52 protein-coding genes and 1 pseudogene (2 of these 53 cut by a window edge) are annotated in these 55,254 nt (G+C 73.7%); 34 read left to right on the top strand and 19 right to left on the bottom strand.

Going from position 1 to position 55,254, the window contains the following annotated elements; genetic code table 11:
• From ACH4OA_RS11950 to ACH4OA_RS11930, 5 genes are all read left to right on the top strand, one after another.
• Window positions 1–916, top strand: the 3' portion of a protein-coding gene (locus ACH4OA_RS11950; protein WP_365874518.1) for a M20/M25/M40 family metallo-hydrolase. The gene continues 401 nt to the left of window position 1, outside the view; only the last 916 of its 1,317 coding nucleotides appear in the window; its start codon lies off the left edge, out of view; it ends in the stop codon at window positions 914–916.
• A 15-nt stretch (window positions 917–931) separates the two neighbouring features.
• On the top strand, window positions 932–2,887 hold the full coding sequence (locus ACH4OA_RS11945) for an LpqB family beta-propeller domain-containing protein (RefSeq protein ID WP_397948310.1): 1,956 nt from the start codon (window positions 932–934) through the stop codon (window positions 2,885–2,887).
• Window positions 2,884–3,807: an LD-carboxypeptidase gene (locus ACH4OA_RS11940; protein ID WP_397968821.1), complete on the top strand. Its 924-nt coding sequence runs from the start codon at window positions 2,884–2,886 to the stop codon at window positions 3,805–3,807. The genes ACH4OA_RS11945 and ACH4OA_RS11940 overlap by 4 nt, the downstream gene beginning before the upstream one ends.
• A 17-nt stretch (window positions 3,808–3,824) precedes the next feature.
• A complete protein-coding gene (locus tag ACH4OA_RS11935; protein WP_365874524.1) occupies window positions 3,825–4,370 on the top strand; it encodes a GNAT family protein in 546 nt (181 codons plus the stop codon).
• 61 nt (window positions 4,371–4,431) lie between these two features.
• On the top strand, window positions 4,432–4,878 hold the full coding sequence (locus ACH4OA_RS11930) for a phage holin family protein (protein WP_397968819.1): 447 nt from the start codon (window positions 4,432–4,434) through the stop codon (window positions 4,876–4,878).
• Between the two features lie 162 nt (window positions 4,879–5,040).
• On the opposite strand, the gene ACH4OA_RS11925 is transcribed toward ACH4OA_RS11930, so the two are convergent.
• A complete protein-coding gene (locus ACH4OA_RS11925; RefSeq protein ID WP_397948314.1) occupies window positions 5,041–5,997 on the bottom strand; it encodes an LLM class F420-dependent oxidoreductase in 957 nt (318 codons plus the stop codon).
• A gap of 203 nt (window positions 5,998–6,200) precedes the next feature.
• Between ACH4OA_RS11925 and ACH4OA_RS11920 the strand changes: the two genes are divergently transcribed.
• The 13 genes and pseudogenes from ACH4OA_RS11920 to ACH4OA_RS11860 all read left to right on the top strand — a co-directional run bounded on the left by ACH4OA_RS11920 (window position 6,201) and on the right by ACH4OA_RS11860 (window position 14,373).
• Complete coding sequence (locus ACH4OA_RS11920; protein ID WP_397948317.1) at window positions 6,201–6,521, top strand: hypothetical protein; 321 nt, start codon at window positions 6,201–6,203, stop codon at window positions 6,519–6,521.
• Window positions 6,508–8,355 carry a transketolase gene (locus ACH4OA_RS11915; protein ID WP_397938687.1) on the top strand — a complete coding sequence of 616 codons (1,848 nt, stop codon included), beginning with the start codon at window positions 6,508–6,510 and terminating at the stop codon, window positions 8,353–8,355. The genes ACH4OA_RS11920 and ACH4OA_RS11915 overlap by 14 nt, the downstream gene beginning before the upstream one ends.
• Window positions 8,356–8,456: 101 nt before the next feature.
• A pseudogene (locus ACH4OA_RS11910) lies at window positions 8,457–8,888 on the top strand (ATP-dependent DNA ligase); the annotation flags it as partial.
• A 44-nt stretch (window positions 8,889–8,932) separates the two neighbouring features.
• Window positions 8,933–9,319, top strand: a complete 387-nt coding sequence (locus ACH4OA_RS11905) for a gas vesicle protein (RefSeq protein WP_397968818.1) — start codon at window positions 8,933–8,935, stop codon at window positions 9,317–9,319.
• A 65-nt stretch (window positions 9,320–9,384) separates the two neighbouring features.
• A complete protein-coding gene (locus tag ACH4OA_RS11900; RefSeq protein ID WP_365878868.1) occupies window positions 9,385–9,807 on the top strand; it encodes a gas vesicle structural protein GvpA in 423 nt (140 codons plus the stop codon).
• Window positions 9,804–10,574, top strand: a complete 771-nt coding sequence (locus ACH4OA_RS11895) for a GvpL/GvpF family gas vesicle protein (RefSeq protein ID WP_397938683.1) — start codon at window positions 9,804–9,806, stop codon at window positions 10,572–10,574. The genes ACH4OA_RS11900 and ACH4OA_RS11895 overlap by 4 nt, the downstream gene beginning before the upstream one ends.
• A gap of 31 nt (window positions 10,575–10,605) precedes the next feature.
• Window positions 10,606–10,869: a gas vesicle protein GvpG gene (locus tag ACH4OA_RS11890; RefSeq protein WP_397938681.1), complete on the top strand. Its 264-nt coding sequence runs from the start codon at window positions 10,606–10,608 to the stop codon at window positions 10,867–10,869.
• Window positions 10,866–11,480 carry a DNA primase gene (locus ACH4OA_RS11885; protein ID WP_397938679.1) on the top strand — a complete coding sequence of 205 codons (615 nt, stop codon included), beginning with the start codon at window positions 10,866–10,868 and terminating at the stop codon, window positions 11,478–11,480. The genes ACH4OA_RS11890 and ACH4OA_RS11885 overlap by 4 nt, the downstream gene beginning before the upstream one ends.
• The gene (locus tag ACH4OA_RS11880; protein ID WP_397968817.1) at window positions 11,477–12,808 is read left to right on the top strand and encodes an SRPBCC family protein; all 1,332 of its coding nucleotides are present in this window, start codon (window positions 11,477–11,479) and stop codon (window positions 12,806–12,808) included. The genes ACH4OA_RS11885 and ACH4OA_RS11880 overlap by 4 nt, the downstream gene beginning before the upstream one ends.
• Window positions 12,805–13,140 (top strand): gas vesicle protein, encoded by a 336-nt coding sequence (locus ACH4OA_RS11875; RefSeq protein WP_365878859.1) that lies wholly within the window; start codon window positions 12,805–12,807, stop codon window positions 13,138–13,140. The genes ACH4OA_RS11880 and ACH4OA_RS11875 overlap by 4 nt, the downstream gene beginning before the upstream one ends.
• Window positions 13,137–13,910 carry a GvpL/GvpF family gas vesicle protein gene (locus tag ACH4OA_RS11870; protein WP_397948320.1) on the top strand — a complete coding sequence of 258 codons (774 nt, stop codon included), beginning with the start codon at window positions 13,137–13,139 and terminating at the stop codon, window positions 13,908–13,910. The genes ACH4OA_RS11875 and ACH4OA_RS11870 overlap by 4 nt, the downstream gene beginning before the upstream one ends.
• Window positions 13,907–14,095 carry a gas vesicle protein gene (locus ACH4OA_RS11865; RefSeq protein ID WP_365878855.1) on the top strand — a complete coding sequence of 63 codons (189 nt, stop codon included), beginning with the start codon at window positions 13,907–13,909 and terminating at the stop codon, window positions 14,093–14,095. The genes ACH4OA_RS11870 and ACH4OA_RS11865 overlap by 4 nt, the downstream gene beginning before the upstream one ends.
• A complete protein-coding gene (locus tag ACH4OA_RS11860; RefSeq protein ID WP_397938672.1) occupies window positions 14,092–14,373 on the top strand; it encodes a gas vesicle protein K in 282 nt (93 codons plus the stop codon). The genes ACH4OA_RS11865 and ACH4OA_RS11860 overlap by 4 nt, the downstream gene beginning before the upstream one ends.
• A 19-nt stretch (window positions 14,374–14,392) precedes the next feature.
• On the opposite strand, the gene ACH4OA_RS11855 is transcribed toward ACH4OA_RS11860, so the two are convergent.
• The 3 genes from ACH4OA_RS11855 to ACH4OA_RS11845 all read right to left on the bottom strand — a co-directional run bounded on the left by ACH4OA_RS11855 (window position 14,393) and on the right by ACH4OA_RS11845 (window position 17,082).
• Entirely contained in the window at window positions 14,393–14,563 is a 171-nt protein-coding gene (locus ACH4OA_RS11855; RefSeq protein WP_365878851.1) for a hydrophobic protein, read from the bottom strand.
• A gap of 42 nt (window positions 14,564–14,605) precedes the next feature.
• Entirely contained in the window at window positions 14,606–15,427 is an 822-nt protein-coding gene (locus tag ACH4OA_RS11850) for a class I SAM-dependent methyltransferase (protein ID WP_397938670.1), read from the bottom strand.
• Between the two features lie 158 nt (window positions 15,428–15,585).
• Window positions 15,586–17,082 carry a phosphatase PAP2 family protein gene (locus ACH4OA_RS11845; protein WP_365878847.1) on the bottom strand — a complete coding sequence of 499 codons (1,497 nt, stop codon included), beginning with the start codon at window positions 17,080–17,082 and terminating at the stop codon, window positions 15,586–15,588.
• 74 nt (window positions 17,083–17,156) lie between these two features.
• Between ACH4OA_RS11845 and ACH4OA_RS11840 the strand changes: the two genes are divergently transcribed.
• On the top strand, window positions 17,157–17,819 hold the full coding sequence (locus tag ACH4OA_RS11840; RefSeq protein WP_365878845.1) for a histidine phosphatase family protein: 663 nt from the start codon (window positions 17,157–17,159) through the stop codon (window positions 17,817–17,819).
• A 245-nt stretch (window positions 17,820–18,064) separates the two neighbouring features.
• Here ACH4OA_RS11840 and ACH4OA_RS11835 read toward each other — a convergent pair whose 3' ends face one another.
• A complete protein-coding gene (locus ACH4OA_RS11835; protein WP_397968815.1) occupies window positions 18,065–18,772 on the bottom strand; it encodes a CBM20 domain-containing protein in 708 nt (235 codons plus the stop codon).
• Window positions 18,773–19,367: 595 nt separating this feature from the next.
• On the opposite strand from ACH4OA_RS11835, the gene ACH4OA_RS11830 reads away from it, so the two are divergent.
• Both ACH4OA_RS11830 and ACH4OA_RS11825 read left to right on the top strand, forming a co-directional pair.
• On the top strand, window positions 19,368–20,987 hold the full coding sequence (locus tag ACH4OA_RS11830) for an ABC-F family ATP-binding cassette domain-containing protein (protein ID WP_397938664.1): 1,620 nt from the start codon (window positions 19,368–19,370) through the stop codon (window positions 20,985–20,987).
• Between the two features lie 325 nt (window positions 20,988–21,312).
• Entirely contained in the window at window positions 21,313–21,600 is a 288-nt protein-coding gene (locus ACH4OA_RS11825; RefSeq protein ID WP_397938663.1) for a DUF6158 family protein, read from the top strand.
• A 75-nt stretch (window positions 21,601–21,675) separates the two neighbouring features.
• On the opposite strand, the gene ACH4OA_RS11820 is transcribed toward ACH4OA_RS11825, so the two are convergent.
• From ACH4OA_RS11820 to ACH4OA_RS11810, 3 genes are all read right to left on the bottom strand, one after another.
• On the bottom strand, window positions 21,676–22,218 hold the full coding sequence (locus ACH4OA_RS11820; RefSeq protein WP_365878837.1) for a type 1 glutamine amidotransferase domain-containing protein: 543 nt from the start codon (window positions 22,216–22,218) through the stop codon (window positions 21,676–21,678).
• Window positions 22,219–22,311: 93 nt separating this feature from the next.
• On the bottom strand, window positions 22,312–22,689 hold the full coding sequence (locus tag ACH4OA_RS11815) for a DUF2795 domain-containing protein (RefSeq protein WP_365878835.1): 378 nt from the start codon (window positions 22,687–22,689) through the stop codon (window positions 22,312–22,314).
• Window positions 22,690–22,765: 76 nt separating this feature from the next.
• Window positions 22,766–24,562, bottom strand: coding sequence for a thiamine pyrophosphate-requiring protein (locus ACH4OA_RS11810; RefSeq protein WP_397948329.1), 1,797 nt, complete (start codon window positions 24,560–24,562; stop codon window positions 22,766–22,768).
• A gap of 310 nt (window positions 24,563–24,872) precedes the next feature.
• Here ACH4OA_RS11810 and ACH4OA_RS11805 point away from each other — a divergent pair, with 310 nt between their 5' ends.
• From ACH4OA_RS11805 to ACH4OA_RS11795, 3 genes are all read left to right on the top strand, one after another.
• Window positions 24,873–25,814: a hypothetical protein gene (locus ACH4OA_RS11805; RefSeq protein WP_397968813.1), complete on the top strand. Its 942-nt coding sequence runs from the start codon at window positions 24,873–24,875 to the stop codon at window positions 25,812–25,814.
• Window positions 25,815–26,029: 215 nt separating this feature from the next.
• Entirely contained in the window at window positions 26,030–27,301 is a 1,272-nt protein-coding gene (locus ACH4OA_RS11800) for an aminotransferase class I/II-fold pyridoxal phosphate-dependent enzyme (protein WP_397948333.1), read from the top strand.
• A complete protein-coding gene (locus tag ACH4OA_RS11795) occupies window positions 27,298–28,356 on the top strand; it encodes an MBL fold metallo-hydrolase (protein WP_365875380.1) in 1,059 nt (352 codons plus the stop codon). The genes ACH4OA_RS11800 and ACH4OA_RS11795 overlap by 4 nt, the downstream gene beginning before the upstream one ends.
• 36 nt (window positions 28,357–28,392) lie before the next feature.
• On the opposite strand, the gene ACH4OA_RS11790 is transcribed toward ACH4OA_RS11795, so the two are convergent.
• Window positions 28,393–29,013: a VTT domain-containing protein gene (locus ACH4OA_RS11790; protein WP_365875382.1), complete on the bottom strand. Its 621-nt coding sequence runs from the start codon at window positions 29,011–29,013 to the stop codon at window positions 28,393–28,395.
• Window positions 29,010–29,783 carry an MBL fold metallo-hydrolase gene (locus ACH4OA_RS11785; protein WP_397969025.1) on the bottom strand — a complete coding sequence of 258 codons (774 nt, stop codon included), beginning with the start codon at window positions 29,781–29,783 and terminating at the stop codon, window positions 29,010–29,012. Before ACH4OA_RS11785 ends, ACH4OA_RS11790 begins: the two co-directional genes overlap by 4 nt.
• 84 nt (window positions 29,784–29,867) lie before the next feature.
• Here ACH4OA_RS11785 and ACH4OA_RS11780 point away from each other — a divergent pair, with 84 nt between their 5' ends.
• The 3 genes from ACH4OA_RS11780 to ACH4OA_RS11770 all read left to right on the top strand — a co-directional run bounded on the left by ACH4OA_RS11780 (window position 29,868) and on the right by ACH4OA_RS11770 (window position 33,128).
• Window positions 29,868–30,299 carry a hypothetical protein gene (locus ACH4OA_RS11780; RefSeq protein ID WP_365875384.1) on the top strand — a complete coding sequence of 144 codons (432 nt, stop codon included), beginning with the start codon at window positions 29,868–29,870 and terminating at the stop codon, window positions 30,297–30,299.
• 143 nt (window positions 30,300–30,442) lie between these two features.
• On the top strand, window positions 30,443–32,587 hold the full coding sequence (locus ACH4OA_RS11775; protein ID WP_397938651.1) for a phage holin family protein: 2,145 nt from the start codon (window positions 30,443–30,445) through the stop codon (window positions 32,585–32,587).
• A gap of 115 nt (window positions 32,588–32,702) precedes the next feature.
• A complete protein-coding gene (locus ACH4OA_RS11770; RefSeq protein ID WP_365875388.1) occupies window positions 32,703–33,128 on the top strand; it encodes an OsmC family protein in 426 nt (141 codons plus the stop codon).
• Window positions 33,129–33,203: 75 nt separating this feature from the next.
• Here ACH4OA_RS11770 and narI read toward each other — a convergent pair whose 3' ends face one another.
• The 6 genes from narI to ACH4OA_RS11740 form a co-directional block, all read right to left on the bottom strand.
• Complete coding sequence (gene narI / locus ACH4OA_RS11765; protein WP_365875390.1) at window positions 33,204–33,926, bottom strand: respiratory nitrate reductase subunit gamma; 723 nt, start codon at window positions 33,924–33,926, stop codon at window positions 33,204–33,206.
• Window positions 33,923–34,417 (bottom strand): nitrate reductase molybdenum cofactor assembly chaperone, encoded by a 495-nt coding sequence (gene narJ / locus ACH4OA_RS11760; RefSeq protein WP_397938649.1) that lies wholly within the window; start codon window positions 34,415–34,417, stop codon window positions 33,923–33,925. Before narJ ends, narI begins: the two co-directional genes overlap by 4 nt.
• Window positions 34,417–36,012, bottom strand: coding sequence for a nitrate reductase subunit beta (gene narH / locus ACH4OA_RS11755; protein WP_397968811.1), 1,596 nt, complete (start codon window positions 36,010–36,012; stop codon window positions 34,417–34,419). Before narH ends, narJ begins: the two co-directional genes overlap by 1 nt.
• Window positions 36,012–39,707: a nitrate reductase subunit alpha gene (locus ACH4OA_RS11750; RefSeq protein WP_397968809.1), complete on the bottom strand. Its 3,696-nt coding sequence runs from the start codon at window positions 39,705–39,707 to the stop codon at window positions 36,012–36,014. The genes narH and ACH4OA_RS11750 overlap by 1 nt, the downstream gene beginning before the upstream one ends.
• A 96-nt stretch (window positions 39,708–39,803) precedes the next feature.
• Entirely contained in the window at window positions 39,804–40,667 is an 864-nt protein-coding gene (locus ACH4OA_RS11745) for a helix-turn-helix domain-containing protein (RefSeq protein ID WP_397938643.1), read from the bottom strand.
• 99 nt (window positions 40,668–40,766) lie between these two features.
• The gene (locus ACH4OA_RS11740; RefSeq protein ID WP_397968808.1) at window positions 40,767–41,606 is read right to left on the bottom strand and encodes a helix-turn-helix domain-containing protein; all 840 of its coding nucleotides are present in this window, start codon (window positions 41,604–41,606) and stop codon (window positions 40,767–40,769) included.
• Window positions 41,607–41,779: 173 nt separating this feature from the next.
• Between ACH4OA_RS11740 and ACH4OA_RS11735 the strand changes: the two genes are divergently transcribed.
• From ACH4OA_RS11735 to ACH4OA_RS11725, 3 genes are read left to right on the top strand one after another with little or no spacing between them, the layout of a single operon-like run.
• Window positions 41,780–42,085: a 4a-hydroxytetrahydrobiopterin dehydratase gene (locus tag ACH4OA_RS11735; RefSeq protein WP_365875402.1), complete on the top strand. Its 306-nt coding sequence runs from the start codon at window positions 41,780–41,782 to the stop codon at window positions 42,083–42,085.
• A gap of 5 nt (window positions 42,086–42,090) precedes the next feature.
• Window positions 42,091–42,876: a class I SAM-dependent methyltransferase gene (locus ACH4OA_RS11730; RefSeq protein WP_397968806.1), complete on the top strand. Its 786-nt coding sequence runs from the start codon at window positions 42,091–42,093 to the stop codon at window positions 42,874–42,876.
• 37 nt (window positions 42,877–42,913) lie between these two features.
• Window positions 42,914–44,818 (top strand): rhamnogalacturonan lyase, encoded by a 1,905-nt coding sequence (locus tag ACH4OA_RS11725; RefSeq protein WP_397968804.1) that lies wholly within the window; start codon window positions 42,914–42,916, stop codon window positions 44,816–44,818.
• A 188-nt stretch (window positions 44,819–45,006) separates the two neighbouring features.
• Here ACH4OA_RS11725 and ACH4OA_RS11720 read toward each other — a convergent pair whose 3' ends face one another.
• On the bottom strand, window positions 45,007–47,679 hold the full coding sequence (locus ACH4OA_RS11720) for a cellulose binding domain-containing protein (protein ID WP_397968803.1): 2,673 nt from the start codon (window positions 47,677–47,679) through the stop codon (window positions 45,007–45,009).
• Window positions 47,680–47,748: 69 nt separating this feature from the next.
• Window positions 47,749–50,661, bottom strand: a complete 2,913-nt coding sequence (locus tag ACH4OA_RS11715) for a glycoside hydrolase family 48 protein (protein WP_397938629.1) — start codon at window positions 50,659–50,661, stop codon at window positions 47,749–47,751.
• A gap of 316 nt (window positions 50,662–50,977) precedes the next feature.
• On the opposite strand from ACH4OA_RS11715, the gene ACH4OA_RS11710 reads away from it, so the two are divergent.
• From ACH4OA_RS11710 to ACH4OA_RS11700, 3 genes are all read left to right on the top strand, one after another.
• Window positions 50,978–51,454, top strand: coding sequence for a hypothetical protein (locus ACH4OA_RS11710; RefSeq protein WP_397968802.1), 477 nt, complete (start codon window positions 50,978–50,980; stop codon window positions 51,452–51,454).
• Entirely contained in the window at window positions 51,451–53,199 is a 1,749-nt protein-coding gene (locus ACH4OA_RS11705; protein WP_397968800.1) for a glycoside hydrolase family 6 protein, read from the top strand. The genes ACH4OA_RS11710 and ACH4OA_RS11705 overlap by 4 nt, the downstream gene beginning before the upstream one ends.
• Before the next feature lie 146 nt (window positions 53,200–53,345).
• Window positions 53,346–54,248, top strand: a complete 903-nt coding sequence (locus tag ACH4OA_RS11700; protein ID WP_397968799.1) for a class I SAM-dependent methyltransferase — start codon at window positions 53,346–53,348, stop codon at window positions 54,246–54,248.
• On the opposite strand, the gene ACH4OA_RS11695 is transcribed toward ACH4OA_RS11700, so the two are convergent.
• The gene (locus tag ACH4OA_RS11695) at window positions 54,245–54,940 is read right to left on the bottom strand and encodes a glycoside hydrolase family 75 protein (protein WP_397948354.1); all 696 of its coding nucleotides are present in this window, start codon (window positions 54,938–54,940) and stop codon (window positions 54,245–54,247) included. The genes ACH4OA_RS11700 and ACH4OA_RS11695 overlap by 4 nt on opposite strands.
• Before the next feature lie 203 nt (window positions 54,941–55,143).
• Between ACH4OA_RS11695 and ACH4OA_RS11690 the strand changes: the two genes are divergently transcribed.
• Window positions 55,144–55,254 carry the start of a hypothetical protein gene (locus ACH4OA_RS11690; protein WP_397968797.1) on the top strand. It continues 501 nt past the right edge of the window, so the window shows 111 of its 612 coding nt (coding positions 1–111); it begins with the start codon at window positions 55,144–55,146; the stop codon falls past the right edge of the window.

Raw genomic sequence — 55,254 nt, 5'->3', positions numbered from 1 at the left:
GCGGGGCGTACGGCCCCGCCGGGACCTCGTCATCGCCTTCACCGCCGACGAGGAGGCCAGCGCCGAGGACGGTTCCGGGTTCCTCGCCGGCCGGCACCCGGAACTCTTCGAGGGCTGTACGGAGGGCATCGGCGAGTCGGGCGCCTTCACCTTCCACGACGGCTCCGGGCGCGAGATCTACCCGATCGCCGCGGGCGAGCGGGGCACCGCCTGGCTGAAGCTCACCGCGCACGGCCGGGCCGGACACGGCTCCCGGGTGAACCGGGAGAACGCGGTGACCCGGCTGGCCGCCGCCGTCACCCGCGTCGGCGAGCACGCCTGGCCGCCGCGGCTCACCCCGACCGTGCGCGCCGCCCTGGACGCGCTCGCCGCGCTGTACGGCATCGACACCGGCCGCACCGACGTGGACCGGCTGCTGGAGAAGCTGGGCCCGGCCGCCGCGCTGGTCGAGCCGACCCTCCGCAACAGCGCCAACCCGACCATGCTGGACGCCGGTTACAAGGTCAACGTCATCCCGGGCGAGGCGGTCGCCTATGTGGACGGACGCTATCTGCCGGGCACCGAGGAGGAGTTCGCCGCCACCCTGGACCGGCTGACCGGCCCGGACGTGCGCTGGGAGTTCGCCCACCGGGAAACCGCCCTCCAGGCACCCGTGGACACACCGCTGTTCGCGAAGATGCGGTCCGCGGTCGAGGAGTTCGCACCCGGCGGGCACGTGGTGCCGTACTGCATGCCGGGCGGCACCGACGCCAAACAGTTCTCCCGGCTCGGCATCACCGGCTATGGTTTCGCCCCGCTGAAGCTGCCCGCCGGTCTCGACTACCAGGCGCTGTTCCACGGGGTGGACGAGCGCGTGCCCGTCGAGGCGCTGCACTTCGGCGTCCGTGTCCTCGACCGCTTCCTGCGGTCGGCCTAGACGAGGGGGGAGCAGATGGCCGAGGCACCGTACGGATCGTGGCCGTCGCCCGTCGACGCCGCGCTCGCCGCCGCCCACGACGGCCGCCCGGACTGGGTGGACTTCGTCGGCGACGAGATCTGGTGGACCGAGCCCCGGCCCGCCGAGGGCGGCCGGCGCACCCTGGTCCGGCGGCGGGGCGACGGGACCGAGGAACCGGTGCTGCCCGCGCCCTGGAACGTGCGCAGCCGGGTCATCGAGTACGGCGGCCGGCCCTGGACCGGGACGGTGCGCGAGGGCCGTCCGCTGATCGTCTTCACGCACTTCGCCGACCAGCGGCTGTACCGGTTCGAGCCCGGCGGCGAACCGGTCCCGCTCACCCCGCTGTCCCCGGTGGGCGGCGGGCTGCGCTGGGCCGAGCCCCGCGTCGACCTCGCCCGCGGCGAAGTGTGGTGCGTGCTGGAGGAGTTCACCGGGGACGGCCCCGACGACGTGCGCCGGGTCCTGGCAGCCGTACCGCTGGACGGCTCGGCCGCCGCCGACCGCGCCGCCGTCCGGCACCTCACCGCGCCCCGGCACCGGTTCGTCACCGGCGCCCGGCTCTCTCCCGACGGCCGGCGGGCCGCCTGGCTGGGCTGGGACCATCCGCGGATGCCGTGGGACGGCACGGAGCTGCTGGTCGCCGAGGTCGGCGCGGACGGCCGGCTGACGGACGTCCGCACGGTCGCCGGCGGGCCCCGGGAGGCCGTCGCCCAGGCGGAGTGGGCGCCGGACGGCGCCCTGCTGTACGCGAGCGACCGCGACGGCTGGTGGAACCTCTACCGCGACGGCACCCCGCTGTGCCCCCGGCCGGAGGAGTTCGCCGGACCCCTGTGGCAGCTCGGGCTGCGCTGGTTCGCGCCGCTGGACCACGGCCTGCTCGCCGTCGTGCACGGCCGCGGACCGACCGCGCTCGGCATACTCGACACGGAGACCGGCGAGATCGCGGACGCCGCCGGACCGTGGACCGAATGGGCCCCGACCCTCACCACCCACGGCCAGCGCGTCGTCGCGGTCGGCGCGAGCCCGCGCACCGGCTACGAGGTGGTCGAGCTGGACACCGCCACCGGCCGCGCCCGCGTGACCGGCGCCCGCCACCGCGACCCCGTCGACCCGGCCTACTACCCGCGGCCGAAGGTGCGCACCTTCGCCGGTCCCGGCGGCCGCGAGGTGCACGCCCACGTCCATCCGCCGCACCACCCGGAACGGACCGCGCCCGACGGCGAACTGCCGCCGTACGTGATCTGGGCGCACGGCGGCCCCACCAGCCGGACACCGCTCGTCCTGGACCTGGCCATCGCCTATTTCACCTCGCGGGGCATCGGGGTCGCCGAGGTGAACTACGGCGGCTCCACCGGCTACGGCCGGGCCTACCGCGAGCGGCTGCGCGAGCAGTGGGGCGTGGTCGACGTCGAGGACTGCGCGGCCGTCGCCCGCGGCCTCGCCGAGGAGGGCACCGCCGATCCCGCCCGGCTGGCGATCCGGGGCGGCAGCGCCGGCGGCTGGACCGCCGCGGCCTCCCTGACCACGACCGACGTCTACGCCTGCGGCACCATCGTCTACCCGGTGCTCGACCTCGCCACCTGGGGCCCCGGCGAGACCCACGACTTCGAGTCCCGCTACCTGGAGTCGCTGATCGGCCCGCTCGCCGAGGTCCCCGAGCGGTACGCCGAACGCTCCCCGGCCACCCACGCCGGCCGGCTGCGCGTGCCCTTCCTGCTGCTCCAGGGCCTGGAGGACGTCATCTGCCCGCCCGCCCAGTGCGAACGCTTCCTCGCCCGGATCGCCGGCCGGGGGGTGCCGCACGCCTACCTCACCTTCGCCGGCGAGGGGCACGGGTTTAGGCGGGCCGAGACCATGGTGACCGCCCTGGAAGCCGAACTGTCCCTGTACGTCCAGGTGTTCGGGCTGGACCCGACACCGCCGGCAGCGAAGCTGGAGCTGGCCCCGTGAAGGAACTGACACGACCGCGCCGGCTGGCCCCCGGCGCCCGGGTCGCCGTCGTCGCCCCCAGCGGGCCCGTGCCCGAGGAACGGCTGCAGGCCGGCCTCGACGTGCTGTGCGGCTGGGACCTCGAACCGGTGGCCGGCGCCCATGTCCTGGACCGTCACCCGGAGTTCGGCTACCTGGCCGGCACGGACGCGGACCGCGCAGCCGACTTCCAGCGCGCCTGGTGCGACCCTTCCGTGGACGCGGTGCTGTGCGCCCGCGGCGGCTACGGCGCACAGCGCATGATCGACCTGCTCGACTGGGACGCGCTGCGGACGGCCGGACCCAAGGTCTTCGTCGGGTTCAGCGACCTCACCGTGCTGCACGAGGCGATCGCCGTCCGGCTGGGACTGGCCACGCTGTACGGGCCGATGGCGGCCGGCGCCGACTTCCTGAAGAACGCGCGGGCCCAGGAGCACCTGCGGGCCACGCTGTTCGCGCCCGAGACGGTCCGCACCCTCGCCTGGGACGGCGCCGCGCTCGTGCCCGGCCGGGCCCGCGGCGTGACCCTCGGCGGCTGCCCCAGTCTGCTCGCGACCGGTCTCGGCACCCCGCACTCCCGGTCCTCCGCGCGCGGCGGGCTGCTCTGCCTGGAGGACGTGGGGGAGGAGACGTACCGGCTGGACCGGTATCTCACCCAACTCCTGCGCTGCGGCTGGCTGGACGGGGTGCGCGGGGTGCTGCTGGGCTCGTGGGAGGAGTGCGCGGACCCGGCGGAACTGCGGCCCCTGCTGGCCGACCGGCTCGGCGGACTCGGGGTCCCGGTGGTGGAGGACGTGGGCTTCGGCCACTGTGCCGGGGCACTGACGGTCCCGTTCGGGGTCGCGGCGGAGCTGGACGCGGACACGGGCACGCTGGCCCTCGCCGAGCCGGCGCTGCGCTGACGCCGTAGGCTGGCCGGATGCCGCACCCTCCGTCCCGTCACCTCGCCGCAGGTCCCCGGGTCGCCATCCGCCCCTTCACCCTGGAGGACGGCCCCGAGTTCACCGCGCGGGCCCGGGAGAGCAAGGACCTGCACCGGCCGTGGCTGTTCCCGCCGGACAGCGACGAGGCGTACGCCGGCTACGCGGGCCGGCTGATCGCGGATCCGTCCCGCGCCGGGTTCCTGGTCTGCGAGCGGGACGGCGGGGGCATCGCCGGCTTCATCAACATCAACAACATCGTGCGCGGCGGCTTCCAGTGCGGCGCCCTCGGCTACGGCGCCTTCGCGCACGCGGCCGGGCGGGGCCTGATGCGCGAGGCCCTGGAGCTGGTCACCGGGTACGCGTTCGGGCCGCTGGGGCTGCACCGGCTGGAGATCAACGTCCAGCCCGGCAACGCCGCCTCCATCGCCCTCGCCCGGGGCGCCGGCTTCCGCCTGGAGGGCTTCTCGCCGGCCATGCTCTACGTCGACGGTGCCTGGCGCGATCACGAACGCTGGGCCCTCACCGCCGAGATGCGCGGCTGACCCGCCGCGCCGTGCGGCCCCCGGGCGTTACCGGCTGTGAGGGGCGGGTACCCGCGAGGACATGGACCGCTTCGATCACCTGGAACATCTGGACAAGCACCTTGTCGAAGAACTGGCACAGGTGGCACGGGAGACGGTACGCGACGAACTGCGCGAGCAGTCCCGCAAGCAGCGCCGCACCGCCATGCTCTACGCCGCGTCGGGTGCCGCCGCGCTGTACGCGGGCGGCGCGGTGGCCCTCGCGGTGGGCCTGGCCCTGGCGGCCGGGCTGCCCGGCTGGGCCGCGGCGCTGATCACCGGCGCGCTGCTGGGCGCGGTGGCCTACTTCCTGCGCGGCGCCGCCCACTCCGGACACGCGTCGCACGAGCCGCACGAGCCGCACGAGCCGCACGCCCCGCACCGCGTGGTCGGGGGCACCCCTCCCGGGGCTCCGCCGTCGGGGCTGGGCATGCCGTACCCGCCGATGCCGGACAGCCCGCCGGACGACACCCCGCACCACCGGGCCTGACAAGCACCCACCGGCCTGACGGGCACCCACCGGGCCTGACACAAGCACCCACCGGGTCTCACGGGCCCCACGGCCGGGACACCACCGGCCCGGTCCGGACGGCGGGGCGGCGGGGGCGACCGGCTCCCGCCGTCCCGCCGTCCCGTCCGTGGGGCCGCCCGCTCACCCGGCCAGCCGCGGCAGCACCTTCGTCCGGTAGAAGTCGAAGAACCCGCGCTGGTCCGGCCCGATCTGGTTCACGTACACCCGGTCGAACCCGGCGTCGGCGAACGCCCGCAGCGCGCCGACGTGCTGGTCGGCGTCGTCCCCGCAGACGACCTTGTCCCGCACCATGTCCTCGGTGACCAGCTCGTGCAGCTGCTCGAAGTGCCGGGGCGAGGGCAGCACCTGACCCATCTCGCCGGGCAGCAGCTCGTTGTACCAGAGCCGGTGCACCGTACGGACGCACGCGTCCCGGTCGGCGCCGTAGCAGACCTTCGTGCCGCCGCTGACCGGTTTGGCCCCGCCGCCGCCCTCGCGGAACCGGGTGACCATCTCCTGCTCCGGCATCATCGTGATGTAGCCGTCGCCGGCGCGGGCGGCCAGCGCGGTCGCCTTCGGGCCGAAGCCGGAGATGTCGATCGGGACGGGCTCGTCCGGGACGGTGTAGAGGCGGGCGTTCTCCACCGTGTAGTACGTGCCGTGGTGGCTGACCTCCTCGCCCGTGAACAGCCGGCGCATCACGTGGATGGACTCCTCCAGCATCTCCAGCCGCACGGGCAGCGGAGGCCAGCGGTCGCCCAGGATGTGTTCGTTCAGCGCCTCGCCGGTGCCGACGCCGAGCCGGAAGCGGCCGTTTGTCATCACCGCGCTGGTCGCCGCGGCCTGGGCCACGACCGCCGGGTGCGTGCGCACGGTCGGACAGGTCACGGCCGTCTCGATGGGCAGCGACACCGCCTGTGACAGCGCCCCGATCACCGACCACACGAAGGGGCTCTGGCCCTGCGCGTCGTTCCACGGGTGGTAGTGGTCGGAGATCCACAGCGCCTGGAAGCCGGCCTGCTCGGCCATCCGGGCCTGCTCGACCAGGGCCGCGGGATCGTGTTCCTCGGCCGCCAGGAAGTAGCCGTACTCGGGCATGGGCGAAACCTCCGCGTGGGGGTGGGACCGGGGTGTGATCCGGACCGGGCCCGGGTAACCGGGCGCGCCCGCGCGAAACGCCGGGGCGAAGGCACCGGCGCGTGCGCGGGCGCGTGCCGTACGGGTGACCGGCCCGGAGTTTGGGTGCCCCGGCCCCGGTTACGCGGAAGACCTCGGACGAGCCGCACCGCCGGAGGCGCACCGTGAGCCGACCTCGCGTCGTGACGGCCGGCGCCGACGCCGGCCTCGTGCCGCCCGGCCCGGCCGGCCGCCGCCCGTCCCCGCCGACCCGGGCCGCCGCGGGTGCCCCGGAGACCCGCCGGGTGGCCGCGCCGCCGCCGGGCACACCGCCCGGCCGTACCGCAGCGCACGACCGCGCCGACGCGAGCGGCCGTACCGGAACCAGCGGCCGCATCAGAACCAGTGGCCGCACCGAGACCAGCACCCGTACCGGAACCGCGGCCGTACCGACCCGGACGGCCCCGCCGCGCAAGGAGACCGAGGAGACACATGAACACCGATGAACTCGCCGAACTGGGACAGCAGTTGCGCGTGGACAGCATCCGGGCGTCCGCCGCCGCCGGATCCGGGCACCCCACGTCCTCGATGTCCGCCGCCGACCTGCTGGCCGTCCTGCTCGCGAACCACCTGCGCTACGACTTCGAACGCCCCGACCACCTCGCCAACGACCGCTTCATCCTGTCCAAGGGACACGCCTCCCCGCTGCTGTACGCCGCGTACAAGGCGGCCGGCGCCATCGAGGACGGCGAGCTGGTCACCTTCCGCAAGCTGGGCAGCCGCCTGGAGGGCCACCCGACGCCCCGCCGGCTGCCCTGGGTGGAGACGGCCACCGGCTCGCTCGGCCAGGGCCTGCCGGTCGGTGTCGGCATCGCCCTCGCCGGCCAGCGGCTGGACCGCACCGGCTACCGGGTGTGGGTGGTGTGCGGCGACAGCGAGCTGGCGGAGGGCTCGGTGTGGGAGGCCGCCGAACACGCCGGCTACGAGCACCTGGACAACCTGATCGTCGTCGTGGACGTCAACCGGCTCGGCCAGCGCGGCCCGACCCGGCACGGCCACGACCTGGACGCCTACGCCCGCCGCTTCCAGGCCTTCGACTGGCACACCATCGAGATCGACGGCCATGACGTCGACGCGATCGACCGGGCGTACGGGGAGGCGCTGTCCACCACCGGGCAGCCCACCGCGATCCTCGCCCGCACCCTCAAGGGCAAGGGCGTGGCCGCCGTCGAGGACCGCGAGGGACTGCACGGCAAGCCGCTGCCCGAGGCCGAGGACGCCATCGCCGAACTCGGCGGCTCTCGCGACCTGCGGATCCGGGTGAGCGAGCCGCAGGCCGCCGTCGCGCCGCGCTCGCTCACCCGCGAGGCCGTCCGGCTGCCGCGCTACGACCTGGGGGAGGAGGTCGCGACGCGGGACGCCTTCGGCAAGGCGCTGGCCGCGCTCGGCACCGCGCGCGGCGACGTCGTCGCCCTCGACGGCGAGGTCGGCGACTCCACCCGCACCGAGGACTTCGCCAAGGAGCACCCCGACCGGTTCTTCGAGTGCTACATCGCCGAGCAGCAGCTCGTCGCCACGTCCGTCGGCATGGCCGCGCGCGGCTGGCTGCCGTACGCCTCCACGTTCGCCGCGTTCCTCACCCGCGCCCACGACTTCGTGCGCATGGCGGCCATCAGCGGCTCCGGGATCAACCTGGTCGGCTCGCACGCCGGGGTCGCGATCGGGCAGGACGGCCCCTCGCAGATGGGCCTGGAGGACCTGGCGATGTTCCGGTCCGTGTACGGCTCGACGGTGCTCTACCCGTGCGACGCCCACCAGACCGCCCGGCTGGTCGAGGCCATGGCCGGCCTGGACGGCATCCGCTACCTGCGCACCTCCCGCGGCAAGACCCCGGTGATCTACGGCCCGGACGAGGAGTTCCCGGTCGGCGGCAGCAAGACGCTGCGCTCCGCCGAGGACGACCGGCTGACGGTCGTCGCGGCGGGCATCACCGTGCCCGAGGCGCTGGCGGCGGCCGACCGGCTCGCCGAGGACGGCATCCGGGTGCGCGTGATCGACGCGTACTCGGTCAAGCCCGTCGACGCCGAGACCCTGCGCCGGGCCGCCGAGGAGACCGGCTGTCTGCTCACCGTCGAGGACCACCACCCGGAGGGCGGCCTCGGGGACGCCGTCGCGGAGGCCTTCGCCGACGGCCGGCCGGTGCCCCGCCTGGTCCGGCTGGCGGTGCGCACCATGCCCGGCTCCGCCGCGCCCGACGAGCAGCTGCACGCGGCCGGCATCGACGCCGTCGGCATCGCCGCGGCGGCCCGTCTGCTGGTGGAGGAGGCGGTCGTGCGATGAGCCACGGCGACGCCCGGACCGTCCGGGCGGGCCGCCGCACCGTGCGGATCCAGCGGCCGGGGAAGGTGCTCTTCCCCGGCCGCGCGGGCGTGGCCGAGCCGGGCCTGCCCGCCGCGTCCATGACCACCGGCTCGCGCGGCCCGCACCTCGTCGTCCCGCTGGACGGCCGCCAGACCTTCGACGAGGTGCGCGGCATCGCCCACGACGTCGCCGGGCCGGCCGCCGCCCGGCACCCGAACCCGCTCACCACCGCGGCCCGCAAGAAGGACCGTGCGGGCCGCCTGCCCCTCGACGTCCAGCGCAACGCCCACGCCCGGACCGCCGTCGTCCCCTACAGCGTCCGCGCCCGCCCGGGCGCCCCGGTCGCCATGCCCCTAGCCTGGAAGCACGTGGACGATCCCGCGCTCGACGCCCGCCGGTGGACCCCCGCCGACGCCGCCGCACAGGCCCGCACCCGGCCGTGGGCCGGCCTGCCACGGCGGGGCCGTTCCCTCGGCCCGGCCCGGCGCCGGCTCGATGACATGCGCTCCTGAGGTTTGGCCAAGGGAGGAGCGGCCACACGCAGGGAGAGGTGGCCATGTCGAACACAAACAGCACACCGAAAACACAGAGTTCACACGAAAGCCAAGCATCGGATTCCGGTGCACACGACACGCACGACACGCACGACGACGAACGGAAGACAGCGGGCGGCCGCCGGCCGGCGCTCATGGAGGTGCTGCGCCAGGCGCGCGCCCAGCTCACGGAACTCACCGGGCTCGTCCCCGAGACCGTCTCCTCCTTCGAGCAGACCGAGGACGGCTGGTCACTCGAGGTCGAGGTGCTGGAACTCGCCCGGGTGCCCGACACCATGAGCCTGATGGCGAGCTACCAGGTGGAGCTGGACCCCGAGGGCCAGCTCACCGGATACCGGCGCGTCCGCCGCTACGAACGCGGCCGGGCCGACGCGCGCGGCGGCCGCTGAGCCGCCGGCCGCGCCCCGGCCGCGCAGTCCGTGCACCCTACTAGGCACGAGGAGGAATCGCCGGCATGAGTGTTGTCCCGGCACAGCAGTCCGGAGGCGGAGGCGGCAGCAGCGGCCTCTACGACGTGCTCGAGCTGGTCCTCGACCGAGGACTGGTCATCGACGCGTTCGTCCGCGTCTCCCTGGTCGGTATCGAGATCCTGAAGATCGATGTCCGCGTCGTCGTGGCCAGCGTCGACACCTATCTGCGCTTCGCCGAGGCGTGCAACCGCCTCGACCTGGAGTCGGGTCCGAACAAGAGCCCCGGCCTGCCCGAGATCGTCGGCGAGGTCACCGAGTCCGGCGCCCGCGGCAAGTCCAAGGGGGCGCTGTCCGGCGCCGCCCAGACCATATCCGACGCCTTCACCCAGGCCCGTCAGGAAGGGGAGAGCGAGTCCCGGCCGCGTGCCCGCAAGGCCCCGGCGCGCCGTAAGGAGGAGCAGGAGTGAGCACCTACGTCTACGGGATCACCGCCCGGTCGCACCCGGCGCTGCCCGAGGGTACGACCGGCGTGGGCCAGCCGGCCCGGACCGTCCGCGTTGTCACGGCCGGCGACCTCGCCGCCGTGGTCAGCGACGCTCCCGAGGACCTGCGCCCCAAGCGCAGGGACCTGCTCGCGCACCAGAACGTGCTCGCCGAGGCCGGCGCCGGCGGCTGTGTGCTGCCGATGCGGTTCGGCAGCGTCGCCCCCGACGACGACGCCGTCGTCCAGGTGCTCAGCGAGCGGGCGGACCACTACGCGGAGCGGCTGCGCGAGCTGGACGGCAAGGTCGAGTACAACGTCAAGGCCACGCATGTCGAGGATGCCGTGCTGCATCTGGTGATGGCCGAGAACGCCCAGGCGCGGAGCCTCGCCGAGGCCAACCGCCGCTCCGGCGGGGGCAGCTACGACGACAAGATCCGCCTCGGCGAGATGGTCGCCGCCCTCGTCAAGGCCAAGGAGGCCGAGGACGCCGACGAGGTGCGGGGCCTGCTGGCTCCGGCCGCCGCCGCGGTCAGCGTGGGCCCCGAGTCCACCGGGTGGCTGCTGAACGTGTCGTACCTGGTGCCCCGGGACACCGCCGGGGCCTTCCTGGACACCGTCGACGAGATCCGCGCCGGCCGCCCCCACCTCGAACTGCGGGTCCACGGGCCGCTGCCGCCGTACAGCTTCGTCGAACCCGGTCCGGCCGAGCCCGCGGGCACCGCGGCCGGCGCGGACACCGGCGCGCAGTAGCGCTCGCCGGCCCGAACGGAAGGAGACCACCGTGGGACTGATCGGCGAAGTGCTGATGCTGCCCTTCGCGCCCGTGCGCGGCAGCGCGTGGGCCGTCAAACAGGTGCTCCGCGAGGCGGAACGGATCTACTACGACCCCGCCACCGTACGGGCCGAACTCGCCCGTCTCGAAGAGCGACTGGAGGCGGGCGAGATCACCGAGGAGGAGTTCGACCGGACCGAGGACGAACTGCTCGACCGGCTGGAGACCGCGCTGCGCTCCGGCGACACCACAGGCAACGGAACGGGACGATGAACCGAACGGCACTGGGCCTCGCCGTAGGGGCCGGATACATGCTCGGACGCACCAAGAAGCTGAAGATGGCGCTCGCCGTCGGCTCCCTGGTGGCCGGCAAGAAGCTGAACCTCAGCCCGAAGATGCTCGCGGACGTGGTGAGCCAGCAGCTGAAGAGCAACCCCCAGTTCAAGGAGATCGGGGACCAGCTGCGCCAGGACATGCGGGGCGTCGGCAAGGCGGCTTCCGGCGCGATGGTCGAGCGGCAGCTCAACTCGCTCGCCGACCGGTTGCAGGGCCGTACCGCACAGGTGCGGGACCAGCTGTCGGGCGCCGCGCCGGGCGGCTCCGAGGACGAGACGGACGACGAGGAGAGCGCCGAGCCGCGCGAGGAGCGCCGGGAACGCGGCCGTGAGGGCGGTGGGGACCGGGAGGCCGGGCCGCGCGGCAAGGCACCGGCCAAGAAGGCGCCGGGCAAGACGGCCCCCGCCAAGAAGGCCGCGGCCAAGAAGACGGCTCCCGCGAAGAAGACGGCGGCCAAGAAGACCACCGCGGCCCGCAAGGCCGCGCAGCAGACGACCGGTGCCGGCCGCGCCGCCGCACGGCCGTCGAAGGGCGGCGATGACCGATGACCGAGACCCAGGGATCCGCCGGCCAGGCGGCGGGCAAGGCCACCGGACAGGACGGCCCGCTGGCCCAGATCGCCCACAGCGAGGCCGCCGACCGGCTGAAGGCGGAGGCACAGGAGTACCTGTCCGCGCAGGCCACGAAGATGCTCACCGGCCTCGGCCGCAAGCTGGGCCAGACCACGGGCAAGCTGAACGACATCGCCGAGGGCAACAGCCCCGGCTTCGCCAAGCTGGCGCTCGACGGCGGCCGCAAGCTGGCCGAGGGCAAGGGCCCGCTGCGCTCCGCCCTGGAGGTGGGCGCCTCCCGCGCCAAGGAGAACGTGATGGACGCGGTCAGAAGTCTCGGGGGCGGCAAGGGCAAGAAGGGCGGCGCGGGCAAGAAGCCCACCGTCATCATGGAGTCCGTCGACGTCGGCGTGCCGCTGCGCACCGCCTACGACCAGTGGACGCAGTACCAGAGCTTCAGCACCTTCGCCAAGGGCGTCAAGAGCGCGAGCCGCTCCGACGACACCCACTCCGACTGGCAGGCGAAGATCTTCTGGTCCAGCCGCAGCTGGAAGGCGCAGACGACCGAGCAGATACCCGACTACCGCATCCAGTGGACGTCGGAGGGCGCCAAGGGCACCACCAAGGGCGTGGTCTCCTTCCACCGGCTGGAGGAGAACCTCACCCGGGTGCTGCTGGTCATCGAGTACTACCCGACCGGTCTGTTCGAGAAGACCGGCAACATCTGGCGCGCGCAGGGCCGCCGGGCCAGGCTGGACCTGAAGAACTTCGCCCGCTTCATCACCCTCAAGGGAGAGGCGGAGGACGCCTGGCGCGGCGAGATCCGCGACGGCGAGGTGGTCCGCAGCCACGAGGACGCCGTGGCCGAGGAGGAGCGGGAACAGGAGCAGGACCAGGACCAGGAGTCCGAGGCGCAGGCGTCCGGGGACGAGTCCGAGGAACCCCAAGAGGACGAGGAGCCCGAGGAGACCGACGAGGGCGAGGAGCCCCAGGAGGGTGACGAGGGCGTCCAGGGCGCGGAGCCCGGGGAGGCCGAAGAGGAGCCCTACGAGGAGGAGACGGAGTCCTACGACGGCGAAGAGGCCCCGGAGCAGGACGAGGACGAGGAGGACGGCTCGTACGAGGACGAGGAAGAGGGCCCGTACGAGGACGAGGAGGACGCGGAGTCCGGCGAGGCCGAGGAGGACGAAGAGGAGCCTTACGAGGACGAGGCCGAACCCGAGGACGCCGAGGACGCCGAGTACGACGAGGACGCGGAAGCGGCGGAAGAGGCGGAGGACGAGGAAGAGGAACCCGAGTACGCCGGGCGCGGGGGCCGTCGATGACGACACCCGGCCGTTTCCCCGAGCCCTATGGCCAGGGCTCGGGGGCCAACCTCGCCGACATCCTGGAGCGCGTGCTCGACAAGGGTGTCGTCATCGCGGGTGACATCCGGATCAACCTGCTCGACATCGAACTGCTCACCATCAAGCTGCGCCTCATCGTCGCGTCGGTCGACAAGGCCAAGGAGATGGGTATCGACTGGTGGGAGACCGATCCGGCGCTGTCCTCCGGAGCCCGCCGGGACGAGCTGGCCCGGGAGAACGCCGAGCTGAGAGAGCGGCTCGCCCGGCTGGAGGAACTGGAACTCGGCCGCGCCCCGAGGGAGGCACCATGACCGGACTGCGGTACGTGTACGCCGTGTGCCGCCCCTTCGGGACGCCGCTGCAGGCGGAACTCACGGGCGTCGGCGGTGCTCCGCCGGCCCTGTTGCACCACCACGGGCTGGTCGCGGTGGTCAGTACGGTCCCGGAGGCCGACTTCTGCGAGGACGCGCTGAAGGCCCACCTGGAGGACCTCGACTGGCTCTCCGCGACCGCCCGGGCCCACCAGGGCGTGGTCGACGCGCTCACCACGGTCACCACCCCGCTGCCGCTGCGGCTCGCCACCGTCTTCCGCGACGACAGCGCCGTGCGCACGATGATCGAGGCCCGGGAGGACCACTTCCGCTCCCTGCTGGACCGGCTGGACGGCCGGGTGGAGTGGGGCGTGAAGGTGTACATCGAAGCCGAGCCCGCCGAACCGGCCGAGCCCGTGCCCGCCGGGCCGCAGGCCAAGCCGGGAAGCGGCCGGGAGTACCTGCGCCGCCGGCGCGAGCGCGGCCAGGCCCGGGAGGAGACCTGGCAGCGGGCCGAGGGGTTCGCCCGGTCGCTGCACGAGCGCCTGGCCGGGCGCGCCGAGGACGTCCGCCTGCACGCGCCGCAGAATTCCGCGCTGTCCGGCGCGGCGGGAAAGAACGTGCTCAACGCGGCCTATCTGGTGTCCCGGGCGCATTCCGAGGAATTCGTGGAACTCGTGGACCGCACGAAGGACGAGGAATCCGGGATCCGGGTCGAACTCACCGGCCCGTGGGCCGCCTATTCGTTCACTGGGGAGGCCGCGTCGTGACCGTCGTCGAACGGCGGGAGATCGCACTCGTCGACCTGCTCGACCGGCTGCTGGCCGGCGGGGTCGTGATCACCGGGGACATCACCCTGCGGATCGCGGACGTGGACCTCGTCCGCATCGATCTGAACGCGCTGATCAGCTCGGTGAACGAAACGGTCCCCTCACCCTTCGAGGAGCTGCTGTGAGCGCGCGCAAACGGCTCGACCTGGAGCCCGACACGGTCGAGCGCGACCTGGTGAAACTGGTGCTGACCGTGGTGGAACTGCTGCGCCAGCTCATGGAGCGGCAGGCCGTGCGCCGGTTCGACACCGGTGACCTGACCGAGGAGCAGGAGGAGCGGATCGGTCTCACCCTCATGCTCCTGGAAGACCGCATGGCCGAGCTGCGCGACCGCTACGGACTGCGGCCCGAGGACCTGAACCTGGACCTCGGGCCGCTCGGACCGCTGCTGCCGCGTGACTGAGACGTCCGCGGACGTCACCTCACCATCGGTACCAGCGGCCCCGGCCGCCCCCGGCGCTCGTGCTGCGGACCAGGAAGCCCAGCAGCCAGATGACCAGGACCGCCAGGGCGATCCACCAGAGGATCTTCACGGCGAAGCCGAGGCCGAAAAGAACGACGGCCAGAAGCAGTACCAGCAGAATGGGAACCATAGTGTGAACCTCCTGCCGATCGTGTTTCCGTAAATTCACGGATCAGGCTTCTTTGCGGCACAGAATCTCCCCGTGCAGCACGGCGAACCAGCCGTCCTCGCGCCTGCCCCACTCCCGCCACGCCCCGGAGACGGCCCGCAGCCGCTCCGGGGTGGCGTGACCGCCCCCGGTGGCCCGGTCGGCGTAGGCGGAGGCCAGGGTGCGGTCCGCCCACAGCCCGCTCCACCATTCCCGCTCCCCGGCCGTGGCGTAGGTCCAGGTGCTGGAGGTGGCGGTGACGTCGGTCAGGCCGGCGGCCAGCGCCCAGGCCTTCAGCCGGCGCCCGGCGTCGGGCTCGCCGCCGTTGGCGCGGGCCACCCGCTCGTACAGGTCCAGCCAGTCGTCCAGCCCGGGCACCGCCGGGTACCAGGTCATCGCCGCGTAGTCCGCGTCGCGTACGGCGATGAACCCGCCCGGCCGCGTCACCCGGCGCATCTCCCGCAGCGCCCGCACCGGGTCGCCCACGTGCTGGAGCACCTGGTGGGCGTGGACCACGCAGAAGGTGTCGTCCGGGTAGTCCAGGGCGTGCACGTCGGCCACCGCGAAGTCGACGTTGGCCAGACCCCGTGCGGCGGCGGTGGCCCGGGCCTGCTCCAGGACGCCGGGCGCCTGGTCGACTCCGGTGACGTGGCCGTCGGGGACCAGGGCCGCCAGGTCGGCCGTGATGGTGCCGGGCCCGCAACCGATGTCCAGGATCTTCATGTGGGGCTTCAGGGAGCCGAGCAGATAGGCCGCGGAGTTGGCGGCGGTCCGCCAGGTGTGCGAACGCAGCACCGACTCGTGGTGTCCGTGCGTGTAGACGGCGCTCTCCCGTGCTTCCGGCATGGCTGTGCCCCTTCACCCGTAGTGGCCGAAACCGGCCGGGCCCCGCCCGCCGGTACGGCCTCACGGTACGCGCGCCACCCGCATGGTGAGACCCCGATCTCGCCATGTGGACGTGCGTCCGTGGGCGGACCGGGATCCCGGGCGGGCCGGTGCGGTGTTCAGCCGTTCAGGCTCAGCGGGCGGTAGACGGTCAGGGCCTCCGGCAGCTTCTCCAAGGTCACCTCGCCCGACACCGCCGTCACCTCGCCGTCGTAGGCCAGCGGGGTGTCCGGGGCGAGACCGGTCAGCCGCAGCCGGTTCACCTGCACCGCCGCGTGCGCCGGCGACCGGGTCAGCGGGCCCGCGACCGCCGCCGCGAGCAGCCGCAGCGCGGGCCTGCGGCTGCCGTGCACCACCCGCACGTCCAGCAGCCCGTCCGCCAGATCGGTGCGGCGGCCCGGCGTGAGCCCCATGCGGTGGTAGACGCCGGCGCCGACGAACAGCAGCCACAGGGGCCGCCGGTCCCCGCCCACCTCCACCTCCAGCGGATGCCGGTCGGCCCGCAGCACGCGCAGCGCGCCCAGCACCCCGGCCGGCCAGCCGCCGATCCGGTGCGACCAGCGGTCCCGGGCGCGCACCAGCTCCGGGTACACGCCGAGGCTCAGCGTGTTGAGGAACAGGCCCTGCCGGTCCCCGGCGGTGAACCGGCCCGCGTCCACCCGGACCGCCTCGCCGTGCCGGACCGCCCGGGCCAGCAGGCGCTCGTCCTCCACGCCCAGGTCGTAGGCGAAGTGGTTCAGGGTGCCGCCCGGCAGCACCGCGAGCGGCAGCCCGTGCCGCAGCGCGACCTCCGCCGCCGCGTTCACCGTGCCGTCGCCCCCGCACACCCCGAGCACCCGCGCCCGGGCCGCCGCCTTCTCCAGCTCCTCCCCGACGTCCTCCGGCGCGCACTCGACGATCTCCGCCGCCGGCAGCGCGGCGTGCAGCGCACGCACCCGGTCCGCCGTCCCCGACGCCTGGTTGGCGACCATCACCAGACCGTCGCCCTCGGGCAGCGCCGGGACCTCGGCCCGCGGCCGGGCGGGCCGCCGTACCTGGGCGCGGGTCGGCACCAGCCGCCGTACCAGGAAGGCCGCGCCCGCCCCGAGCGCCGCCCCGGCCAGCACATCGCTCGGGAAGTGCACGCCCGTGTAGACCCGGGACGCCGCCACCGAGAACGCCGCCGGTGCCACCGCCGCGCCCCAGGCCGGGGACTCCAGGGCCACCCCGGCCGCGAAGGCGGCGGCGGAGGCCGCGTGCCCGGACGGGAAGGACGTGGTGATGGGCTGCCGCTTCAGCCGCCGCACCAGCGGCACCGGGTCCAGCGCCGGCCGGGCCCGGCGCACCGAGCGCTTGCCGAGGGTGTTGATCGTCAGCGAGGCCAGACCGAGCGAGGCCAGGCCCCGGACCGCGGCCCGGCGGCCCCGGGGGGTGCGGCTCGCGGCCATGGCGGCGGCCGTCGCGAACCACAGCACGCCGTGGTTCGCGCTCCGGCTCAGCCGGGGCAGCACCCGCTCGGCGCCGGGCCAGTTCCAGGCGGCGGCGGCCTCGAACAGCCGCCCGTCGAGGTCGAGCAGCGTACGCAGCGGGGCACGGGCGGCGGCCGCGGGATCAGTCAGGTCCAGATCTGGGCTCATGCGGTGCGGTTACCCTGAAGTGCCCTTTTCGTGTCCCCGAGCGCCGGCGGTCCGGCGCGGGAGGAGAACCCCGGATGCGCCTGCTCCTCGTCCGCCACGGCCAGACCCCGTCCAACCTGGACCATCTGCTGGACACCGCGGTGCCCGGCCCGGGACTGACCCCGCTCGGCGAGGCACAGGCCGCCGCGCTGCCGGCGGCGCTCGCCGGCGAGGACATCGGGGCGCTCTACGCCTCCACGCTGGTGCGCACTCAGCGGACCGCCGCACCGCTGGCCGCCGCCCGCGGCCTGGAGGTGATCGTCCGGGACGGCATCCGCGAGCTGTCCGCCGGCGACCTGGAGATGCTGCCCGGACACTCCCCGCAGGGCGAGCGGTACCTGCGCACGGCGTTCGCGTGGGCGGCCGGGGACACCGCGCTGCGCATGCCCGGCGGCGAGAGCGGCACGGAGGCCCTGGCCCGGTACGACGCTGTGGTCGCCGAGGCCGCCGCGAGCGGGGTCCGGACCGTCGCCATGGTCAGCCACGGCGCCGCGATCCGTGTCTGGACCGCCGCCCGCGCCGCCAACGTGGACGTCGCCTTCGCCGCGGCCCGCCCGCTGGAGAACACCGGCGTGATCGTCCTGGAGGGCTCCCCGGACGACGGCTGGCAGGTCCTGTCCTGGGAGGGCGCCCTGGTGGAGCCGGCGGGCGAGGGCGGCCCGGCCGGGGACGCGCTGGACGCGGCCCGGGGCGTCTAGAAGCCTCACGTGCGGATCATGCCGGGCTGATCCAGGGCCTTCCGCCCGGGCCGTCCGGGCCGGGCGGATCAGGCGCGGTGTCACCGCGCGGCGACCGGGCCCGCGAGCCCGGCCTGATCCGGACCATCGGACCACAGGCCCGCGAACCGCGCCCGTTTCCGTCCGTCCGTGGTGCCGGGCACACTGGCGGGTGCCGGGGCCGAGGGGTATCTGTCCCATACCCCTCGGCCCCGGTGCCGGCGGTGTCAGCGCCAGGTGTCGTCGAGCGTCAGGGTGCCGGTGGACGGCGTCGTGACGGTGCGGTTGTCACCGTTCTCCCAGATCACCGTCCCGTCGGGGTTCTTCTTCAGATACTTGTACTGCACGGCGGTGCCGGACGGCAGCCGGTGGGCGCCGGACCACAGCGGGTAGGACGCCGAGTCGGTGGTCAGCGGGAGGGCCTTGGCGGGGTCCCAGGCGCCGAGGTCGGCCAGGTCCCCGGAGACGTAGAGCGTCTGGCCCCACGTGGTGGAGGCGGTGGCGTGGAAGGCGGCGGTCGCCTGGCCGACGTTCCAGCGGTCGTCGGTGCCCGGCACGTCCGGGGAGACGGTCAGGCTGCGGTTGGGGATGCTCTCCCAGGTCACGGTCCCCGTGGGGGAGCGCTTGATGTACTTGTACTGCACCGTGGCGCCGACGGGCAGCCGCACGCCGGCCGACCACTGCGGATAGGCGCTGGCGGTGGTGCCCAGGGGGACGGCCTTGGCCGGGTCCCAGGAGCCGAGCTGCGGAGCGCTGCCGGACACCAGCAGGGTCTCGCCCTGGGTGGTGGCCTGCACCCGGAAGGTGACCGAGGCGTCCTCGGCCGTGGTGGCGTGGGCGCGGGCAGCGGTGCCGGCGAGCAGTCCGGCGAGGAGCACGGCGAGCAAGAGGACCGGCCGCCAGGCGGCCGGGACCCGATCGCGTATCGCGAGCATGTCATTCCCTTCGGAACGGGAGGCGGCGGGCCCGTGCCCGCCGTCCGCGCACATCCCAACACAGCTTGGAATCGCAACGTGACCGAACGTGCTCGCCGCGTCCACCCGGGGACGCGTTTCGGCCGCATCGCCCGAATTTTTTCGGCTGCTTCATCAAAGTCCTGAACGAAAGGGCGCGGTGGCGGGTGGCATGCCCCTGGGGCTGGTCGCAGGGGTGCGGGCTCCCCGGCAGCCGCTCCGCGCTGACATCCGGACATCACCTCCCGGCCGCGCTCCGGCCGCCGGAAGCGTCGCCGGACCCTTGCGCAAGATGACGCAAATTTTTTCATGCGAGACATCGGATGGGCAGGCCGTGCCGCGGTCGCACGGGCACGGGAAAACATGTCGATCAGGCTCCCGGGCACGGCGTCTGGCGGACTGGGAGCGATCGTGAGGGCCAGCGGCAGATTGTTGAAAGTGCTTGCATAGAGCGGATAGCTCCGCCGGGACCGGGGCCCGCCTGCCGCGACGCCGGAGCCACCCCGGACGGGTGGTGCGCGGTGCCGGAGGATATGGGTTTGCCCCCGGTGCCGGGGGCCCCGCACAATGCCTGCCCATGGGACATCTGGAAGCCGCGCACCTGGAGTACTACCTGCCCGACGGAAGGGCCCTGCTCGGCGATGTCTCGTTCCGGGTCGGCGAAGGGGCGACCGTCGCGCTGGTCGGCCCGAACGGCGCCGGCAAGACCACCCTGCTGCGGCTGATCTCCGGTGAGCTGAAACCGCACGGCGGCACCGTCACCGTCAGCGGCGGCCTCGGTGTGATGCGCCAGTTCGTCGGCTCCGTACGCGACGAGACGACCGTACGGGACCTGCTGGTCTCCGTCGCCCCGCCGCGCCTCCGGGAGGCCGCGCGGGCCGTGGACGCCGCCGAGCACGCCCTGATGACCGTCGACGACGAGGCCGCCCAGATGGGCTACGCCCAGGCCCTCGCCGACTGGGCCGAGGCGCGCGGCTACGAGGCCGAGACCCTGTGGGACATGTGCACCACCGCAGCCCTCGGGATGCCCTACGAGCGCGCCCAGTGGCGCCAGGTGCGCACTCTGTCCGGCGGCGAGCAGAAGCGGCTCGTGCTGGAGGCGCTGCTGCGCGGCACCGACGAGGTGCTGCTGCTGGACGAGCCGGACAACTACCTCGACGTGCCCGGCAAGCGCTGGCTGGAGGAACAGCTCAAGGAGACCCGGAAGACGGTCCTGTTCGTCTCCCACGACCGCGAACTCCTCGCCCGCGCCGCCGAGAAGATCGTCTCCGTCGAACCGGGCCCCGCCGGCGCCGACGCCTGGGTGCACGGCGGCGGCTTCGCCACGTACCACGAGGCCCGCCGCGAACGCTTCGCCCGCTTCGAGGAGTTGCGCCGCCGCTGGGACGAGAAGCACGCCCAGCTGAAGAAGCTGGTGCTGAGCCTGCGTCAGGCCGCCGCCGTCAGCCACGAGATGGCCTCCCGCTACGCGGCGGCACAGACCCGGCTGCGCAAGTTCGAGGAGGTGGGACCGCCGCCGGAGCCGCCCCGCGAGCAGGAGATCACCATGCGGCTGAAGGGCGGCCGCACCGGCGTACGGGCCGTCACCTGCGAGGAACTCGAACTGACCGGTCTGATGCGGCCGTTCGACCTGGAGGTCTTCTACGGCGAACGGGTCGCCGTCCTCGGCTCCAACGGTTCGGGCAAGTCGCACTTCCTGCGGCTGCTGGCCGGCGAGGACGTGGCGCACACCGGGCGGTGGAAACTGGGCGCCCGGGTCGTGCCGGGCCACTTCGCGCAGACCCACGCCCACCCGGAACTGCAGGGCCGCCCCCTCCTCGACATCCTCTGGCAGGAGCACGCCCAGGACCGGGGCGCGGCCATGTCCCGGCTGCGCCGCTACGAACTCACCCGGCAGGCCGAGCAGTCCTTCGACCGGCTCTCCGGCGGACAGCAGGCCCGCTTCCAGATCCTGCTGCTGGAGCTGGCCGGCGTCACCGCGCTGCTGCTGGACGAGCCCACCGACAACCTCGACCTGGAGTCCGCCGAGGCGCTCCAGGAGGGGCTGGAGGCGTTCGACGGCACAGTGCTGGCGGTCACCCACGACCGCTGGTTCGCCCGCTCCTTCGACCGCTTCCTGGTCTTCGGCAGCGACGGCCGGGTCCGCGAGACCGCGGAGCCGGTCTGGGACGAACGGCGGGTCGAGCGGAGCAGGTGATCCGGACCGCCCCGGCCCGGCACGCCCACCGGCGCGTCACCCCGGAAGTTCGTACAGTGGACCCAGGGTCTTTCGTTTGGATCAGGCCGGATCAGGGAGCGGGGTCTGGTGCCGTGCATCGCAAGGCGGAGGAGGGCGCCATGGCGGAGCCATGGCAACCGACGACAACGCCGCTGGGGGCACCCCCTGCTCGAAGAGCTTGGGGGAGGTGCCAGGGCCCGCGAGCCCGGCATGATCCAAACGAAAGACCCTAGGGACCCGGTGCCCCGGGTCCCTCCCGGAAATCACTCGGAGGCAGTGCGCGCCGGGCGGGTACCCGTAGGCCATGAACGAACACGACGAGCGGGGCACCACCATGACCGGAGTCGACCCCAGCCGGCTGGACGACCAGCAGCTCATGAAGGAGCTGGAGACGATCCACCGCACGCGCCACGACACCCTCCTGTACGGCTCGAACGACGCGCTGCGGGTCCACAACGAGCGCATGGCGCAACTGGAGGGCGAGTACCTGCGCCGCAACCCGCGCCGCCTGGTCAGCGCGGCCCGCACCCGCGAGGGCGCCCGTGAGCGCGGCAGCGGCGAGGGGGCGACCCCGGGCACGTCCGGCACCTGACATCCGCGGTACCGCGCGCACAGAAAAGGGCCGGCCCCGCCGGGGCCGGCCCTTACGCATCACACCATCCGGTGATCAGCCGGCCTCACCGGCGAACACGTGCAGGAACGCCTCGCAGAACGCCTTCAGGTCATCCGGCTTGCGACTGGTCACCAACTGGTTGGAACCGTGGTCGCAGATCTTCACCTGCTCGTCCACCCAGGTGCCGCCGGCGTTGCGGATGTCCGTGGCGAGACTCGGCCAGGACGTGAGCACCCGGCCGCGCACGACGTCCGCCTCCACCAGCGTCCACGGCGCGTGGCAGATCGCGGCGACCGGCCGGCCGCCCTCGAAGAACTCCTTCACGAACGCGACGGCCTTCTCGTCCATCCGCAGGAAGTCCGGGTTGGCCACCCCGCCCGGCAGCACCAGAGCGCCGAACGACCCGGCCGACGCCTCGGACACCACCTCGTCCACGGGGAACGTGTCCGCCTTGTCGAGATGGTTGAACGCCTGGATCTTCCCGGACTCGGTCGACACCAGCACCGGCTCGTGCCCGGCGCCCTCGGCCGCCTTCCACGGCTCGGTCAGCTCGACCTGCTCGACACCCTCCGGTGCCACCAGAAACGCGATACGCATGACGTCCAGTCTCCTTTCAGCTTCCGCGGCGCCGCCCCGCAGGCCCGGGCGCGCCGCTTCCTTCTCCTGGCCCCCGTCTGGCCCGGCCATGGCTCAGGCGCCGCCGGTCAGCGCCTGCGCCAGTTGCTGCACGTTCTGGTACCGGTCCCCGTGCGGCAGACCGGCCACACCGTCGATCAGCCCGCCGGGCGCGTTGCTCCGGCGCAGCGCGCGGGCCAGCTCGCCCGGCTGCGCGGGGAAGGCGTGCCGGCTCAGGTGCCGGGCCAGCTCCAGCCGGGTCCGCTCCAGCGACGCCGGGGATCCCAGACCGCCCACCGGGCCGCTCCAGACCTCCGGATCGTCGTCCGCGGCCGGCTCCGGGTCGTGCCACTCCTCGACGCGCGTGGGATGGCCGGATTGGAGCAGACCCTTCAGTTCATGCTTCATCTCGTCGTCGCGATGGACGCTCAGCCGGTCACTGCCTCGCTGCATATCTCCCTCCAGAGGGTCGAAGGTCCGCCCCGCGTACCCACTGCCACCCGTCCGACACGGCCTTCGTGCCGTACGGTCAGTGCTTGGTCCGGCCCGGCAGGAACTCCTGCATCTTCGCCTTCAGGCCCTGTTTGACCATCGCGCCCCGGTCGGCGTCGCCCTTCAGGACCGACGTGGCCGTGGCCTGCAGCTGTTCCCAGGTGGCGTGCGGCGGGATCGGCGGTACGGCGGGGTCGGTGAGGAACTCGATCACCACCGGGCCGTCCGCCTCCAGGGCGGCCCGCCAGCCCGCCTCCACGTCCTCCGGCTTCTCCACCCGGATGCCGGTCAGACCGAGCGAACGGGCGAAGGCCGCGTACTGCACGTCCGGGAGCGACTGCGAGGGCAGGAACGACGGCGCGCCCTCCATGGCCCGCATCTCCCAGGTCACCTGATTCAGGTCCTGGTTGTTCCACACGGCCACCACCAGCCGCGGATCCGGCCAGCTGTCCCGGTACTTCGCCGCCGTGATCATCTCCGCGAGCCCGTTCATCTGCATCGCGCCGTCCCCGACGAGCGCGAACACCGGCCGGTCCGGGTGGGCGAACTTCGCCCCGATCGCGTACGGCACCCCCGGGCCCATCGTCGCCAGCGTCCCGGACAGCGAACCGCGCATGCCGGCCCGCATCGTGATGTGCCGCGCGTACCAGTTGGCGACCGAACCGGAGTCCGACGTCAGGATCGCGTTGTCCGGCAGCAGCGGGTCCAGCGCCCGCGCCACGTACTCCGGGTTGATCGGATCGGCCGACATCCCGGCCCGCCGCTCCATCGTCTCGTGCCACCGCTTGACGTTCGCGCACACCGTGTCGTGCCACTCGCGCCCGCGCCCGTCCGCCGTCAGCAGCGGGATCAGCCGCCGCAGCGTCGCCTGCGCGTCGCCGACCAGGTTCACCTCGTACGGATAGCGCATGCCGATCATGTGCGGGTCGATGTCGATCTGCACTCCGCGCGCCTTGCCGAACTCCGGCATGAACTGCGTGTACGGGAACGACGAGCCGATCGTCAGCAGGGTGTCGCAGTCCCGCATCATCTCGTACGAGGGCCGGCTGCCGAGCAGTCCGATCGGCCCCGTCACATACGGCAGTTCGTCGCTCAGCACGTCCTTGCCGAGCAGCGCCTTCGCCACGCCCGCGCCGAGCATCTCGGCGATCTCCTGCACCTCCGCGATGGCGCCGGCCGCGCCCTGCCCGATCAGGACGGCCACCTTGTCGCCCGCGTTCAGCACGTCCGCCGCCCGGCGCAGCGCCTCGTCCGTCGGGGTCGCCGTGTACTCGCTCATGCCGAGGCTGGACGGCACCATCTTGAACGCGTGCGTCGGCGGCGAGTAGTCCAGTTCCTGCACGTCGGCCGGGATGATCAGCGCGGTCGGGCAGCGCCGGGCGTACGCCGTGCGGATCGCCCGGTCCAGCACGTTCGGCAACTGCTCGGGCACCGTCACCGTCTCCACGAACTCGGAGGCGACGTCCTTGTACAGCGTGTGCAGGTCGACTTCCTGCTGGTAGGAGCCGCCCATCGCGGTCCGGTTGGTCTGGCCGACGATCGCCAGCACCGGCACGTGGTCCAGCTTCGCGTCGTACAGGCCGTTGAGCAGGTGGATCGCGCCGGGTCCGGACGTCGCCGCGCACACCCCGAGACGTCCGCTGAACTTCGCGTACCCGACCGCCTCGAAGGCGGACATCTCCTCGTGCCGGGACTGGATGAACCGCGGGTGGTTCTCGGCGCGGCCCCAGGCGGCGAGCAGCCCGTTGATGCCGTCGCCCGGATAGCCGAAAACCTGTTCCACGCCCCAGGCGCGCAGGCGCTCGAGGATGTGGTCCGAAACCTTGGTGCCCATGGAGAGACCTCCCCGGTGCGGTACGAAGCGGACGGTCGGGTCCAGCGGGTACCGAGTCACCTGCGCGGCAGCCGGAAAACCTCCGGCGCGCCCGAAGGTGCGGGCTCCGCGCGTGCCGTCACCCGGCCGGCCCCGCGTGTCGCGCGAATGGGCTCCGGCCGCGCGCGGTACGGCGCCGGCCGGGCTGTCATGACAGCGAGGGCACCGAACCGTGCCCCGTGGCCGGGCGCCGTACGGCGTCGCCGTGGTACCGGTGCGCCGGCGCACGGCCGTCCGACCGCCCGCCGCAGCCTGCCGAGGAGTCCCTCCCATGCGCCGCACCGCCCGCGCCCTGTCCGCCGCCTTCGCCGCCGGTGCCGTGCTCGCCCTCACCGGGCCGGCCGTCTCCGCCGCCCCCGCCGCCCCTGCCGTCCCCGCGTCCTGCGATCCCGGCACCGGTCTGCTGCTCCCGGACGCCTTCGCCGCCACCCCGCCGGCCGCCGCGCAGGGCACCGGGCACCCGGACGGTGCCTCCGGTACCGGCGGCACCGCGGCCGGTCCTCCCCACCCGGGTACCGCCCGCCTGCGTGCCGGCGTCCCGGCCCAGGGCGAGCCGGGAGGCCCGGCGTGCGACGACGGGGCCGGGTGGAGGGAGCCCGGGGCTGAGGTGTCCGGGCCGCTCGGCGCCGACCCGCTCGGCGGCGGGCAGGAGGGAGGAGGGCAGGTCGGTGGGGGCCAGACCGGTGGAGGGCAGGCCGTGGGTGGCTCGCGCAGTGGTGCTCCGAGCGGTGCCGACCCGGGCGGTGGTGAGCTGAACGGTGGTGGTCCGGGCGGTGGTGACCTGGGCGGTATCGGCCCGGGTGGTGACCTGGGCGGTGGTGATCTGGGCGGTGCCGGGCGCGCGGACGCCGGGCAGGACGGTGGCGCCGGACACGACACCGCCGGGCACGACGGCGGCGGCCCGGACGGCGGAGGACCGGACGGCGGCGGCTGGGACGGGAGCGGGAAGGACGGCGGTGGCCGGGACGGCGGCGGGCAGGAGTGCGCGGGCGCGGACTGTGCGGGCGGTGGTCACGGCTGCGGTGACGCGCCCGGCGCCGACGGCTGTGCGCCCGCCGCCGTCCAGCACGGCGTGGACGCGGGCCAGGGCGGCGTCTTCGGGGACTCCGTGCCGGCGCTCGCGGCCGGTGCCGCGCTGATCGCCGTCGCCTGCGCGGGCGCCGGCTACCGGGTGTACGGCCGCGTACGGTCCGCGGCGGGCCGGTCCGCCTAGGGCTCCGAGAGGCCGCGGATGTGACCTGGGCAACTCGGGGCGGCGCCATGGACGGCCGCGCGGCGGGTACACACCCTCCCGAGGGCGGCACCAGGGGCCCCGCCGGTGGCACCCGCCGCACTTCCGGGCCCCGCCCACCCGGGTGCGGCGGCCCGGGACGGCCGCCCGGCCCGGGCCGGGCGGCGGCACGGCACCACGGACTCGCGGAGGCGGACATGCGGCGCACGGACTCCGGGCGGGGCCGCCGGGAGGACCACGGTCCCGTCCGCTACGGCCCGCCGTTCCCGGGCGACGGCCTGCCCGTGCTCCCCGAACTGTCCGCCGTGCTCGCCGCCGCCGCGAGCCGCGCCGACGCACCGCCGGTCGGCGGCGCCCCCGCACTGCTGGAAGCGGCCTGCGGTTACTGGACCCGGCGCGGGCTGCCCAGCGTCCCCGACCAGGTGGCCGCCGGCCCCGGCGCGCCCGCCCTGCTGCTCGCCCTGACCGCCGCGCTCGCCGGAGACGGCGCCGACGTCCTCGTGCCCCGGCCCTGCGCCGCCTGGTGGGCGCCGTACGCCCGGATCCTGGGCCGGCCCGTCTACCACGTGCCGACGCCTCCCGAGAGCGGCGGGGTGCCCGACCCGTACGCGCTGCTGGAGACCGTCCGCCGGGTCCGCGCCGAGGGCGGCGACCCACGGCTGCTGGTGCTGTCCGTCGCCGACGACCCCACCGCCGGTGTAGCCCCGCCCGAACTGCTGCACGAGACCGTGGAGGCCGCCACCGCCGAGGGCCTGCACCTGGTCAGCGACGAGACCTGGCGCGACACCGTGCACGCCCCGCACGGCACCGTCCTGCTCAGCCCGGCCGAGATGTGGCCCGACGCCGTCACCGTCGTCACCGACCTGGCCGGCGCCCTGCTGCCCCCGGCCTGGCCCGCCGCCGTCGCCCGCTTCCCGGCCACCGGCGCCGGCCGGCACCTGCACGCGCGCGTGCTGGACATCCTCACCGGTCTCGGCGCCGCCCTCGCCGGACCGGTCGCCGCGGCCGCCGGCTACGCCCTGGACGAACCGCCGCCCGTCGTCGAGCGCCGGGAGGCCGCCGTACGGCTGCACGCGCGCGTGGCCGCCGCCGCGCACGCCGCCGTCGTCGCCGCCGGCGCGCTCGCCCGGCCCCCGGCGGCCGGCCGTCACCTGTACGCCGACCTCGCCCCGCTCCGCGAGCCGCTGGCCGCCCGGGGCGTCGGCGACGCGCAGGAACTGGAGGACTTCCTCACCGCCCGGCTCGGCATGCCCGCCCCCGGCGGCCACCGCTTCGGCGACGACCTCGGGGCGCTGCGCGTACGGCTCTCCACCGGGCCGCTGCTGGGCGGCACGGACGAGGAGCGCGCGGAGGGGCTCACCTCCCCGGCCCCGTTGGAACTGCCGCACCTGCACCGCGCGTTGGCCTCCTTGCGGTCGGCCTTCGACGAACTTGGCGACGACGCTCAGCGATGGGAGCCTCCTCGATGACGCAGCAGACGCACGAGCCCGGCCCGGCCGCGACGACCACGGCGGCCGGCGTACCCGGCACACCGGTCCCCGGCGCCGTACCCTTCCCCCCGCTGGCCGAGCCGCGTCCGCTGGGCGAACACCGGGTGTGGCCGCGCGCCTTCCACGACCGGCTGACCGCGCCGCTGCCCGGACTCAAGGGCCTCGCCCGCTTCGCCCGCGAAGGCGCCGTACGCCCCGGCCCCGAGGGTCTCGCCGACATCCCCCGCCTGCCGTACGCGCCGGCCCCGCTGCCCCGCGTCGACGCCCGCACCCTCGCCGTGAGCTGGGCGGGCCACGCGAGCTGGGTCGTCCAGGTCGGCGGGCTCACCGTCCTCACCGACCCCGTCTGGTCCCGCCGCATCCTCGGCACCCCGGCCCGCGTCACCCCGGTGGGCGTGCCCTGGGAAGACCTGCCGCGCGTGGACGCCGTCGTCATCAGCCACAACCACTACGACCACCTGGACGCCCCGACCCTGCGCCGGCTGCCGCGCGACACCCCGGTGTTCGCGCCCGCCGGGCTCGGCCCCTGGTTCCGCCGCCGCCGGTTCACCCGCGTCACCGAGCTGGACTGGTGGGAGGGCGCCGAACTCTCCGGTGTGCGCTTCGACTTCGTGCCCGCCCACCACTGGTCCAAGCGCACCCTCACCGACACCTGCCGCAGCCTCTGGGGCGGCTGGGTGCTGACCGCGCCCGACGGGCAGCGCCTGTACTTCGCCGGCGACACCGGCTACGGCCACTGGTTCTCCCGCATCGGCCGCCGCTACCCGGGCATCGACCTCGCCCTGATGCCCATCGGCGCCTACGACCCCCGTTGGTGGCTCAGCGACGTCCACTGCGACCCGGAGGAAGCGGTCCAGGCCACCGTCGACCTCGGCGCCCGCCGCATGGCCCCCATGCACTGGGGCACGTTCATCCTCTCGGCGGAACCGGTCCTGGAGCCGCTCACCCGGGTGCGGGCGGCCTGGGAGAAGGCGGGACGGGACCGCGCGGACCTGTGGGACCTGCCGATCGGCGGCTCGGCGGTGCTCGGCTGACCCCGCCTCAGGCGGCGGGCTCCCTCCGGTCCCGGCTCAGCCGGCGGCCCGGACCCGCCGCCACAGCCCGGGCGCCACGCTGACGACGACGGTCAGCACCACCGCCACCACGACCCCCTCCCACGGCTCCTTGAACAACGAGCCGCCCAGCACACCGATCACCTGATAGGTGGCCGTCCAGGCCAGACACGCGGGCAGGTTCCCGCGCGCGAACCGGCGCGGCGGCCACTGGGCCATCAGACACGCCAGCATCACGGGTATCCGCCCGGCCGGCACCAGCCGGGACAGCACCAGCACGGCCGTCCCGTGCGCGGCCAGTTTCGCCCGCGCCTGCGCGAGCCGGTCCTCCGGTGCCCGCGCCCGGATCGCCTCCAGCCACCGCGACCCGTTCTTCGACCGCATCCCGCGCCGCCCCAGCCAGTACAGCGCCGCGTCCCCGAGGAACGCGGCCAGCGACGCGGCCAGGAACACCCAGAGCAGCGCGAACGGCGCCGACCGGTGGAAGGCCACCACCGCCGCCGAACTCACCAGCGCGCCCGTCGGCACCACCGGCACCAGCGCCCCGATCAGCACCAGCAGGAACAACGACGGGTAGCCGGCCGCCTGGTGCGCGGCCTCAGGCGTCAGGGCGCCGGCCGCGTCGGCGAACCACGTCACCGCGCGACCTCCAGCCGCACGCTCTGCCCGTGCCCCAGCCTGTGCACCGCCACCTCCGGCGCGGCCGCCGCGGCCAGCCGCACGAACTCGTCGCCCGGCGCGTGGAACTCGTGCGGGCGCACCGCGTCCATGCCGAGCGGCCAGTACGTCCCGTAGTGCACCGGCACCGCGACCCGCGGCGCCAGCCGGGCCAGCGCCCGCGCGGCCCGGCCCGCGTCCAGGTGCCCCTCGCCGAGGTACGGCCCCCAGCCGCCCACCGGCAGCAGCGCCACGTCCACCGGCCCGACCTGCTCCGCCATCCCGTCGAACAGGCCGGTGTCCCCGGCGAAGTAGGTCCGCGCCTCGCCCTCCACGACGTAGCCCAGCGCGGGCGAGCGGTGCGGGCCCACCGGCAGCCGCCGCCCGTCGTGCAGCGCCGGCACCACCCGGACCAGCACCTCGCCGATCCGCACCTCGTCCCCGGGCGCCACCTCGGTGATGCGCAACTGCCGGAGCCGGCGCAGTCCGGGTACCGCCCGTGGTGCGCCCCGGGGCACGAGCAGGCGCGCGCCCGGACGGAGCGAGGCCAGCGAGGGCAGATGCAGATGGTCGGCGTGCAGGTGGGAGACGAGCACCACGTCCGCGCGCCGGTCCGCGGCGGGAGGCACGGCACCCCGGCGGCGGCGCAGATGCGCCAGCCGGCGGGCGAACAGGGGGTCGGTGAGCACCCGGACGTTCGCATCCTCCACCACACAGGTGGCGTGACCCCACCAGGTGATCTCCACCGGCACCTTCTCCGCCTCCTTCACGCGACTCCCCGAAGCCTACGGGCAGGAGTAGGGTCGGCGGCGAAAACCGGAGGTGAGGGGAGTGCCATGAGACAGCTGCGGGGTGTTTCCGGCGTGCTCACGCCGGTGCGGGTCACCGCCATCGCGAGCCTGACACCTCTGGAGGAACTGGAGGCCGACCCCTTCCTGGTGGACTCGCGCAGCCAGCACGCCATGTGCGCCCGGTGGGCCGCCGAGCGCGGCTACGTCGTCGCGCGGGAACTCCTCCTCGGCGGACTGCGCGTCGACCACTGCGCGTTATGGGAGGGAGTGCGGCCCGGCGCGGACGTGTTCGTCGCGCCCAGCCTGCGGGTGCTGCGCCGGGCGCTGTCGTCGGTGGAGGAGTTCACCGCCGAGTGCGCGCGCCGGGGTGTGCGCGTGGAGACGGTCGGGCGCGCCGAGCCGTCGTACGACGCGCAGATGAAGGCGCGGGTGCACCGCCGCCTGTCCATGCCGACGGCGGGCTACGACGGCGGGTGACGCGGGCCCGCCCGGCCGCCCGTCCGGCCCGCCGTGTCCCGTGTGACAGGGTGGGGCCGGGGCCGACCGGCCCGGTGGAGCGAGAGGCGGGTCCCTCCCGGCCCGGAGGGCGGGGGAGGGCCGGGACGTGAGGTGTACGGGGCGTGCGAGGCGTGCGGTGGCGGCGGATCGCCAGTCAGGTCGGACGGAGCGTCGCCGTGTGGGCGGTCTCCACGGTCACCATGCTGGTCCTCGCCGGGCTCCTGCCCGACTTCCGGCTCCAGTCCGCCGACGGTGACAGCGCCACGCGCATCGCGGTCACCGCCGTCTGCGGCGCCGGTGCCTTCGGCGTCCTGTCGGCCGTGGTCTGGCCGCTGCTGGTGCGTCTGCTGCTGCTCGTGCCCGCGTTGGTCCTCGGCCTGCTGGTCTTCTTCCTCAACGGTTCGCTGCTGCTGCTCGCCCTGCGGGCCAACCCCTACGGCCGTGGCGAGGCGGCCCCCGAGACCGCCGTCATCGTGGCCGCCGTGATGTCCGCGGTCGCCTCCGCGACCGGCGCGGCCCTCGCCGTGCGCGACGACGAGGCGTACCGCCGCCGGCTGCACCGCCTCGCCACCCGCGGCCGCCGGGCACAGCCGCCCTGCTCCACCGCGCCCGGCCTGGTCTGCGTCCAGCTCGACGGCGTGGGCCACGACGTCCTCACGGACGCGGTCCGCAAGGGCCTGATGCCGACGGTGGCCCGCTGGCTGTCCCAGACCGCCGGCGACACCCGGCCGCCGGGCGGGGGCACGCGCGCCCCGGCCGGCGGCCCGCACCCCGTGACCGGTCCCGGCCGGCCCACCCACCGGCTCACCCCCTGGCGCACCGACTGGTCCAGCCAGACCGGCGCCAGCCAGCTCGGCATCCTGCACGGCAGCACCTTCGACGTGCCGGCCTTCCGCTGGTACGAGAAGGACCGTGGCGAGGTGATGGTCTGCAACCGGCCGACGAGCGCGGCCGAACTCCAGCGCCGTGCCGTCCTGCGGACCGGTGACGGCGGGCTGCTCGCCGTCGACGGCGCCAGCCGCGGCAACCTGTTCGGCGGCGGCGCCGGCGAACAGGCCCTCGTGCTGTCCATAGCGACCCGCCGCCGCGGCCGGGGCAACCGGTCCCGCGCCGGCTACTTCGCCTACTTCAGCGACCCCGCCAACGCCGTCCGCACCGCCCTGTCCTTCGTCGCCGAGGTGGCCCGCGAGATCGGCCAGTCCACCCGCGCCCGGCTGCGGGGCCGGCGCCCGCGGGTCGGCCGCGGCGGGCTCTACCCGCTCGTCCGCGCCTTCGCCACCGTCGTCGAGCGGGACGTCGTCGTCGCCGCGGTCATGGGCGACATGCTCGCCGGCCGCACCGTCGTCTACGCCGACCTGGTCGCCTACGACGAGGTCGCCCACCACTCCGGGCCGCACAGCCGCGACGCCGAGAAGGTCCTCGAACGCCTCGACCGCTGCCTGGCCCTGCTGGAACGCGTCGCCGAGCACGCCCCGCGCCCCTACCGCATCGTCGTCCTGTCCGACCACGGCCAGAGCCCGGGGGAGACGTTCCGCGCCCGCTACGGCCTCACCCTCGGCGATCTGGTCCGGGCCGGCTGCGGGTTGCCCGTGCCGCGCAAGGCGGGCCGCACCCGCAGCGGCGCCGAGGCCCGCGCCGCCGTCCGGGCCGCCCTGCGCCGGCCCGTGGAGGAGAAGGGCGGGCGCCGGGAGCCCGCGCCCTCTCGGGAGCCGGTCGTGCTGGCCTCCGGCAACCTCGGCCTGGTCTCCTTCCCGGACGTGCCGCACCGCATGACCAAGGAGGAGATCGACGCCCGCCACCCCGCGCTGCTCACCACCCTCGCCAACCACCCCGGCATCGGCTTCCTGCTGGTGCGCAGCGAGGAGCACGACGGCGTGGTGCTCGGTGCCCACGGCGCCGAGATCCCGCTGGCCGCGCTCGACGACGAGCCCGGCCCGCTGGCCCGCTTCGGCCCCGGCGCCGCCGACGCCGTCCGCCGCACCCACGCCTTCCCGCACACCGCGGACATCATGGTGAACTCCGCCTACGAACCCGCCGACGGCGAAGTCCTCGCCTTCGAGGAGCAGATCGGCTCCCACGGCGGGCTCGGCGGCGCCCAGTCGCGCCCGTTCCTGCTCGCCCCGGCGGACCTGTCGGCGCCGGCCGCGGACGGGCGGGAGCCGGCCGGCGCGGAGCAGGTGCACGCCGTCCTGCGCCGCTGGCTGGGCGAACTGAGCGGCCCCCAGGTGCCGGTCGCCGCCGCGGCGGAGGAGGAACAGGCCGCCTGAGGGACATCCGCCGTTCACACCGGGTGGGGCGGTCCGCGCGGTGCCGCGGGCCCGGATGTGATCGGATAGGGAGACCGGGAACCCCGGCACCGCGACACTCGCGAAAGGAAGCATCGTGGCAACCACGCGCACCGCGCACACCGTCTGGGAAGGCAACCTGCTCGAAGGCAACGGAGTCGTCACCTTCGACTCCTCCGGCATCGGCCAGCAGCCGGTGTCGTGGCCCTCGCGCGCCGAGCAGGCGAACGGCAAGACCAGCCCCGAGGAGCTGATCGCCGCCGCCCACTCCAGCTGCTTCTCCATGGCCCTCTCGCACGGCCTGGCCGGCGCCGGCACCCCGCCCACCCGGCTGGAGACCAAGGCCGACGTCACCTTCCAGCCGGGCGAGGGCATCACCGGCATCCACCTCACCGTCCGCGGTGAGGTGCCCGGTCTGGACGCGGAGGGCTTCGCCTCGGCCGCCGAGGACGCCAAGAAGAACTGCCCGGTCAGCCAGGCGCTGAGCGGTACGAAGATCACCCTGACGGCCGAGCTGGCCTGACGCCCGGACGTTCCTGGGTGCCGTGCCCCGTTCTCCGGGGCGCGGCACCCGCGCCGTTTCCGGCCGCTCAGCCGCTCAGCCGCCCAGCCGTTCCCAGCCCCGCCGGTCCGCGCGCGGGCCGAGCTGCCGCGGGTCCCGGGTCCGGTAGACGACGTACGGGCGGAAGAGGTACTGCACCGGCGCGCTGAACATGTGCACCAGCCGGCTGTACGGCACGAACGCGATCAGCACCATCCCGGCCACCGCGTGCACCTGGTACAGCACCGGCACGCCCTCCATCAGCGTGATCCGCGGCCGGAGCGTGAACAGGCTGCGCGCCCAGGGCGCGATCGTGGTCCGGTAGTCGTAGCCCGCACCGGTGGTGTGCGACAGCTTGGCGGCCATGCCGAGCACGGTCGCGCCGCACAGCAGCAGGTACATCGCCTTGTCGTTGGCCGTGGTGGCGCGGAAGACGGGGGCGCGGGTGCGGCGGCGGTACACCAGCAGCAGGATGCCGGCGACCGTGAGCACCCCGGCCGCCGTTCCGCCGTACAGCGAGAACAGGTGGTAGGCGCGCTCGTGCACGCCGGCCGCGTCCGTCCAGGACGCCGGCACGAACAGCCCGACCAGGTGCCCGACGAGCACGAACAGGATGCCGTAGTGGAAGACCGGGGAGGCGATGTTCAGCAGCGGTGACTCGTACACCTGCGAGGAGCGGGTGGTCCAGCCGTACTTGTCGTAGCGGTAGCGCCAGACGAGGCCGGCGGCCAGCAGGGCGAAGGCGGTGTAGGGCAGGGCGCCCCAGAGGAGGACGGTCATCGGCGCGCTCCGGAGGGTGCGGCGGGCAGGGTGGCGCACACCGCGTCCAGGACGCCCGCGTACGGGGTGCCGCAGGCGGTCAGCCGCGCCCGCAGCTCCGCCAGCGCCTCGCGGTGTCCGGTCAGCAGGCTGGTGTCGCCGGTCCGCGCGGTGAACTCCAGCACCGCCGGCAGGAAGTCCGGCAGCTCCTCGCCGCTGAACTCCAGGCCGTGCCGGCGGTAGACCTCCTTGAAGCGGACCAGGGACATCCCGCGGCGCCGGGTGTCGCCGTCGTGCCACCAGCTCAGGTACAGGCTGTGCCGGTTCTTCAGGTCGAAGACCTGCACGTAGTGCGCGGCGAGGTCCGCGAGCGGGGTGACGGCCGCGTGGTCGGTGAACGCGCGCAACTGCGGGGCGGCCTCGCGCAGCAGCGGCAGCCGGGCGGCGAAGTCCTCGTCCGGGTAGGTCAGGCAGAGGGCCGCCGCCTGGTAGAACACCGCGTCCGAGGGCATCAGGCCTCCTTGGCGTCGTCGGACGTCTGCCGCCGGCGCAGCAGATGGAAGTTCTCCACGGACACCAGCGGCAGCCTGCGGCGGCCGGAGTCCCGGCCGAACGGTCCGTCGCCGCCCATGCCGGGCCCGCCGGCGACGTCGAGGCTGCACTCCCCGGGCACCGCGGACTCCTCCAGCCGGCGGGCGTCACCGACGGCGGCGGTCGGGATGACGTAGCGCTCCTCGTACTTGGCGATCGCCAGCAGCCGGTACATGGCCTCGATCTCCTCCGGGCCCAGACCGGCCGCCGCGGCGGCCCGCGGGTCCGGTTCCTCGCCGAGGTTGAGCGCCCGCATGTGGGACCGCATCGCGGCGAGCCGCTCCAGGGCCGTGCGCACCGGAGCGGTGTCGCCCGCCGTGAACAGCTCCGCCAGGTACTCCAGCGGGACGCGCAGGGTGTCGATCGCGCCGAACAGGTTGCCCGCGTCCTCCCCGTCGTGCCCGGTCTCGGCCAGCGCGTCCACCACCGGCGACAGCGGCGGGATGTACCAGACCATCGGCAGCGTCCGGTACTCGGGATGCAGCGGCAGCGCCACCCGGTAGCGGCTGATCAGCGCGTGCACGGGGGAGCGGCGGGCGGCCTCGGTCCAGTCGCGCGGGATGCCCGCCTCCTCGCAGGCCCGCAGCACCTCGGGGTCGTCCGGGTCGAGGAAGACGCCGAGCTGGGCCTCGTACAGGTCCTTCTCGTCCGGTACGCGGGCTGCGGCCGTCACCTTGTCGGCGTCGTAGAGCAGGACGCCGAGGTAGCGCAGCCGGCCCACGCAGGTCTCCGAGCAGACCGTCGGCAGGCCGACCTCGAGCCGCGGGTAGCACAGGGTGCACTTCTCGGCCTTGCCGGTGGCGTGGTTGAAGTACACCTTCTTGTACGGGCATCCGGTCACGCACATCCGCCAGCCCCGGCACCCGTCCTGGTCGACCAGGACGATGCCGTCCTCGGCCCGCTTGTACATCGCCCCGGACGGACAGGAGGCCACGCAGGACGGGTTCAGGCAGTGCTCGCAGATCCGCGGCAGGTAGAACATGAACGTCTCCTCGAAGGCGAACCGCACCTTCTCGGAAGCCTGTTGGCGGGTCCGTTCCACCATCGGGTCCAGGTCGCCGTAGGCCGGGGCGCCGCCCAGGTTGTCGTCCCAGTTCGACGACCACTCGATCTTCATCGGCTTGCCGGTGATCGCCGACACCGGCCGGGCCACCGGGTAGTCGTCGCCGAGCGGGGCGTCGGTGAGGTTCCGGTACTCGTACGTCCAGGGCTCGTAGTAGTCCTTGATCTCCGGCAGCCGGGGGTTGGAGAAGATCCCGGCCAGCTTGCGCAGCCGGCCGCCCGCCTTGAGCTTCAGCGCGCCGCGCCGGTTCAGCTCCCAGCCGCCGCGCCACTTCTCCTGGTCCTCGTAGCGGCGCGGATAGCCCTGCCCGGGGCGGGTCTCCACGTTGTTGAACCAGACGTACTCCATGCCGCGCCGGTTGGTCCACGCCTGCTTGCAGGTGACCGAACAGGTGTGGCAGCCGATGCACTTGTCGAGGTTCATCACCATCGCGATCTGGGCCATGGGGCGCATCAGTACTCCACCTCCTGGGCGCGGCGGCGGATGACGGTGACCTCGTCGCGCTGGTTGCCCGTCGGGCCCAGGTAGTTGAACGCCCAGGTCAACTGGGCGTAGCCGCCGATGAGATGGGTCGGTTTGAGGAGCAGCCGGGTGAGGGAGTTGTGGATGCCGCCGCGCATCCCGGTGGTCTCCGTCCTCGGCACGCTCACCGTGCGCTCCTGCGCGTGGTGCATGTAGACGGTGCCCTCCGGCATGCGGTGCGAGACGATCGCGCGGGCCACCACCACGCCGTTGCGGTTGACCGCCTCCACCCAGTCGTTGTCCCGCACCCCGATCGCGTCGGCGTCCCCCGGGGACATCCAGATGGTCTGCCCGCCCCGGGACAGGGCCAGCATGAACAGGTTGTCCTGGTACTCGGAGTGGATCGACCACTTGTTGTGCGGGGTGAGGTAACGGACCGTCACCTGCCGCTGTCCGTCCGGGCCGAGGACCGGTTCGCCGAACAGCCGGTGCATGTCCAGCGGCGGCCGGTAGACCGGCAGGGCCTCGCCGAGTTCGTGGATCCAGTCGTGGTCCAGGAAGAAGTGCTGGCGGCCGGTGAGGGTGTGCCAGGGCTTGCCGTGCTCGGTGTTGAGCGTGAAGGCGGTGTAGCGCCGGCCGCCGGCCTCGCTGCCCGACCACTCCGGTGAGGTGATCACCGGCACGGGCGCCGCCTGGGTGTCGGCGTACGTGACCCGCTTGCCCTCGTGCTCGGCGGCCAGGTGGGCCATCTCCCGCCCGGTGCGCCGCTGAAGGGTGCGGAAACCCTGGGTGGCCAGGCGGCCGTTGGTGGTGCCGGACAGGGCGAGGATGGTGTCGGCCGCCTTCACCGCCGTGTCCAGCGCCGGGCGCCCGTCCGCCGGACCGCCGCGCACCGCGCCGTTCCGCCGCAGCAGGTGCGCGACCTCCTCGTCCGGCCGCAGGGTGATGCCCTTGGCGGGCAGGCCCCGTTCCTCCACGAGCGGGCCGAGCGCGGCGAACTTCGCGCCTACCGCGGTGTAGTCGCGTTCCACGACGGCCAGGTTCGGCATCGTCCGGCCGGGCTCGGGCGCGCACTCGCCGCGCCGCCAGTCCCGCACGGTCCCGCCCGGCTGGGCGGTCTCGCCCGGGGTGTCGTGCTGGAGCGGGCTCGCCACCAGGTCCCGGCGCACGCCCAGGTGATCTACGGCGAGTTCGCTCAGCTTCTCCGCGAGCGCCTTGAAGGTGTCGAAGTCGGTGCGGGCCTGCCAGGGCGGGTCGACGGCCGGGGTGAACGCGTGCACATAGGGGTGCATGTCGGTGGAGGACAGGTCGTGCTTCTCGTACCAGGTGGCCGCCGGCAGCACCACGTCCGACAGCAGGGTGGAGGAGGTGTGCCGGAAGTCCAGCGACAGCAGCAGGTCCAGCTTGCCCTCCGGGGCCCGCTCCCGCCAGGCCACGTCCCGGGGCCGCTCCTTGGGCGCGGCCTCCTCGGCGCGCAGCGAGGAGTGGGTGCCCAGCAGGTGCCGGGCGAAGTACTCGGCGCCCTTGGCCGAGGAGCCCAGCAGGTTGGCCCGCCACAGGGTGAGCACGCGCGGCCAGTTCTCCGGCGCGTCCGGGTCCTCGCAGGCGAACCGCAGGGTGCCGGCGCGCAGTCCGGCCACCGCCCGTGCCACCGGGTCGCCGGGCTCCTCGCCCAGCTCCAGCGGATTGCGGTCGAAGGTGGGGTACGACGGCATCCAGCCGGCCCGGGCCGACAGGGCCAGGCAGTCGGCCGCGGTCATCCCGGCGAACCGGCCCTCGCCGAGCGGCGAGGCCAGCACATCGGCGCCGAACCGGTCGTAGCGCCATTGGTCGGTGTGCAGGTACCAGTACGCGGTGCCGATCATCTGCCGGGGCGGGCGGGCCCAGTCGGAGGCGGCGGCCAGCGTCGCCCAGCCGGTCACCGGACGGCACTTCTCCTGGCCGACGTAGTGCGCCCAGCCGCCGCCGTTGCGGCCCTGGCAGCCGGTGAGCTGGAGCAGGGCCAGGAAGGCGCGGTAGATGGTCTCCGAGTGGAACCAGTGGTTGGTGCCGGCGCCCATCAGGATCATGCAGCGGCCCCGGGACCGCTCGGCGGTCCGCGCGAACTCCCGGGCGATCTTCACGCACCGCGCGGCCGGCACCGAGGTGTGCGCCTCCTGCCAGGCGGGCGTGGCCGGCGTGCGCGGATCGTCGTAGGAGTCCGGCCAGTCGCCCGGCAGACCGGGCCGCGCCACCCCGTACTGGGCCAGCAGCAGATCGAACACCGTGGTCACCAGCGGGCCGTCCGGACCGCCCAGCCGGGTCACCGGCACCCCGCGCCGCAGCACCTCGCCGCGCCCCTGCCCGTGCGGTCCGCCCTCGGTGTCGAACCGGGGCAGCAGCACCTCCAGCGAGACCGCGACCTCTTGGCCGTACAGGCTCAACAGCGGCTCGACGTCACCGAGTTCCAGGTTCCAGCGGCCCTCGCCCGACGCGGTCCAGCGAAAGCCCAGCGAGCCGTTCGGCACCACCGCGCGGCCGGTCGCCCCGTCCAGCACGACCGTCTTCCACTGCGCGCCCTCGCCGTCCTGGCCGACGTCGGCGGCGCGCAGGAACTTCGCCGGCACCCACGCCCCGTCCCGCTCGGTGAGCGTCACCAGGAACGGCAGGTCGGTGAACTTGCGGACGTAGTCCGTGAAGAACGGCGTCTCCCGGTCGACGTAGCACTCCTTGAGGATCACATGGCCCATCGCCATGGCCAGCGCGCCGTCCGTGCCCGGGTGCGGGTGCAGCCACTCGTCGGCGAACTTGGCGTTGTCGGCGTAGTCGGGCGCGACCACCACGACCTTCTGGCCGCGGTAGCGCGCCTCCGCCATCCAGTGGGCGTCCGGGGTCCGGGTCACCGGCACGTTGGAGCCCCACATCACCAGATAGGCGGCGTCCCACCAGTCGCCCGACTCCGGCACGTCGGTCTGGTCGCCGAAGACCTGCGGCGAGGCCACCGGGAGGTCGGCGTACCAGTCGTAGAACGACAGCATGGCCGCGCCGATCAGCGAGTGGTAGCGGGCGCCGGCCGCGTGCGACACCATCGACATCGCCGGGATCGGGGAGAACCCGGCGATCCGGTCCGGGCCGTGGGCCTTGATGGTGTGCACCTGCGCGGCGGCGACGATCTCCACCGCCTCCTCCCAGCGGGCCCGCACCAGACCGCCCTTGCCGCGCGCCCGCTGGTAGCGGCGGCGCCGCTCCGGGTCGCCCTGGATGTCCGCCCAGGCCAGCACCGGGTCCTTCAGCCGGCCCTTGGCCTCCCGGTACATCTCCAGCAGCACGCCCCTGACGTACGGGTAGCGCACCCGGGTGGGGGAGTAGGTGTACCAGGAGAACGCGGCGCCGCGCGGGCAGCCGCGCGGCTCGTACTCGGGCCGGTCCGGGCCCACCGACGGGTAGTCCGTCTCCTGGGTCTCCCAGGTGATGATCCCGTCCTTGACGTACACCTTCCACCGGCACGATCCGGTGCAGTTCACCCCGTGGGTGGAGTGCACCACCTTGTCGTGGCTCCACCGGTCCCGGTAGAAGGCGTCCGCCTGCCGGCCGCCGGTCAGGGTCACGCTGTGCAGGTCGGGCGCGGGCGTGCCGGGCCGGAAGAAACGGCCGGCGGCCAGCAGCGCCGCGCCGGGCTCGCGCGGCGGTGTCTGCGTGTCGGTCACGTGCGCTCCCTAGGTTCACCCGGTACTCCGAACCTAGGGGCGGCCCCGGCAACCCACCTGTCCGCAGACCCGTACGGGTCACGCCGGGGCCGGTGCTCACAGGCGGGCGCGGTGCTCCCGCAGCAGCCTCAGGGTGCGCCGGGCGGACGCGGCGCGGGCCGTCATGTGGTCCAGCACCTCCAGGTGCGCGGCGACCTCCCGGCGCGAGTCCAGGTAGAGCGCGCCGGTCAGGTACTCGGTGAACACCATGTCCGGCAGCTCCGGCTCGGCGAACCGGAACAGCGTGAACGGCGCGTACGTCCCCGGGTGCGGGCCCGCCGCGAACTCGGCTATCTGGAGCGTCACCCGGTCCCGCTCGGCGTACTCCAGCAGCCGGTCCACCTGGTCCCTGAGCACCCGCGGCCGGGTGCTCACCGGGCGCCTGAGCACGGTCTCGTCCATGATCACCCACAGGTGGGGCGGGTCCTCCCGCTCCAGCAGCCGCTGCCGTTCCATGCGCAGCGACACATGCCGGTCCACCGCCTGGGGCGAGGACTGCCCGACGGTGCCCGCCTCCATCACCGCGCGCGCGTACTCCTCGGTCTGGAGCAGGCCGGGCACGAAGTGCGGTTCGTAGGAGCGGATGATCCGGGCCGCGCCCTCCAGGCTGACGTACAGGCTGAACCAGTCCGGCAGCACGTCGTGGAACCGCTGCCACCACCCCGGCTGGTTCGCCTCCTCGGCCAGCCGCACGAAGGCGTCGGCCTCCTCACCGGCCACCCCGTAGGCGGTCAGCAGCACCTGCACGTAGGGGATCTTCAGCGCGACCTCGGCCATCTCCATCCGCCGTACGGTCGCCGACGCCACCCTGAGGACCCGGGCGGCCTCCTCGCGGCCGAGCCCCGCGGCCTCCCGCAGCTCCTGCAACCGCTTGCCGAGCACCACCTGGCCCACGGTGGGCGCAGCCCGCCGCTCACTCACCGCCACGCCCTCCCCTACGCGCCGACGTACGCGGGCAGCAGTCTGTCACGCGCGGGCCGTGTCGCACATGTGCCCGAGGCAACTGATCGTCGGACGGGCTCAACCGGCCAGCGTGTGCAGGTACTTCGCGGTCGCCGGATCGGCCGGCAGGAAGGTCTCGACGGCGAGTTCCGCGACCGTGACGTCCATCGGCGTGTTGAAGGTGGAGATCGAGGACACGAACGACAGGGTCCGCCCGGCGTGCTCGATCCGCAGCGGCAGCGCGAAGTACGGCACCGGCGCGGCCGGTTCGGCGGCGGGCGGCTCCTCGGGCACCGGGTAGGCCGCCACCTCCTCGTACAGGGCGCGCAGCCGGTCCGAGCGGTGCAGGGCGATCTCCCGCTCCATCTGGGCCAGCAGATGGCCGCGCCACTCCCGCAGATTGCGGATGCGCGGTGCCAGCCCCTCCGGGTGCAGCGTCAGCCGCATCGCGTTCGGCGCCGGGCCGAGCAGCTTCTCCGGGACGCCCTCCAGCAGCAGGGCGATGCCCCGGTTGGCGGCGACGACCGTGTAACCGGCGTCGACCACCAGCGCCGGGTACGGCTCGTAGCCCCGCAGCAGCCGCTCCAGCCCGTCGCGCAGCGCGTCCAGTGCCGGGTCGTCCAGCGGGGTCTCCGGATAGCGCGGCGCGTAACCGGCGGCCAGCAGCAGGGCGTTGCGCTCGCGCACCGGCACGTCCAGCCGCTCGGCGAGCCGCAGCACCAGTTCCTCGCTGGGCCGGGACCGCCCGGTCTCGACGAAGCTGATGTGCCGCGCGGAGGAGCCGGCGCGCAGGGCCAGCTCCAACTGGGAGATCCGGCGCCGCTCACGCCAGGCACGCAGCAACGGCCCGACCCCGCGCCCGGCGGCGGAGGCGGTGCCGGAAGCGGTGCCGGCGGGAGGAGAGACGGCAAGGGGCATACGCCCGACCCTAGCCGAGCCCCACCACCCCCCGACGAGCCGCCGGCCGGAACACCCGGTGCGCCGGTCCGCGTCGGTCCGGCGTGTCCGGTGGGGGCGTGGCAGGGTGAGCCTGTATCCGCCCGTGCCCGCCTCGCCCCGCACGGGACCCGTAGCGAAGGGAGCCCAACGCCATGGCCGTCGGACCGCTGTCGCAGCAGGAGATCGAGGACGGGCTGGCCGGGCTGCCCGGCTGGTCGGTGCGGGACGGCCGGCTCAGCCGGACCTACCGGCTCGGCTCGCACGTCGCCGCCGCCGCGCTGGTGATGCACATCGCCGCCGTCCAGGACGCGCTGGACCACCACTCCGAACTGACCCTCGGCTACCGGAGCGTCTCGCTCGGCGTGCACACCCACAGCGCGGGCGGCGCCCTCACCGCGAAGGACTTCGCCCTCGCCCGCGAAGTGGAGGACATCGCGCCGAGCCACGGGGCACACTGAGCGATGTGCTGGACTACGAGCAGGAAGCCGGGAGGTACGACGCCTCCCGCGGGGGAGAGGCCCGCGCCGAAGCCGCCGCACGGGCCGTCCTCGGGCTGGTCCCGCCCGGGCCGGGCCGCCTCCTCGACGTCGCCTGCGGCACCGGGATCGTCACCCGGCGGCTCGCCGCCGCGCGCCCCGGGCTGCGGGTGACCGGCGCCGACCTCACCCCGGCCATGGCCGGCCGGGCGGCGGCGCGGCTGCCCGGCGCGATCGTCCGGGCCGACGGCCGCCGACTGCCCTTCCCGGACGGCACGTTCGACGCGGTCACCACCATCTGGCTGCTGCACCTGCTGTTCGACCCCGGGGACCTGGACGCGGTCGTCGCCGAGTGCGCCCGGGTGCTGCGCCCCGGCGGGGTGTACGTCACCACCGTCGACAAGGCCGCCGCGCACAACGTCGGCAGCGACATAGACGCCGTCCTCGCCGGCCGCCCGCACCGGCCCCCGGCCGACGCCCCCGGCACCGTCGCCGCCCACGCGGCCCGGCACGGGCTGCGGCCCGCCGGCGCGGGCTCCTTCCGCAGCCCCGGGCAGGGCCGCAGCCCCCGGAGCACCATCGCCGACCTGCGCAGGGGCTGGTTCACCCTGCTGCCGCCCGGCGAGCCGCGCACCGAGGAGTTCGCCGCGCGCCTGGCCCGGCTCCCCGACCAGGGCCGCCCCCGCGCCGACCCGCGCTTCAGCGTGCGCGCCTTCCGGAAACCGGGACCGGGCGGGACACCCGGCAACCCACCGGCCGCCGGCGGCGACTGACGGACGACCTGTCCGACTCCCCCGGGAGGAACGTCAGATGCAGCACCCGCACCCGCCTGCCCCGCCCCCGAGCCCCCGCCCGCGGCGCCGCCGCCGGATCGCCGGCCTGACCGCCGCGGTCGCCGCCGCCGCCCTGGCCGCCGCCGGCCTGACCGGACTGTCCGCCACCACCGCCCGGGCGGCCACCGCCCGGCAGTTGGAGAAGCTGGACCGCGGCCTGGTCAGCGTGCACACCGACAGCGGCAACCTGCTGAGCTGGCGCTGGCTGGCCACCGACCCGGACCAGGTGGCCTTCAACGTCTACCGCGCCGGCACGAAGGTCAACTCCAGCCCGGTCACCTCCTCCACCACCTACTTCCACGCCGGCGCCCCCGCCCAGGCCGACTACACGGTCCGCGCCGTCGTGAACGGAGTGGAGCAGCCGGACTCCGGGCACGCGCTCCAGTTCCGCACCGGCTACAAGGACGTCCCGATCACCCCGCCCGCCGGCGGCACCACCCCGGACAAGACGGCGTACACCTACGAGGCGAACGACGCCTCCGTCGGCGACCTGGACGGCGACGGACAACTGGAGTTCGTCCTCAAGTGGCAGCCCACCAACGCCAAGGACAACTCCCAGTCCGGCTACACCGGCGACACCTACCTGGACGGCGTCCGGCTGGACGGCACCCGGCTGTGGCGGATCGACCTGGGCCGCAACATCCGCTCCGGCGCGCACTACACCCAGTTCCAGGTGTACGACTACGACGGCGACGGCCGGGCCGAGATCGCCGCCAAGACGGCCGACGGCACGGTGGACGGCACCGGGGCGGTGCTCGGCGACGCCGCGGCCGACCACCGCAACGGCAGCGGATACGTCCTGTCCGGCCCCGAGTACCTGACCATGTTCGACGGCCGGACCGGCCGGGCGATGCAGTCCGTCGACTATGTGCCGGCCCGTGGCACCGTCTCCTCCTGGGGCGACTCCTACGGCAACCGCGTCGACCGCTTCCTGGCCGGCACCGCCTACCTCGACGGCAGCCGCCCGTCCCTGATCGAGGCGCGCGGCTACTACACCCGGACGGTCATCGCCGCCTGGGACTGGCGGGACGGCCGGTTCACCCGTCGCTGGACCTTCGACACCAGCTCCTCCACCAACAGCGGCAAGGGCTACGACGGCCAGGGCAACCACCAGCTCTCGGTCGCCGACGTCGACGGCGACGGCCGGGACGAGATCGTGTACGGCTCGATGGCCGTGGACGACGACGGCGGCGCCCTGTGGACGACGCGCAACGGCCACGGCGACGCGATGCACGTCGGCGATCTGGACCCGTCCCGGCCGGGTCTGGAGGAGTTCAAGGTGGACGAGGACTCCGCCAAGCCCTCGTCCTGGATGGCGGACGCGAGGACCGGCCAGGTGCTGTGGTCCACCGCGCCCAACGGCGACAACGGCCGGGGCGTCTCGGACGACGTCTGGGCGGGCAGCGCGGGCGCCGAGTCCTGGTCGTCGGCGGAGAGCGGCCTGCGCGGCCCGAAGGGCACGGTCGTCGCCGCGCGCAAGCCGTCCAGCGCCAACTTCCTGCTCTGGTGGGACGGCGACCCGGTCCGCGAACTCCTCGACGGCACCCACGTCGACAAGTACGGCACCGCGTCCGACACCCGGCTGCTGACCGGCTCCGGGGTCCACTCGGACAACGGCACGAAGGCGACCCCGGCGCTGTCCGGCGACATCCTCGGCGACTGGCGCGAGGAGGTGGTCTGGCCGACGACGGACAACACGGCCCTGCGGATCTACTCCACGCCCTACGACACCACGGTCCGCCTCACCACCCTGCTGCACGACTCCCCGTACCGCACGGCTCTCGCCTGGCAGAACACCGCGTACAACCAGCCGCCGCACCCCGGCTTCTTCCTCGGTGCCGGAATGGCCACCCCGCCCCGGCCCGCCGTCTCCACGCCGTGAGGCGGTGACGCCGGACACACGGGACACGATTCCGTCACCCCGGGCCGCCCGCACCGCCGGGCGGGTCCCGCACCGAGGTCGTCGCCGTGGTGGCGGCCTCGGTACCGGTGGGCGCCACCGGCGAGGGCGAGGGAGCCCCGGCTCCGAGTCGGACGCGGCGGTCCGCACCGGAGCCCCCGCCCGGCCGGTCAGGTGACCGTGCAGACCGTGCCGCCCAGCGTGAAGGACGGCGGCCGGGTGTTCGTGGCCGACCGGCTCGCCGTGAACCCGAAGGCCACCGAGGAGCCCGCCGCCACCGTGCCGTTCCAGGACGCGGGGGTCACCGTGACCGCCGGACCCGACTGTGTGTAGCCGGCGTTCCAGAGCTGGGTGATCCGCTGGCCGTCCGCGAAGGACCAGCCGAGGGACCAGCCGGTCCAGGCCGCCGGGCCGGTGTCGGTCAGCCGGACGTCCGCCTGGAACCCGTCCTGCCACTGGCCGGTGATCTGGTAGCTGACGGTGCAGGCGCCCGCCGGCGCCGGGTCCGTGCCACCGCCACCGCCACCGCCACCGCCACCGGTGTCGCCGGTGCCGGACGGGTCGCCGTAGACGACGCCCCTGCCGTTCGTCGACACGTACACCCGGCCGTACACCCGCGGGTCACCGGTGATCGCCGCGCCGGTCCAGCCCCACTGGTGGGCGTCGTCGTTGACCCGGGTCCAGGACGCGCCCTGGTCCGTGGAGCGGAAGATCCCGCGCACCCCGCCGATCCTCGCGCTGGTGTACAGCGTCTGGTACGAGGCTCCCGGCGCGGCCTTGCCGAAGCCGATCGTGTCGGCCTGCTCCACGTTCGCCAGCCTGGTGAAGCGCGCGCCGCCGTCCGTGGAGTGCCACAGGCCGTACGCGCCGTCCGTCGCCCCGCCCGCCAGCCACACGTCACCCCGGGCGCCGGGCAGTGCCTTGAAGCGCACGCTGTCGCCGCCCGGCAGGCCGGCGGCCGCGGAGGCGGTGAAGGTGGCGCCGCCGTCCGTACTGACGTAGAACGTCCCGGACTTGAAGCCGTAGAAGGTCTTCGGGTCGACGCGGTCCGACTCGACGACCGCGCCGGCCGGGAGGCCGGCCGACTGGGCCCAGGACGTGCCGAAGCCCGTCGTGTACCGCACGCCGGTGCCGGCCGGGCTCCAGACGAACCGGCTGCCGTCCGCGGCCGCCGCCACCGTGCCGCCGCCGGAGACACCGGGCGGGTCCGTGCCCGCGAACCAGTGGGCGCCGTTGTCCGTGGAGAACGCGATGTGCGGGCCGGAGTCCAGGTCGCCCACGCGGACCACCGTGCCCGGGTCGGTCTCGGCGAAGTCCAGGCTGGTGGTCGTGGTGAAGGCCGGTGAGGTGTACATCAGGGACGGCACGGCGGTCAGGTCCGTGTGCCGGAAGCCGCCGATGTCGCCGAGGGCGCTGAACAGCCGGGCGTCGCCGGAGGGCGGTGCCGCGAGGTCGTTCACCGCCGTCTCCTCCAGGCCGCGCGCCATGGGCTTGACGGTGAACTTCCCGCCGCTGTCCCACTCGCCGAGGTTCTCGGTGCCGTAGAGGGTGGCGCCCGTGCCGTACATCATCCGGGAGGAGTCGAACGGGTCGATCTCCAGGGCCTCCGTCATCCAGCCCAGCTTCGGTGACTGCTCGGGCGGGGACGGGTGCGCGCCGAAGGTCAGCCACGGCGAGGAGGAGACGTCCATGGTGTACCGGTTCGAGCGCTCCGGGTACGAGGTGTAGTCCCACGCCCTGGTCCAGGTGGCGCCGCTGTCGGTGGACCGGAAGAGCTGGGTGTCCGGCCACCAGGAGCTGTAGGCGGTGGCCATGAGGGTGGACGGGTGCCGGCGGTCGACCGTCAGCCCGCTGAAGCCGTAGGAGGTGTCCGCCTCCGCGGCCGGGCTGATGTCGGTCCAGGTGCCGGTGGCCGTCGCGTACCGCCACAGCCTCCCCTTGCCGCCGTCGTACGGTCCGCCCGTGTCGCTGTAGGCGAGGTACAGGAAACCGTTGTGGGCGTCCAGGACTCCCTTGTGCGCCAGGTATCCCGTGGGCTGGCCCGCCAGCCGGGACCAGGTGGCGCCGGCGTCCGTCGAGCGGTAGACCGCGTTGTCCTTGTCCGCGACCCCGGCGTAGACCGTCTTCGTCGCGGTCCCGGAGGTGCCCGTCGACTCGTCGAAGGTGACCCAGACGACGCCCTGGTTGTCGCTCGCGTAGCCCGTCGGATCGGTGGGGTCCTGCCGGTAGTCGCCGGGGTTCGGGAAGGCGGTGACCTGCGACCAGGTCACGCCGGAGTCCGTCGAGCGCCACAGGCCCTTGCCGCTGGGCGCGCCCAGGTACAGCACGCTGTTCTTGTTCGGGTCGATCGCCAGCCGCTCGCCCATGCCCCGGCCGGGCATGTTGCCGCCCAGCTTGAACGGCAGGTCGGCCGCGTGCCAGGTCGTGCCCCGGTCCGCCGAGCGCAGCACCGCGCCGTCGCCCGGGTCCCAGCTGTTGGTGTACGTCCCGACGGCCGCGTACACGTTGTCCGGGTCGACCGGGTCGGAGGCGAGGCTCACCACCGAGGTGTGGCCCCAGTCGTTCCAGCCGACCGAGTCCAGCAGCGGGGTCCAGGTCTTGGCCGGCTCCTGCCAGCGGTAGGCGCCGCCGATGTCGGTGCGGGCGTAGACCAGATTCTTCTCGGAGCGGTTGAACACGATCCCGGGGACGAAACCGCCGCCGTCGATCCGGGCGTTGTGCCAGGTGTAGGTGTCCGCCGCGGCGGTGGCGCCGGCGGCGGGCGCGGCCAGCGCGGGCGGGGTGCCGGACAGCAGGCCGGCGGCGAGGAGCAGCACGGCGGTGAGGATGCGGGGGGAGCGCATGGGGAGTCCTCTCGCAAGAGGGGGCGGCCCCCGGTGGGAACGGGGGCCGCCCGGAAAGAAGGTGCCGGACTATTCGAGGAGTTCGGCGTACGAGCCCATGGCCAGGGCGATGTCGGCCTGGGCCCAGAAGCGGTGGTACGTGAAGACCGGCGCGGCCCCGCCCTTGAGGTAGGCCTCGATCTTCGACCAGTTCGGGTCGCTCTTGTAGAAGGACCGCAGCGAGGAGAACGTGGACGAGGAGCTGATCGCGTCACCGTTCGGCATGGTGCCGGTCCAGCCGCTCGGCACGTACACGCTGTCGTTGAACCGGCTGTAGTCGGTGCGGGTCTCCGGGACGGCGATGCCGAGGCTGTCCTGGTAGTGGTCCCACATGCCGTCCAGCAGCGCCTTCGCGGTGGACTTGGCGGTCGCGTCACCGGACTTGGCGGCGTAGTACGACAGGGTCTTGGCGTACGCGGCGGCCACGCCGACGTCGTCGGTGTAGTCGGCGACGGTGACGTGCAGTCCGGTGTTGGCGCCGGGGCTCGACGCGTTCCAGGTGTCGGGCTGGCCCGACCACTTGAGGGTGGAGGGGATGCGGTAGGTGCCGTCCGGGTTGACCGTGGTCTTGGACAGCGCCCACTTCACCCACTTGTCCAGGACCGCCTTCGCCGTGGCGTTCCCGGTCTGCTGGTAGTACTCGGCGACGCGCTCCATCGACCACGCCTGGAAGCCGAACCACTGGTTGGACGGCGGGTCGTGGTAGACGGGCGCCTCGTCGTAGTACATCCCGTAGAAGGTGGAGGTGCCGGCCGGCGGGGCGGCGTAGCGCCCGGCCCAGCTGTTGGTCGCACCGCCCGCGATGCCGCCCTCGGAGGACTGGAGCCACTGGTAGAACTCCAGTTGCCGCTGGAGCGACTTGCTCCAGTCGGCGGCGCCCGTGGCCGACTTGGGCTTCAGGTCGGCGACGGAGCTGAGCGCGTAGGCGGCCAGCGGGTTCTGGTAGCCGCCGTGGACGTGGCTGGAGCCGATCCGCCAGGCCCAGCCGGCGGAGGTGTCGGTGGCGCCGCCCCAGGCGTAGTACCAGGACAGCAGGTAGTGCGAGGCGTCCTTGCCGGTGCCGGCCGGGCAGGACGGGCTGGCGCAGTTGCCGATCTTCTTGAAGTACTTGTCGTACATCGCGTACCGCAGGTAGTCGCCCATCTTCGCGGCCTTGGCGACCGTCGCGGACACCTCGCCGCTCTTGCCCTGCTGCTTGGCCCACACGTCCGCCCAGTAGGCGGCCTGCACCGCGCGCGAGTCCGCGTCCGGGGCGTCCGTGTACTTCCACTGCTTGGCGTAGGAGCTGTCGCCGGTGAACAGGTCCAGGTAGCCGTTCTTGCCGCCGTACTTGAAGGCGTCACAGGTGGGCTGCGGGACCGTCTCCCAGACGGACTCCTGCGGGCCGCGCTGGAAGGTGTTGATGTACGACGGTCCGGTGGCCGTCGGGCCGGCCTCGCACTTGCCCGGCTCGTTGCCGAAGCCGTAGACGTTGTCCACGTCCTGGATCCAGTGCATGCCGTAGACGTCGTCCGTGCCGTACGCGCTCTTCAGCTCGCCCGCGATCGGGTCCGGGCCGACCGACACCGAGGTGTCCAGCTTCGCCGGGTACTCGTTCGGGGTGTCGTACTCGGGCGCGTAGGTGGCCGGCTTGGAGGCGTTGTAGAAGGAGTTCGTCGGCTGGTCGGCGTGGGTGGGGATCATGTACTTCTCCATGATCTCCCAGGCGCCGTTGAACTTCGACCAGTCGCCGGTGACCTTGCCGTACATCGCCTGGAGCCACAGCAGGTAGCTGTACGCCTCGGACGTGGTCTCGTGGCCCTGGTCCGGGGCCTCGACGATCAGCGTCTCCACCGAGTGGTACGGGATGCCCTCGGGGGAGAAGTAGCCGTTCGCCGGGTTGGTGATCTTCCCGTACAGGTCCAGGAACCGGGCGTCGTACGCCTTCGCCGCGGGCAGCTCGGTGACCGTGACCGTCGCCTTGGCGTGGCCGGTGGCCGACGCGGTGAAGGTCGCGCTGCCGGTGCCGGCGGAATCGGCCGTGACGGTCACGTTCTGCGCGGTGTTCCAGTTCGCCGGGGTGAAGGTCAGCGAGGCCCCGCCGGTCACGGACAGACCGGTGTTGCCGTCCGTGCGGGCCGTGCTCACCGTCACGTTCGCGCTCGGCTGCGTGGACAGCTTCACCGCGAACGTGCCGGACTTGCCCTGCTGCACGCCCAGTTGGGCCGGCGAGGCGACCACGGCGGGACCGGAGGCGACGGTGATGCCCACCGGGGTGGAGGCGGCGGACGCGCCCAGGCTGTCGTACGCCTTCGCCACCAGGGAATGACTGCCCACGGTCAAACTGGAGGCCGAGAGCGCGTACGGCGCGCTGGTGTCCGTGCCCAGCAGCGTGGTGTCGTCGTAGAACTCCACCTTGGCGATGGTCGCGTTGTCGGCCGCGGCGGCGGTCGCCGCGAGCGGTACCGCGGCCCCTTGCGTGTACACCGCGCCCGCGCTCGGGCTGGTCAGCACGGTCACCGGCGGCTGGTGGGCGCCGGCGCAGGTCGTGCCGTTGACCGCGAAGGACGTGGGGGCGGTGTTGGCGCCGCTGTAGGTGAACTGGGCGCCGGTGGTGACGGCGGCGCCCGCGGCGATGGTGCCGTTGTACGACGCGTTCTTCGCGGTGACCGTCTGCCCGGACTGGGACCAGGTGCCGTTCCAGCCGCTGGTCAGTTTCTGGTTGCCCGCGTAGGCGTACGTCAGCGTCCATCCGTTGATGGCGTCCGTACCGCGGTTGGTGAGCGTGAGGTCGGCGGTGAAGCCGGAACCCCAGTCGTTGGTCTTGTAGTCGACGCTGCACTGGACGGCGGCCGCGTGCGCGGCCTCCGTGCCCGTGGCGAGCATCGACAGGGGCAGGGCGAACGCGGCGGCCACCGCGGTCCACAGGCGACGCACCGTTCTGCGTCTGCGTCCGGGATCCATGTGCTGGTTCCTCCTTGCGGCGTCGGCTCGGGGAGAAGTCAAGGCTTGAACCAGTGGGAGCGCTCCCATAGTGCGGACGGGGCAAGGAGTGGTCAAGATGCTTGAAGAGTCGAAAAGATTCGACAGGGCCGTTCGAGAAAAGTCGCGCAACAGCCCTGGGCTTTCCGGTCACTTGGCGCTAACTTCCTTCGCACCAGTGGGAGCGGTTCCGTTCAGTCGACGCGTCGGTCACGGCGCGCCAAACTGCAAGGACTCGCTCATGCGACACCCCCCGCGTTCAGTACTTTTAGCCGCCGCCGACGCGGTCGCGCTCCTCGTGAGCACGGTCGTCCCGGCGGTCCCGGCCACCCTCGACCTCACCGACGGCCAGGAGAGCACCCGGAGCCGGAACACCGAGTGGTTCCCGTCCGGCACCGCCGGCGCCACCCGCCGGCCGCTCGGTGTGCACCGTTCCGGCGGCGCGTTCCGTTGCGCGCAGGGCCATGCCCTCCGGGACGGCCGGGCCGGCGGCGCGCCGGTCGAGGCGATCGCCGGCCGGAAGGCGGACGCGGTCCGTGTCCCGCCGCACGAGGAGTGCCGGCCGGGCCCGTCCGGCCTCACCCCCGCGTACGCGGGCGCCCCTCACAGCGCCGCGGCCAAGGTCCGCCGCCGCGGCGGTCCGGACCCGCCGGCGCGACGGCGGCACCTGTCCGACGACGGCACACCCACCCGTACGGCGCCGGGCCGCTCGACCACCCGCGTGCCGTCCACCCGTAGATCCCTACAGCACACCGAAGGAAACCCGCACTCATGAGTCGTACCAGAACATCACTGCTCGCCGCCCTGGCGCTGGTCGCCGGGGCCTCCGGGACGGCGCTCGGCATGCAGCCGGCGTCCGCGGCGGCGGCAGCCGTCCCCTGCACCGTCGACTACAAGGTGCAGAACCAGTGGGACACCGGCTTCACCGCCGCCGTCACCCTCACCAACAACGCGGCGGCCAAGTCGAGTTGGTCGCTGAAGTGGTCGTACGCCGGCAATCAGAAGATCACCAGCGGCTGGAACGCCAAGCTGACCCAGAGCGGCACCGCGGTCACCGCGGCCAACGAGGGCTACAACGGCTCGCTGGCCACCGGCGGCACGGTCAGCTTCGGCTTCCAGGGCAGCTACAGCGGCACCAACGCCCTGCCCGCCACCTTCACCCTCGACGGCGTCACCTGCAACGTCGACAGCGGCGGCGGCGACACCGGCGGGGGCGGTGACACCGGCGGCGGCGGTGGCGGCGGCGACACCGGCGGAGGCAGCGCCGGCCGCGTCGACAACCCGTACTCCGGGGCCAAGGTGTACGTGAACCCGGAGTGGTCGAAGCTGGCCGCCGCCGAGCCGGGCGGCAGCCGCGTCTCCAGCCAGCCGACCTTCGTGTGGCTGGACCGCATCGCCACCATCAACGGCGTCAACGGCGGCATGGGGCTGCGCGCCCACCTGGACGAGGCCCTGAAGCAGAAGGGCTCCGGCCAGCTCGTCGTCCAGCTGGTCATCTACGACCTCCCCGGCCGTGACTGCGCCGCCCTCGCCTCCAACGGCGAACTCGGCCCGACGGACCTCGACAAGTACAAGACGCAGTACATCGACGCGATCGCCTCGATCCTGTCCGACGCCAAGTACGCGGGCCTGCGCATCTCCGCCCTCATCGAGCCCGACTCGCTGCCCAACCTGGTCACCAACGCCGGCGGCACCAACACCACCACCGACGCCTGCGTGACCATGAAGGCCAACGGCAACTACGAGAAGGGCGTCAGCTACGCCCTGGACAAGCTGGGCAACCTCTCCAACGTCTACAACTACATCGACGCCGGCCACCACGGCTGGCTCGGCTGGGACACCAACCTCGGCCCGTCCGCCCAGGAGTTCTACAAGGTCGCCACGACCAACGGCGCCAGCGTGAACGACGTGGCCGGCTTCATCGTCAACACGGCCAACTACAGCCCGACCAAGGAGCCTTACTTCAAGGTCACCGACAGCGTCAACGGCCAGACCGTCCGCCAGTCGAAGTGGGTCGACTGGAACCAGTACGTGGACGAGCAGTCGTACGCCCAGGGCCTGCGGGACAAGCTGGTCTCGGCCGGGTTCAACTCCGGTATCGGCATGCTGATCGACACCTCCCGCAACGGCTGGGGCGGCTCCGCCCGGCCCTCCGGCGCCGGCCCGCTGACCTCCGTCGACGCCTATGTCGACGGAGGCCGCATCGACCGCCGCATCCACGTCGGCAACTGGTGCAACCAGTCCGGTGCCGGACTCGGCGAACGCCCGACCGCGGCCCCCGCGGCCGGCATAGACGCCTACGTGTGGGCCAAGCCGCCGGGGGAGTCCGACGGAGCCAGCTCCGCCGTCAGCAACGACGAGGGCAAGGGCTTCGACCGGATGTGCGACCCGACCTACGGCGGCAACGCGCGCAACGGCAACAACCCCACGGGCGCGCTGCCCAACTCGCCGCTGGCCGGGCACTGGTTCTCCGCCCAGTTCCAGCAGCTGCTGCAGAACGCCAACCCGCCGCTGTCCTGACGCGGTGACTCCGCCGGGGCCCGTCCGTCCCCCGGGCCCCGGCGGGCCGTAGCGGCATCCGTGTTTGCCGAAACGGCAACGGAAGTGGCCCGCGTCCGGTGTGCCGTCGCACGCTGACGGCACACCGGACGAGAGGCTGACCACCCATGGCACACCACCACGACCACGACGACCGGCACCCCGCCGGGCACCCGCACGATCACGGCACCGACATCGACTGGAACGAGCTGGCCCCCCTGCTGGAGTCGCAGGCGGAACTGCTCGCCCCGGTCTACCGGCGGGCCATGGAGTGGCTCGGCGAGGAGGTGGCCGGGCCGCGGCTGATCGTGGACGCGGGCAGCGGCCCCGGAGTCGTCTCCTGTCTGTTCGCCGAGACCTTTCCCGGCGCCCGGGTCGTCGCCGTCGACGGCACGGCACCGCTGCTGGAACGCGCCCGGGCACGGGCCGCCCGGCACGGCGTCGGCGACCGCTTCGGCGCCGTCGCCGGTGACCTGCCCGAGGCGCTCGACCGCCTGGACGGCCCGGCCGACCTGCTGTGGGCCAGCCGCAGCCTGCACCACCTGGGCGACCAGCGGGCCGCGCTCACCGCGTTCGCCGGACACCTGGCCCCCGGCGGCACCCTGGCCCTCCTCGAAGGCGGCCTGCCCTCCCGCTTCCTGCCCCGGGACACCGGCATCGGCCGCCCCGGACTCCAGGCGCGGCTCGACGCGCTGGAGGAGGAGTGGTTCGCCCGGATGCGGGCGGACCTGCCCGGCTCCGTGGCCGAGACCGAGGACTGGCCCGCGCTGCTGACCGCGGCCGGCCTCGCCCACACCGGCACCCGCACTTTCCTGCTCGACCTGCCCGCCCCGGCCGACGAGCGGGCCCGCGCCTATGTCGTCGCGCATCTGTCCAGGCTGCGCGAGGGCTTCGGCGACGCGCTGGACGCCGACGACCGCGCCACCCTGGACCGGCTGCTCGACCCGGCCGACCCGGCGAGCGTGCACGTACGGCCGGACGTGTTCGTCCTGGGCGCCTACACCGTGCACACGGCGGTCCGCAGGGGTTAGTTGTTGGCGAGGAACTGCTTGGCGAGCTGGTCGCCGAGGGAGACCGCGGCGCTGTGGCTCTCTATGGGCGAGACCTTGGAGTTCTTGAACAGGATGTAGGTCACGCCCGACTCGGCGCCGCCGGTCTCCGGGTCCGGGTCGATGCCGAGCGCCTTGGCGGTGGCGTACGACGCCTCGCCGATGATCTTCGAGGGGCCGGTGTCGCCGACGACGGCGTACTCCACCTTGTTGTTGTAGATGACGGCGACCACTCCGCCGCCCTTGATGCCGGCGCCGGAGTAGTCCCAGATACTGCTGGTGCTGGGCACGACGACGTACGGCAGGGTCTCCGCCTTCAGCGGCTTGCCGTCGGACTGGTGGAAGGCGGTGTCGTCCTGGTACCAGGGGTCGCGGTCCTCGTTGCAGTTGGTGGTGCGCTGGCCGTCGCAGTCGATGTCCATGTCGGCCTTCCAGAACACCGCGCCGTTCTTGCCGCACACGGGGACGGTGGCCGAGGTCTCGTCGTCGGTCTTGTACTTGCCGTTGGAGACCTGCGCACAGGAGGTCACCTTGGCGAGCAGGTCGGCGGCGCTGACCGTGCCCTCCTGGGCGGTCCGGGGCGCGGCGGCGGCCGAGGCGTGCGCGGGGAGGAGCCCGGCGGCGAGCAGGGCGGTGCCGGAGGCCACGGCGAGGGAGAGGGTGCGAAGACGCATGGGGGGACCCTTCTGTTAGGAAAGTTTCCTTACCGGGTGTCCTCACACGGTGGCGCCGACGGCATGCCCTCGTCAACCCCCGGGAGGCGGACGGCTGAAACCGGGGGGCATTGCGGTGACGGTGACCACTGACGAGACTGAGAGAGCAGGATGCAGCCGTATGTCCGCTCTGTCCGTGGCCACCGCTCCCGGAGGCGAGTCCCATGTTCGTACGCGCGGTGTACGCGACCGGTGATCCGGCGCTGCTGGACACGGCCGTCCGGTCGCTGAACAGCGAGGGGCGGGACCTGCTGGAGGAACGCCCGGGCTACCGC

Source organism: Streptomyces sp. NPDC017095 (genome assembly GCF_044332325.1).
Lineage (GTDB): Bacteria > Actinomycetota > Actinomycetes > Streptomycetales > Streptomycetaceae > Streptomyces.
Note: the sequence above shows the minus strand (reverse complement) of the source record. Positions and strands in the feature narration are given on the sequence as shown.

Excerpts from the sequence above, each read along its gene's own strand:
- ACH4OA_RS11815 (WP_365878835.1), bottom strand. The coding sequence starts at position 22,689 with ATGCAGCGAGGCAGTGACCGGCTGAGCGTCCATCGCGACGACGAGATG.
- ACH4OA_RS11880 (WP_397968817.1), top strand. The coding sequence starts at position 11,477 with ATGACCGAGACCCAGGGATCCGCCGGCCAGGCGGCGGGCAAGGCCACC.
- ACH4OA_RS11800 (WP_397948333.1), top strand. The coding sequence starts at position 26,030 with ATGCGGCGCACGGACTCCGGGCGGGGCCGCCGGGAGGACCACGGTCCC.
- ACH4OA_RS11780 (WP_365875384.1), top strand. The coding sequence starts at position 29,868 with ATGAGACAGCTGCGGGGTGTTTCCGGCGTGCTCACGCCGGTGCGGGTC.
- ACH4OA_RS11795 (WP_365875380.1), top strand. The coding sequence starts at position 27,298 with ATGACGCAGCAGACGCACGAGCCCGGCCCGGCCGCGACGACCACGGCG.
- ACH4OA_RS11805 (WP_397968813.1), top strand. The coding sequence starts at position 24,873 with ATGCGCCGCACCGCCCGCGCCCTGTCCGCCGCCTTCGCCGCCGGTGCC.
- ACH4OA_RS11855 (WP_365878851.1), bottom strand. The coding sequence starts at position 14,563 with ATGGTTCCCATTCTGCTGGTACTGCTTCTGGCCGTCGTTCTTTTCGGC.
- ACH4OA_RS11735 (WP_365875402.1), top strand. The coding sequence starts at position 41,780 with ATGGCCGTCGGACCGCTGTCGCAGCAGGAGATCGAGGACGGGCTGGCC.
- narH (WP_397968811.1), bottom strand. The coding sequence starts at position 36,012 with ATGCGCCCCATGGCCCAGATCGCGATGGTGATGAACCTCGACAAGTGC.
- ACH4OA_RS11930 (WP_397968819.1), top strand. The coding sequence starts at position 4,432 with ATGGACCGCTTCGATCACCTGGAACATCTGGACAAGCACCTTGTCGAA.
- ACH4OA_RS11925 (WP_397948314.1), bottom strand. The coding sequence starts at position 5,997 with ATGCCCGAGTACGGCTACTTCCTGGCGGCCGAGGAACACGATCCCGCG.
- narI (WP_365875390.1), bottom strand. The coding sequence starts at position 33,926 with ATGACCGTCCTCCTCTGGGGCGCCCTGCCCTACACCGCCTTCGCCCTG.
- ACH4OA_RS11915 (WP_397938687.1), top strand. The coding sequence starts at position 6,508 with ATGAACACCGATGAACTCGCCGAACTGGGACAGCAGTTGCGCGTGGAC.
- ACH4OA_RS11945 (WP_397948310.1), top strand. The coding sequence starts at position 932 with ATGGCCGAGGCACCGTACGGATCGTGGCCGTCGCCCGTCGACGCCGCG.
- ACH4OA_RS11850 (WP_397938670.1), bottom strand. The coding sequence starts at position 15,427 with ATGCCGGAAGCACGGGAGAGCGCCGTCTACACGCACGGACACCACGAG.
- narJ (WP_397938649.1), bottom strand. The coding sequence starts at position 34,417 with ATGCCCTCGGACGCGGTGTTCTACCAGGCGGCGGCCCTCTGCCTGACC.
- ACH4OA_RS11835 (WP_397968815.1), bottom strand. The coding sequence starts at position 18,772 with ATGCTCGCGATACGCGATCGGGTCCCGGCCGCCTGGCGGCCGGTCCTC.
- ACH4OA_RS11900 (WP_365878868.1), top strand. The coding sequence starts at position 9,385 with ATGAGTGTTGTCCCGGCACAGCAGTCCGGAGGCGGAGGCGGCAGCAGC.
- ACH4OA_RS11740 (WP_397968808.1), bottom strand. The coding sequence starts at position 41,606 with ATGCCCCTTGCCGTCTCTCCTCCCGCCGGCACCGCTTCCGGCACCGCC.
- ACH4OA_RS11720 (WP_397968803.1), bottom strand. The coding sequence starts at position 47,679 with ATGCGCTCCCCCCGCATCCTCACCGCCGTGCTGCTCCTCGCCGCCGGC.
- ACH4OA_RS11905 (WP_397968818.1), top strand. The coding sequence starts at position 8,933 with ATGTCGAACACAAACAGCACACCGAAAACACAGAGTTCACACGAAAGC.
- ACH4OA_RS11845 (WP_365878847.1), bottom strand. The coding sequence starts at position 17,082 with ATGAGCCCAGATCTGGACCTGACTGATCCCGCGGCCGCCGCCCGTGCC.
- ACH4OA_RS11840 (WP_365878845.1), top strand. The coding sequence starts at position 17,157 with ATGCGCCTGCTCCTCGTCCGCCACGGCCAGACCCCGTCCAACCTGGAC.
- ACH4OA_RS11725 (WP_397968804.1), top strand. The coding sequence starts at position 42,914 with ATGCAGCACCCGCACCCGCCTGCCCCGCCCCCGAGCCCCCGCCCGCGG.
- ACH4OA_RS11705 (WP_397968800.1), top strand. The coding sequence starts at position 51,451 with ATGAGTCGTACCAGAACATCACTGCTCGCCGCCCTGGCGCTGGTCGCC.
- ACH4OA_RS11935 (WP_365874524.1), top strand. The coding sequence starts at position 3,825 with ATGCCGCACCCTCCGTCCCGTCACCTCGCCGCAGGTCCCCGGGTCGCC.
- ACH4OA_RS11885 (WP_397938679.1), top strand. The coding sequence starts at position 10,866 with ATGAACCGAACGGCACTGGGCCTCGCCGTAGGGGCCGGATACATGCTC.
- ACH4OA_RS11825 (WP_397938663.1), top strand. The coding sequence starts at position 21,313 with ATGAACGAACACGACGAGCGGGGCACCACCATGACCGGAGTCGACCCC.
- ACH4OA_RS11870 (WP_397948320.1), top strand. The coding sequence starts at position 13,137 with ATGACCGGACTGCGGTACGTGTACGCCGTGTGCCGCCCCTTCGGGACG.
- ACH4OA_RS11820 (WP_365878837.1), bottom strand. The coding sequence starts at position 22,218 with ATGCGTATCGCGTTTCTGGTGGCACCGGAGGGTGTCGAGCAGGTCGAG.
- ACH4OA_RS11700 (WP_397968799.1), top strand. The coding sequence starts at position 53,346 with ATGGCACACCACCACGACCACGACGACCGGCACCCCGCCGGGCACCCG.
- ACH4OA_RS11695 (WP_397948354.1), bottom strand. The coding sequence starts at position 54,940 with ATGCGTCTTCGCACCCTCTCCCTCGCCGTGGCCTCCGGCACCGCCCTG.
- ACH4OA_RS11830 (WP_397938664.1), top strand. The coding sequence starts at position 19,368 with ATGGGACATCTGGAAGCCGCGCACCTGGAGTACTACCTGCCCGACGGA.
- ACH4OA_RS11715 (WP_397938629.1), bottom strand. The coding sequence starts at position 50,661 with ATGGATCCCGGACGCAGACGCAGAACGGTGCGTCGCCTGTGGACCGCG.
- ACH4OA_RS11810 (WP_397948329.1), bottom strand. The coding sequence starts at position 24,562 with ATGGGCACCAAGGTTTCGGACCACATCCTCGAGCGCCTGCGCGCCTGG.
- ACH4OA_RS11875 (WP_365878859.1), top strand. The coding sequence starts at position 12,805 with ATGACGACACCCGGCCGTTTCCCCGAGCCCTATGGCCAGGGCTCGGGG.